Here is a 41,441-nt window from a genome sequence, read left to right on the forward strand (position 1 = left end):
GCCGCCGCGATCTCCTCGGCGCGCGCGTCCCTCTTCCTCCTCGCCATGCCTCGCCTCCGTTCCTCGGGGACGGGCCCCGGGTCGCGGGACTTACACAGACAATCTTACAGGCCCTTGGACCAAGCTTTGAATAAGGGAAACCGGTTTTGAGTAGTCGAATAAACCTTTTTTCCCGTCAAACAAAGAGGCCAGACCTTTGCTGGCATTATCATTTGAATAACGGTTATTCGTATACTCCAGTGTCGAAAGAGACACGGTTCTTGGAATAATCTCTACAGAATACTTTTTAGAGTTTTTAGGTGGTTGCTCAATAATAGATGCATTTAAATATGTTTTTGTATATATTCTTGTTCTCTTTCCATGTTTAACTACGATAAACCCGTTTTTTAATCCATATTCAAACTTCTCTTTTGACCACCGCCATGCCCAATCTGCACGAGCATGGTTACCCGCGCGGCGCCTCTCATAAGCTTCAACATCCCCACCGGGATACAGGACTTCACCATCAATCTCGATTGGATAATCCAACGAAGAGCTATACTCCAAGCTATCATAATCAAGACATTGGTTCAGTTTATAAGGCCCTCGTTCGTCGTAGTATTCATCTTTATGTGGATAATCTATATCATCGTCTTGGAGAGGGGGGTATAGAGCAACGCCCGGCGTTTTTGAAACGAGCAGGACATAGTCATGGTTTTTTGCCAACGCCACGGATGACTTTCCAGCCTTTTTTGTAATACGTGGCATTAATGCAATTAAATTAATTTCTCCAAACAATTCTTTTATTATATAATATATATTAATAACTTCATTATCATCAATAGAAATAGCTAGCAGAGCATCATCGGACATCAATTCACGCGCTAACCTGAGCCGGGGATACATCATCGAACACCAGTCGCTGTGATAGCGACCGTTTGTCTTTGCATTGGATTGGCCAATCAGACCCGCTTGTTGCTTATAGTTCTCGATAGTGTCGCCGAACTTATCCCTATATACGAAGTCTTCACCCGTGTTGTATGGCGGGTCGATATAGATCATCTTGACTTTGCCATGATAGCCGCGCTGGAGGAGCTTCAGAACTTCGAGGTTATCGCCCTCGATATAGATATTGTCGGAATCGAAACTGCCGTCCTCGCCGTCGCGGCTCCGGCTCTTCTCCACGCACGGGCGCAGCGTCGCCGTGCTGGGGGTCTGTGACTGACGGATGGCGTCTGCTTTGCCGGGCCACGTAAACGCATAGCGCTCTTGGCCCTCGTCCACCTCATCACCCAAAAGCAAACGCAGCTTGTCAAAGTCTATGCGCGCAGCGCTTTTACTCTCTCTCTCTCTCTCGAAGATCCCTCGACCACAACCTCGGGGAACAGCCGCTTTATTTGCTCGATTCTATCCGCGACCAAATCCTCGGATTCCAAATCCATTTTCTTAAACTCTGCCATTACTGTTCTCCGTTCTCCTCAGACTCGTGCTGCGCCAAAAACAAACGTTTCTGTTCCTCAATCTCCGCCCTGAGCTCTTCCTCACTCGGAAGATATAGCTTGTATTTGCTCGCAAACAGCTGCTCGCTATCCTTGAGCACAGAGTAGCGAGCAATCGCCTCATCTGTCTCCGCGCACAGCACAATGCCCAGTGTTGGGTTGTCGCCCTCGCCTCGCTTAAGCTCATCATACATACGGACGTACATATCCATCTGCCCGACGTCCTGATGCGTAATCTTGCTCGCCTTGAGGTCAACCAATACAAAACACTTGAGGATGTAGTTGTAAAAGACGAGATCGATAAAGAAGTCGCTCCATTCGGTCCGCACGTGCTGCTGGCGCGCAACGAACGCATAGCCCTTGCCCATCTCAAGAAGGAACTGCTGGAGGTTGGCCAGAATGGCGCTCTCCAGCTTTGACTCGTGAATATGCGGATCGTTGGGTAAACCCAAAAACTCAAAGATCATGGGGCTCTTGATCATGGCAAGACGCTGAGCCCTTTCGGCGGATTCGCTTTGCGCGAGTTCCTTCCCATGGGGCGGATTGATGTGTTGGGAAAGCATGCGCTCGCAGTACTGGCTGGAAATGTTTCGGGATAGAACTTTTACGCTCCAGCCTTGAGCCGCTGCCTCCTGCTCGTACCACGAGCGCGCTTCGGGGTTATTCACTCGGAGAAGCTCGACATAGTGCGTCCAGCTCAGACGTGGAAAAGATTGTGCAGTCAGCGATTGCACAATCTCCGGGAACATCCTGTAGAACTGCACGCATTGGTACAGGCTTCTCTTCGTAAAACCTTTGCCATACTCCCTCGTAAGCTCCTCAGAGAGGTTTGGGATGACCTTTCTGCCATACAGTTCCTCTCTCGTTTCGCCCTTGAGCTCCTCCTCAGCAATCCTGCGCCCCAGCAGCCAGTTGCGCAGCACCAGAAAGGTGTTGATGGCACCATGAGCAGCTCGTTGTGACGAGCCGATGATGGTTTTGGCATCAGCGACAACATTGCCGCTGTTCGCATATGAAACCCCGCCGCTATAGCGCTCGATGTCAGTCATGGCACAGCTCCTGTATCTTCTCGAAGATCACAGCCATATGCCGCTCAACCTCGCGGCGGCGCGTTCGACGCCATCCGGGCTCTCGATAACACAGATACCACCAGACTGGATAGGCGTCCCCTGTACGCTCGAGACCGACGCCACTGACACCACGCTCGCGCCTGCGGCGTTCAAGCTCAAATCGGCGCGGATCCTCCGCATCCCCCACGGCCTTGACGAAGGTCGGCTCGCTGAATAGGAAGCGGACGGAATCCGCCTTCGAGAACTCCTCCTTGAGCTCACGATATGCAAACACCGTAAAGTAGGCGCTTATAATCGAGAGCCTACCCCCCTCGCCGATAGATGAAGCGAGGGTGTCTCCGAGCCTCTCTGGACCAACGTTATTCAGCAACTTCATAGCGGTTAGTTCCTCCCAGAGGAGCACCCGGTAGGCGGCTTCTACGCCCCGCATGACACAAGGAGCATTCTATCAGCATACCTCTCGTGCCTACCGTAGGTGCCCGGACGCTCCGATGGCACCCACATCGAGTTCGGCCTGCGCTACGATACGTCGCGCACGTATCCGTTCGCGTCACGTTCTGTAGGGAGGCCATCGTGCCCGCAGTCCCCTTCTTGGGCAACGCCGTCAATGCCGTGGCCGTCGTTCTCGGCAGCCTGCTGGGCATCGCGCTCGGCCGGTTCGTCACAGGCCGCCTGCAGGAGGCCCTCATGCAGGCGACGGGTCTGGGCTGCGCGTTCATCGGACTGTCAGGCACGCTGGCGCAGATGCTCTCCGGTACCGCGGGCGCCGCGGGCACAACGGGCCCGGTAGCTCTCCAGGCACAGGGATCCGTGCTCCTCATCGTCTCGCTCATCATCGGCACAGTCATCGGCCAGGCCATCGACATCGAAGGCAAGCTCGAACTGCTCGGAGACTGGCTCCGCCGCACGGTGGCCCACCCTCGCCCGCGTCCGGGCAGCGACCAGACCGCACGTCCCTCCGACGGCGCCCGCTTCAACGAGGCGTTTATCTCGGGGGCGCTCATCATCTGCCCCGGCGCCATGGCCGTCATGGGCGGCCTCGAGGACGGCATGGGCAACCCGCAGACGCTGCTCGTCAAGGCAGCGCTCGACTTCGTCATCGTGTTCATCCTGGCGTCGTCGCTCGGCGTCGGCACGGCGTTCTCGGCCCTGCCGCTCTTCGTCTACCAGAGTGTCTTCGTACTCATCGGCATGCTGGTCGGCAACTTCATGACGGACGCCATGGCGTCGGGCCTCTCGATGGTCGGCAACGCCCTCATCTTCGCCGTCGGGCTCAACCTGCTGCTGCGCGACGTGCTTGGCGAGCATACAATCAAGGCGGGCAACATGATCCCGGCCATGCTCGTCCCCATCGTCTACTACCTCATCGTCGGGGCATAGGGAGCGATCCGTGCAACACGCAGCACCTCACCAGGACGGCAAGTCGGCTGAGCCCGGCCTCCGCGCGGGACTCGGACACACCGTGCATCGTCTGGGAGACATCGCACGCCAACTGCCGCGGCCATCGTACGCGCACCTGGGCTGGGCCTTCCTGCTCGCCTGGGTGTTCTGCACGTTCTACCTGCACTCCATCAGCTGGTCGCTCGCAGGCAGCACCGAAGCGAGCTACGACGCGTCGTCCTCTCTCGTCGGGGACCTGGTGCACTCCGGGGCACCGCTCGCCATCAGCGTGCTCGTGCTCGTCGTCATCGTGGCGTTCGAGAGCCGCACGGGCTCGCTTTCCAGCCGCCCGGCGTGGCAGTTCGCCTGCCCGGCAGCCGCTGCTCTCGGCACGCTGCTCATGTGCGTCCCCGGCGTCTCGGGCCTCGCGGGGGAGGTCTTCTTCTGGGGTGGAGCTTTTCTGACCGGCATCGGGTCAGCGCCGCTGTGGGTCATGTGGGGCGAGCTATATGCCCAGCTCGAGCAAGGCGTCACCGAGATGAGCTCTTCGATCTCAGCCGTTGTCGCAGCGCTGCTCGCCCTGATCTGTGCCAGTCTCACGGGTTGGATCGCACTTCTCGTCGTGGCGCTGCTGCCGATAGCCTCAGGAATCGCCCTCTTCCGTGCCGCCCGGGGAAGTACCCCCGGCAAAGAGGCCGCCCCCAGCCGAGCAGACCAGCCCTCCGGCGTATCGGTACCCGCGTTCATCCACTCGTTCGGCCGCGAGGGCCAGGGCATCCTCGTCGCCAGCGCCGTCATCTGCTATGCCGGGTGCTTCGTCCCGGATATGGTGCCGCTCGGCGTCACGCAGCTCGCTCTCGTCGGGGCAGCGGCGCTCGCCTGCGTCATCGCAGGGATGGGCATCCTGACGCCACGGCGCTTCAACCTGCAGTTTCTCTATCGCTGGATGTGCCCGTTCGTACTGGCGAGCCTCGCGTGTCCCGTGTGGTTCGGGCCCGGCGTCGGCGGGAACCTCTCGTTTATGGGGTCGATCGGGGCCCGCCTTGCGTTCTGTCTGCTCACGCAGGTCTACTTCTCACACGTCTGCGTCGAGGGGCACATGACGCCGACGCGCATCTTCGGGCTGGGCTGGATCTGCCTGCACCTGGGCGATCTCGTTGGCGTGACGCTCAACATCGTGATCCTGCACGTGGCACCCCAGCTCGCAGCGAGTTCAGGCTGCATCCTCGCGCTCGCCCTCATCATGGTGGCCAGCGTGATGTTCACGCTCAACGGCCGGACGTCGTTTGCGCAGACAAGCTCCCCCTCCCCGGCAGATTACCACGCGGCCGCAGCGCACGGTCAGGACTGCGCTATCGCCAAGGAAGACGCTGCCGCCAAGCCAGGCCCCTCGAAGACGGCCCCCACCGCGCGGCACGACGTTCCAGCCGACGTCGACGCCATCGACCTGCGCTGCGCCGAACTCGCCGAGGGACACGGACTCACCGCCCGCGAGCGCGAGGTCCTCGTACTGCTCGCGCACGGCCGCTCGAACCCCTACATCCGCGACGCGCTCACCATCAGCCTCGACACGGCGGGGACACACGTCAAGCACGTGTATGCCAAGCTCGGCGTCCACTCGCGCCAGGAGCTCATCGACCTCGTGCGCGATCCCCTCGCATAAGCGGGACGATACGCAAAGGGCCCGGACGCGCCTCCAAACAGGCGTCGTCCGGGCCCCATCACTTCATGCTGTCGGGATAGCCCTGCGTTACTCCACGCCGAGCGCGTCCTTGGCGGCGATGCGCGCGAACGTGCACACGCGGCCCATGTTCATGCCGATGAGCTGCGAGGGGTAATTCTGCGGGTAGAAGCCGCCCTGGTCGTTGCCGCACACCCACAGGCCGGGGACCGTCGTGCCGTCGGCCTTGAGGGCGCGCGAGCGCGTGTCGGTCAGGATGCCGCTGATGCTGCAGAGCAGCAGGCCCGCGATGCGTGCCGCGTAGAACGGGGGCTCGCTGACCGTGCTCATGCGGTAGGCCGCCTTGCCGAAGTCCTCGTCGACGCCCGCCTCGGCCAGCTCGTTGTAGCGCTCGACCGTCGCGAGGAACGTCTGCGTGGCCTCCTCGTCAAGCTGCATGGCGGCAGCAAGCTCCTCGAGCGTGTCGCACTTCTTGAGCGCACCGGAGTCGAGGCTCGGCTGCAGCCAGTAGCTGTCGAGGTGCTCCTTCGTCATGGCCTCGCAGTCATAGACGTCGGCGTTGGCAGCCGTGCCGCTGGGGGCGGGGCTCATGCGCGAGCAGCCCGTCGTGTCGAAGCGCTGGATGTCCTCCCAGTACTTGCCGTCCCAGACCTCCCACGAGAAGTGACCCGGCTGGTGCGCGCCGGCGCTGAAGCTCATCGGGTAGGGCTTGTCCTCGTTCATGAAGCGCTCGCCCAGGATGTTGACGTGCAGGAACGGCTGCGAGCCCGGCAGGAACACCGTTGCCATGGGATCGAGGCCGAACTGGAAGTCGTCGGGCAGGATGACGCGGTTCCAGATCATGCAGGCATGGTCGGACTCGAGCTCGGCGCCGGCCCACATGGCCATGCGCACGCCGTCGCCCGTGTCACCGGTCGTCGAGGTGCCGGCGCAGTACGCCGTCTCGGGAACGAGCTCGCTCACCATCTCGGCGTTGCCCGCGAAGCCGCCCGTGCACAGAATGACGCCCTTGGCGGCGTTGTACTGCACGTACTGGCCGTCGGTGTTCTTGGCGATGACGCCGGTCACCGTGCCGTCGGCGTCCTGGACGAGCTGCTGGGCCGGCATCTCGAACGCGATGGTGCCACCGAGGTCGGTGAAGTGCTTGGCGAGCGCCTCAACGTGACCGTACATGCCGTAGTTGGGGCCGTCGGGATTGTAGTCGAAGTCCCAGGCGCCAAACGTGTTGTGGCAGATGGGCGGGTAGTAGATGTGCTCATCGAGCGAGGGGTCGGGGCTGGCGCTCTCGAGCACGACCTGCAGGCCCTGCTCCTCAAGCACGCCGGTCAGCCAGTCCATCATCTCGCCAGACTTCTCGCCCCACACCTTGTACAGGCGGGCGTCGACGGCGCCAGCCTGACAGGAGTCGACCTCCTCAATGAGGCGAGCCATGTCGACGGGGAAGTCGGCCTGGTCGGCGGCGCCCACCGAGCCGATGGCCTCCTTCGCCATGGCGATGAACGAGTACTTCTCGAGCACGACAACCTTGGCGCCGGCCTCAGCAGCCGTGCAGGCGGCAACGAAGCCGCCGTTACCGCCGCCGACGACGACGAGGTCATAGTCCTCGGTCGAGGCGATGTCGGTGATGGGCGCGGGCTTGTCGCGCCACGAGGCAGCGGGGGCGTCCTTAGAGGCGGACGCCTTCTCGTCAGCCAGCGCAACGGCGGCCTGGCTCGCGGCGACCATGCCGGCGCCCGCGGCGGCGGAGGCGGCGACGAAGTTCCTGCGCGTGAGTTCCATAGTGCGATCCCCTTTCGAATGGCGAGGCGGCGATGCTCGTTACGGGCGCCCTGCGTAAGTGCGATCGGGCGAGCCCGGCGTCACCGCGTCTGTGCGACAGGCTTCACGATGCCATCGGAAACGTGTACCCGCGTCGCGCAGAAGACGGGATTTCCGCCCGGTATACCCGGCTCACCAAGATCACCCGAACTCGGGTATGGCCCGTAAAATCGCAGGTAGATGGGCAAGAATACTTCGATCGCCGCAAGACGGGCCCACCTTCCGGAACACCCCCGTGCGTCGCGCACCAATTCGTTGCGCCTCTCCACGGAGGGTCGGGCCAAGCTGTGGTAGACTTTCTCTTTACTGCGCAGCATGCCTCTCAAAGAGGCGGGCCGTCTCACACGATCCGGCGCGCAGGAGCGGGGCGATTGGCGCAGCGGCTAGCGCAGGTGCTTTACACGCACAAGGCCGGGGGTTCGAATCCCTCATCGCCCACCATCGATTCTTGGAGGCCAGCGACGCATTCTGTCCGCTGGCCTTTTTCGTAGAGGAGGGCCTTATGCCCGCATCCAGAGACGCCGACGCCCCCGCGCCTGAGCAGGCCGAGCACGACGGTCCCGCGCCGCTGACGCACCGGGACTATGCGGCGTTCGCGCGCCAGCCCAACGAGCGCCTCATGCGCGACTGCGACGTGTCAGTGTTCCGCGCGACGGGGCCGGGCGGCCAGGGCGTCAACACGACGGACTCCGCTGTACGCATGCGGCACGTGCCCACCGGCGTCACCGTCGTCTCGCGTGACTCGCGCAGCCAGCTGCAGAACCGCTTGACCTGCCTCGACAAGCTGCGCGCCATATTCGAGCGTCGCAGCCACCCGCCCAAGCAGCGCACGCCCACGAAGGTCTCGCGCGCCCAGAAGGAACGCCGTCTGCAGGCCAAACACCACGCAAGCCAGAAGAAGGCCCAGCGCAGCGTCTCGCGCCGCGACGACTGGTAGGGGCGGGGGGCGCACGCGAGACGAGGCAGGCGATCCCTAGCCCATACCGCACTCCTTCTCGATCACGTCGAGCAACTCCTGTCGGCTGTGGACGTCCATTTTTGCATACGCCCTCTTGAGGTGCGTTCGCACCGTCGCTTCGGACAGGGAGAGCTCGTCGGCTATATAGGCCGTGCTTCGCCCGCGAGAAAAACTCTCAAGCACCTGCTCCTCTCGCTGAGAAACCCCGTAGGAGCGGCAGACGCGTTCCAGGGCGGCAGACCAATCCCCTCGAGCCGCATCGCCTCGCCTTGCGTCAGCGCTCTCCGCCTCGCCTGCCGAACGCACTCCTCGCGTCATCAGCCGATAGACATCAAGAGCAACCAGCACAGCCAGCGCCACCGCAAACGCGAACGACACAGCGAGAAACATCGTACGGTCATACGTGTTGCCCGGGAAGAGGAGGGGTTCCACCACATTTCCCGCCGCCAAAAGCAAGAGAGTCGCGCCCTGCGCAATGCCGAGCATGAGGACTCGGCGTCCCACGCGCTTCTCCTCCGCACCGCAGCACACGAACATGACAGCCTGGAACGTGGCGAACCAAACTCCCGCAAACTCCTTGATGTACAGAGGGGCGTTATCCCAAAACAAGGCGCTCAACAACAGGGACACGAGAAGCGCGCAAAACGAGAAGACAGCATATCTCTGCATGAAAGCAACACCGCGGCTCCTCAGCATGACAGGGATCATCGCCAACAGCACAGCAACGCACCCGAAGCCCACCGGAACTTCGAGCAACCACATGGGGCCACCCGACTCGGCACCCAGGCGAAACCACATCCCCATCAGCACTAGATGCAGGACGATTGCGCCCATAAAGGGCAAAGAGACGGCACCGGACGCACCGCCACGGTCCGTTGTGGATGACACCCTGCAACCGGGCGCCTCGCTCGTCACGGACGGACCGTCATCTGGGGCGCTGTCGGGCGCCAAGGCACGGTTGAACATCAGAAGGGCCACCAGCGCGGCGAGAGATATCAGCCCCGCAAGCGCGTTCAGTGCCACTGGTCCCCCACCCCACGCGGCGGCCATGCCGTAGGCGTAGGACACCGCAAACCCGATCGGCACCACCACGGTAAGAGCCGCGCGAGAAAACCCGTACAGAGCGAGCACCCACCACGCAAGGACGCCCCCGGTCCACAGCCCGTAGAAGATGCTCCCGGCAAGCGAGGCGATGTCCGACGAGCCGAGTCCTCCCAGGCGTATGGCAACCCACCCCGCGAGCAGAGCAGCTATCCCAACGCACATGCCGCGCGTCACACGTCGCGCCTTCCAGATAACCAGAGCACAAACAGCACACGACAAACCGCGCGTGAGAACCTCGACAAAGGTGGTGAGCCCAAGATCAGAAAGCGTCCCGGAATAGTGGACGTAGCTCGTCCCCCAGAACAGCCCGAACCCAAGGCAGGCGACAACCTGCCAGGCCACGTGCTCTCGAGCAACCCCCATGATCTCTGTCATCCCCCTCACGCGGGCCCGCTTCCGACACGTTCCCGCTGCACTGGCATATCCCTAGCGCGCAATACCACATTTTACACGACACCCGTGCAGCCCCCTCCCGCCCACTTGACCACGCCGTGCGGTACACGCCCCAAGACAGAAGCCGCAAAGATGAGACCAGCGTTCGTGCCGCGGTATAGCCCCCAGGCGCTCCGGCCCCCTGGAGCCCTCCGGGCCGCATCGGACACGCGACGCGCGGTCAACCACTGCAGGCCTGCCGCCCGGTAGGCCACCGATCGAAAGGGGACCCCATGGACACCAATAAGCGAGCAACCGTGTCGCGTCGCAATCTTCTCAAAGGGGCTGCGCTGGGCGCCTGCGGAGCAGCCGTAGCCGGCGCAGGAACCGCCATGGCGTCCACGGCATCGTATGTCCTTCCCGATACGTGGGATCGCGAGGTCGACGTCCTCGTTGTGGGCGCGGGCTGCGGCATGGCATCCGCCATCAAGACCGCCGAGGCCGGCTGCGACACCCTCGTCATCGAAAAGTCGGATCACACGGGCGGGTTCTGGCTCGCCTCAGGCGGCGGCTGCACCATGGGAGGCAACAACATCGTGCAGCAAGCTGCCGGCGTAGAGGATGACCTCGAAGACTGGTATCAGGCGGAAATGGCTGCCTGCGAATATCGCGGCAACGCAGAGATCATGCGCGTGCTGTGCGAGCGCGGCGCCGAGACCGTCAAGTGGATGGCAGATCTCGGCCTCGTCTGGGGCCCGCTCTCGGCCGGCATGCTGGGCGGCGACATCGAGCGCGGCCTGTGGCCCTATTCAAACCCCGGCGTCTACGTCGGCGGCTTCGATACCGGAAAGAACGCCGGCATCTGCTGGACGCAGGTCTGGGAAAACCGCCTCAACGAGCTGAACGTCCCGATCCTGCTCAACCACCGCATGACGCGCCTGTACCGCGAGGGCGACGGCCCCGTGATTGGCGCCGAGGTTCAGACGCCTGACGGGACCATCAACATCAAGGCAAACAAGGCCGTCATCATCGCAACCGGGTCTTGGACGGACAACGACCGCATGGTCGCCGCATACGACCCCCGTGCCGCAGGAGAGTTCTGCTACGGAGACGGTGCCTCCCCTGCCACTGGCGGCGTCTACAACGAGGAAACCGGTGATGGCCAGATTGCCGGTGCCATGGTGGGAGGCATCCTCACGGACATGTCCATGCCTTGCTACCTGTGGATTTGGTTCGGTCTCACGCAGTTCTGGAGCTGGGGGCCCGAGCCCTTCGACTGGACGGACAACTCGAACTGGGAGCGCGGAAAGACTCTCGGTACCAATCTGCTCTATCGAAACGGCATCATCGTCAACAGCGACGGCAAGCGCTACATAAATGAGAACGAGGGCGTCTTCCCCGAGAGCCCATTCCAGACCGACCACCCCGAGAACCCGGAGCGCCACTGGACGAAGACGTTCCTCGAGCTCCCGAAGCCTCGCAATGTGTGGGCTATCGTCGATGCGCCCATGGCAGAAAAAGTGCAGTGGCCCATCGAGGAGATTATGAACCCGGATCCCTACACGGGTTCGCTGCTCGACCCCACGTGCGTCGCTTATGCCGACACCCTTGAAGAGCTCGCCGAAAAGATGAGTATCCCGGCTGATGAGCTCATCGCCACCGTCGAGCGCTACAACGGCTACGTTGAGACCGGCGTCGACGAGGAGTTCGGCCGCGAAGAGATGCCCGGCAAGATCGAGACGGGACCCTTCTACGCCGCTCGCGCAAGCCTCATTCGCCACACCTGCCGCAACGGTCTGCGCGTCAACACGAAATCCCAGGTCATCGATGGCACCGCTATGATGCCCACCAACATCGTGTCCATCGACGAGGAGCCCGTCATTCCACACCTGTACGCCTGCGGTGAGTGCGGCAACTCGCAGGGCTACCGTCGCACCCACAACAGCCTCGGCCACTACGCGACTGCCGCCATCATTGCCGGCGAGAACGCCGCGATGGAGTAAGGGCCTCGGCTGCGGCCGGTAGACAGACAATCGCAGAAGCCTCGCAAGATCAGCTCCTCGGCCATCCGATCCCCAACCTTTCTCGGATGGCCGAGGAGCTTTTGGCGTCCTGTCCCCGCTTGGCCTCTCGCCCCTACCCGCGCAACAGGGCGCGCAGGCGCACGGGCACCTCGGGGTCGCAGCCGCAGCGCTGTACGAGGTAGTCGGCCGCCGTGCCGTAGTGCGCCCGCAGGTGGTCGAGCATCGTGCGCATGTCGGCGGGATCGGAGCTCAGCAGCGCCATCGGCACGTCGACGCCCGCCCGCGCGGCAGCAGAGCGCAGAGCCTCGACCTGCTCGGCCATGTTGTGCGCCGTCGCCGCGTAGTCGGCCACGACCTCGTCCTCGCCGACGCCAGCAAGCAGCAGCAACAGCGCGCTCACGACGCCGGTGCGATCCTTGCCCATCGTGCAGTGCACAAGCGTCACGCCCGTCGACGGCTCAGCGAGCATGCGCATGACACGCCCCAGGTCGGCGCCGCTGCCTTCGAGCAAGCCAATGTAGAGCTCGCCGAGCGACGACGGCAACTCATCCATAAAGTTGGCCGAGTTCATGCGGTCGAGCATCGGGATGTTGACGTACTCGACGTACGGCGTGTTGACGAACGGGTTGGGCTCGCGCTCGTTCTCGAGCGAGCTGCGCAGGTCGATGACGCGATGCAGGCCGTACTCCACAAGCCTGGCGCGGTCGGCCTGCGTCGTGCGCGTCAGCTCATCGCCGCGCAGCACGCGATGCGTCAGCGTGCAGCCGCCATCCGTCGTGGGATAGCCGCCCAGCTCGCGAATGTTGTGGGCGCCCTGCAGCTCAAGCGGCTCGGGCACGAACAGCGCGTCAGTCACGATGGCATCCTCGGTCATGAAAGTCCCCCTTATGAAAGAGCCGGTTCACTCGCGCGATGGTAGCACGCGCCCGGCATGGCCCCCGGGCCGCAGGGGCGCCCCCTTACGATTCGCTTACCGGGCCTCGACGGCACCGGAGTCCTCGATAACACGGACGGCACCCGGAACACGATAGCGGGCATCGAGCTCGCGGTAGTAGTCGATCGCCTCGCGGATGCGGCGATCGTCCTCGGGCGTCGTCTGGCGCACGACGCGCCCCGGCACGCCCATGACGACGGAGTGCGGCGGGATGACCTTGCCCTCCGTCACGAGCGCCCCGGCCGCGATGAGACAGCCTTCGCCGATGACGGAATCGCGCAGCACGGTCGCACCCATGCAGATGAGCGTCCTGTCGCCCACACGCGCGCCGTGCACGATGGCCCCGTGCCCCATGACGACGTCGCGCCCGATGGTCAGCCCGCCCACGTCGGCGTGCAGCAGGCAGCCGTCCTCGACGACGGAGCCTGCGCCGATGACGATGGGATCAACGTCGCCGCGGATGACGCTGCCGGGATAGACAGCGACGTCGTCTCCGAGCGTGACATCGGCCAACACCTGGGCGGACGCATCCACATAGACGCGCTCGCCAATGGAGGGAACCTTGTCCTCAAACGCACGAATCATCGTGATGCCTCGTCATTCTCGCTGGTAAAAGTGGGCGAAGAGCCGGATGCCGGCAATGAGTCGAGCACAGTGGGCCCAGAGGCGCTCGCCTCGGGCTCGCCATCCTCCGGCGAAAGCGAGGTATCCCCGGAACCCGGCGCGGCAGGCTCGGGATCAGGCGTACCGGACTCGGGGTCGGGCGCCACGGAGCCGTCCTCGCCGGGCTCGCCATCCTCCGGCGGCGACGGGGCATCCCCGGGACCCGGCACGACCGGCTCGCGCTCGCCCGCCGCGCGCCCCGCCCGGCGACGCAAGCCCATCTCCTCGAGCTTCTCGGCACGACGCTGCGCCCGATCTGCCTTGCGCAGGTCAGCCGCCTTGCGCGCGGCCGCTCGGTTGAACGCCCGCATCTCGCGCGCCTCGGGACGGTTGTATGCGTGCAGGCGCTCAACCATCCGCCTGCCGATGACGAACACGAGGCACACCATGAGCGTCGCCATCACGGCGCGAACGCTCGTCGCAAACCACAGGGCATGCGTTCCCGGCTCAAGGCCCGCAGGCAGCGTCACGAGCGTCTGGACGCCCATCCACGCGGCGTCAAGGACTCCCGGCGACCCTGGCAGGCTTCCGCGCAGCGCCACCATACCGATGACGGCATACAGCACGGCAAGGGCCATCGCGTAGAGAAGCACGACGACGAGCCGGCCGAGGCGCCGCAGGAACGTGCGCTCCGTGAAGCACCCCTGCCACACGACGAGCAGCGCGAGGGCCACGATAACGAGCACGATGCCACCCAGGCCGTGGCCCGACAGCGCCGCAGTCACGCCAAGCAGCAGCAGGGACACGATGCCCAGCAGCCAGCAGCCCTGATCGTGCATGAGAAGACCGGGGACGAGAAGCAGCAGGAAATAGCCCACGACGACAACGACCACGGGGTTTATGGCCCCGCCCGCCGGCATGTAGCGCTCCAGCAGGTCCACCATGGCGGCGTCGGGCGGCAGGGCGGCGCACACGATCTCGAACACGGCGACAACTGCCACGAGCAGGGCGCACATCGCCGTCCGCCTATCGAGCCGGCTCGCAAGGAAGGCGCCCAGCGTCCGCCGTACTGCAGACTCCGAGCCCGCGGCCGGCGCATTGGCAGCAGATCCCAGCGAGAACGCGCCCGTCGCCCGCATCATGACGCCGCCGATAGCAAACGGGATCCAGTACATGAGCGCGCGGTAGGTGAGCACGGCCGAGACGGCCAGCGTGCCAGGATAACCGTAGCCCGACAGCACGGCCGAGGCAAGCGTCTCGACGACGCCCACGCCGCCTGGCGTCACGGTGAAGCTGTTAAAGACGAGGGCCGTCACGTAGCCGCCGAGCAGGGCGTCGGGCCGCGCGATACCGAACGCAATGCCGGACGCCATGAACGCAAGCATGTCGAAGCCCATGGCCACGACCATCGTCGCGAAGACGGCGAGCGCCTTGCGGGGCCTTCGGGACAGCTCGCTGGCGGCCGTGCTGAACGAGCGCACGAGGCTGTCGGCCCACGGCCTGGGCGCGCGCTTGAGACGCACGAGGCGGCAGGCGCGCACGACAAGCGCCTCGATCCAGCGCATGCCGCGCTGTAGGAGGCCCGGCTTGAGGTGGCCGAGCAGCAGCAGGCCGAGAAACACAGCGGCGGACACGCCGATGACGGAGCCGAACAGCACGTCGCGCACCGTCAGCGTGCCGCTCATCCCCATGACGAAGAAGCCGACGAGAATGATGAGAAACGACGCCGAGTAGAAGCACGTCTGCGTGAACACCGTGGCGGACGTCGCCGACCCCACGGGCACGCCGCGCGAGCGGGCCGTGTCTACGACGGCCGCCAGCCCCGACACGCCTCCTGACGAGACGACCGTGTTCATGAAGACGGCCTTGAACCAGGCGGGAATCGTGGCCCGCAGCGGGACGTCTGCGCCGATGACCTTGAACGAGCGTGTGTAGGCAAGCGCGTGGAACGTGACGCGGCAGCCCTCGAGCGCGCAGGCGGCAAGCAACGGCACGACGGCCCCGCGCGACATAGCCTGAACGATCTGGGCGACCTGATCGCGTTGAGTGACGGCCGCGACGACGAGGATGATGGCGAGGGCCAGCGTGAGGATCGTGCGCGGCTTGATGCGCAGGCGGCGGCTCTGAACGCCTCGCACTCGAACGTGTCCCACGTGCCTCGCCCCCTCCCCTGCTCGCCGTCTTCCAAGTATCGCATGACAAGCCGGGTTTGCGAGCGGCTCCGGCAAACCCCACGCGAGGGACGCGGGAGACCCGCTAGAACGTGCCCGTGGCGCGCAAGCGGGCAAGCTCGTCGTCGGAGAGCTCGCGCACGCGCGTGACTCGCAGCTCGGAAGCGGCGGGCCGGTCAGCCTCGAGCCCGGTTGCCACCGTGAAGTACACGGCAACCGCCTCCCCCGGCTCGCTGCCGAGCGGCACCCAAAACTCGCGATCCTCCTGGCCACGGCGCGTGTAGGCGGGGCGAGGGTCCTGGCGCAGCACCTGGACGAGCCCCTCGCGCAGCGCCTCGGGGACGCGCGCCATCTCGTCGGGCGGCACGACGACGCGCTCGATTTCGGGCCAGCGCACGCCCTGCTTCCAGCCGAGACGCGTCTGCGGGTGGCTGTCCGTGTCAGCGAGGTAGGGCTTCACGTCGTAGACCGGCGTCCCGTCCACCATGTCGGCGCCGCGGACGTGCAGCACGGGACCGCGCGAGCCGTCAGGGTACGGCGCGTCGAGCTCGACGCCCGCAAGGCGAACCGACGACAGCCCCAGCCCGTTGGGCCGGAAGCTCGACCGCGTCGCGAACACGCCCTGACGCGCCGTCCCGCCGAGGATGGGCGGCCGCACAGTCGGCGACCACGCGGGGCGCTCCGCAGACGCCTCGCCCCGGTCGTTGTGCGAGAACCCCCAGATGAGCCACACGTAGTCGAAGCCCTCGAGTCCGCGCACGGCGTCGGCGTTGCGATACGCGGGCGCAAACTCCACGCGCGCCGGCAGAGCGTCCACAAGCCCCGGCTGGCGCGGCACACCGAACTTCGTGGGATAGGCTGTGCGCACGCACGCAATTGCGTCGAGCTCCATGGGCACCTCTTCGGTCCGTGACCTCGTACTTTCCTGATGCATCCCAGCATACGCGAGCGCCGCCCCGCACGCGCCCCTATAATGAGGACAAGGCGCCACACCAGAAAACGAGCGGCCTCCCTGCGGGGCTCTCGCCACGCGCCACCAACGGCACCGTCCCCCAAGGAGGCAACCCCGTGTCCATCACCATTCAGGAGATCGGCGAGACCCTGTCGATGGTCGCCCAGCAGAACCTGGACGTGCGCACCATCACCATGGGCATCAACACCATGAGCTGCATCGACGAGGACATCCAGGTGATGGCGCGCAAGGTGTACGACCGCCTCACCTCCGCCGCCGAGCGCCTCGTGCCCGTCGCCGAGTCGCTCGAGCGCGAGTACGGCATCCCGATCGTAAACAAGCGCATCTCCGTGACGCCGATGGCCCAGCTCGCGGCCGCCACGCCCGCCACCGACCTCGTGCCTCTGGCCCAGGCGCTCGACGACGCGGCCGCCACCGTGGGCGTCGACTTCGTGGGCGGCTTCTCGGCGCTCGTGCAGAAGGGCATGGGCGACGGCGACCTGCGCCTCATCAACTGCATCCCCGACGCGCTCGCCTCGACAAACCGCGTGTGCTCCAGCGTGAACCTCGCCAGCGTGCGCGCCGGCATCAACATGGACGCCGTGTTCAAGATGGCGCAGGTCATCAAGGCCACGGCCGAGAAGACGGCCGACAACCACTGCTACGGCGCAGCCAAGCTCGTCGTGTTCGCCAACATGGTCGAGGACTCGCCGTTCATGGCGGGCGCCGTGCACGGCTCGGGCGAGGGCGACGAGGTCATCAACGTCGGCGTCTCGGGCCCCGGCGTTATGGCGGCCGCGCTCAAGCAGCTCAGCCCCCAGGCCGACATGCAGACGGTCGCCGAGACGATCAAGGCGACGGCGTTCAAGATCACGCGCGTCGGCGAGCTCATGGCCCGCGAGGCCTCCAAGCGCCTCGGTGTGCAGATGGGCATCGTCGATCTCTCCCTGGCCCCGACGCCTGCCATCGGCGACTCCGTGGCCGAGATTCTCGAGATCATCGGCGTCGGCCAGTGCGGCGGCCCCGGCACGACGGCTGCCCTGGCCATGCTCAACGACGCCGTGAAGAAGGGCGGCGTCATGGCGAGCTCCAGCGTCGGCGGCCTGTCGGGCGCGTTCATCCCCGTGAGCGAGGACGCCGGCATGATCGCAGCCGCGCAGTCCGGCGCGCTGTCCATCGAGAAGCTCGAGGCCATGACGTGCGTGTGCTCCGTGGGTCTCGACATGATCGCCGTGCCCGGTGACGTCACGGTCGAGGCCATCGCCAGTCTCGTCGCCGACGAGATGGCCATTGGCGTCATCAACAACAAGACGACGGCCGTGCGCCTCATCCCGGCCATCGGCCACAAGGTCGGCGACATGCTCGAGTTCGGCGGCCTCATGGGCTCCGCGCCGGTCATGCCGCTCAACGCGTTTGCTGGCACCGTGTTCGCACACCGCGGCGGCCGCATGCCCGCCCCGCTCAACTCGCTGAAGAACTAGCGGCGCGGTTGGCAATCGGGCGGGATCGCGAGCCTCAGCGGGCTCCGGTCCCGCCCTTTTTCATGCGCTCGCAGCCGCGGGCAGCCCCTGCCCGGCGACTCGCCGACAAAAGACTGGCATAAAACCGCCGCGACACAAATCGTCCCTACCATGGGGGAAGCTCTTGGCGTGATCGTCTCGCATCCCGCAGAAAGGGGCATCCCATGGCTCTGCACACATCCGGCACCGGCAATCCCCCGAGCGCATCCCCTGCAACCGGAGTTTTGCAGGCACCCGCGCTTACGAGGCGCGCCTTCCTTGCGGGCGCACTCGCGACGGCGACAGCGCTCGCCTGCGCGGGAGCGTCCAGCACCCGGCAGCTCGCGCGGGCAGGCGAGGCCATCAACCCAGCCTACGACGCCGACACGACGGGCGCCGTCAGCGGCGGCATCCTGCGCTGGTACGTCAGCAACCCCGGCGCCATCGAGCCGTTCGGCGCCGAGGAGAACCAGGGCATCGAAATCTGCTCGAACCTCTTTGAGACGCTGACCCGCTACGACTACGCAAATGGACGCGTCGTGCCCCAGGCCTGCGAAAGCTACGAGGCCAACGACGACGCCACGCGGTTCACGTTCCACCTGCGCCCCGAGGCCACGTTCCACAACGGGCAGCCCGTTACAGCACGCGACTACAAGTACGCGTGGGAGCGCATCTGCCGCGGGGACTTCAAGCCGGCTCCCTCTGCCGTGGGCTACAAGATCGAGCAGGTCAAGGGTGCCTCCGAGATGATGGCGGGGCAGGCCACCGAGCTCGACGTCGAGTGCCCCGACGACTACACGCTCGTCGTGAATCTCGCCTACCCCTTCGCGGAGTTCGACGCCGTCGTCGCCGACGTCATCAGCGCACCCGTGCCCTACGGATGCACCGACACCGAGGAGGACTTCCAGAAGTTCCGTGTCGCCCCCGTCGGCAACGGCCCCTTCATGATGGATGGCGAGTGGGTCGACGGCCAGCACATCAACGTGAAGCGCTACGAGGGGTACTGGGGCGACAAGCCGTTCCTCGACGGCGTGAACTTCCAGGTGTTCAGCGACGACCAGACGGCCTGGATGGAGTTCATGGGCGGCAACCTAGACTACACCGTCATCCCGTCCGGCCAGTTTGAGGCGTCTATCGCGCAATACGGCGAGGCCGGCGGCGACGGCTACGTGGCCAACCCCGGCGCACAGGTGCTCACTGGCGACCAGAACTCGACGTACTACCTGCTGTGCAACCTCTCCGACGACATAGCCGGCAACAAGGACGTGCGCATCGGCATGTCGTACGCCATCAATCGCCAGGCTATCTGCGAGACGGTGCTGCAGGGCACGCGCACGCCGGCGGACAACATGCTGACGCCCATCATGCCCGGTTACGAGAGCGCGGGGTGGGACTTCTGCCCGCCCGAGGGCGATGCTGAGCTCGCCTCAGAATACTTCGACAAGGCGGGCTACCCCGTCGGCGCCGACGGCAAGCGCGGCCTGTCCGTCACGCTGGCGTGCAACCCGGGCTCTTCCAACGAGGACATCCTCTCGATGATCCAGGCCGACCTGGGCAAGGTGGGCGTGGACGCGCAGATCGAGACGCAGGAGTGGGCAGCCTACCTCGACGGACTGCAGAACGGAAACTACCAGTTCGGCCGCCTGGGATGGGTCGGGTTCATCCCGTCGCCCTACTACGTGTTCAACGACCTGTTCCGCACGGGAACGGGTGGCAACTGGTCGTTCTACTCCAACAGCGAGTTTGACGAGACGTTCCTGGCTGCATCCCAGCTGCTCGATGCCGACGAGCGCACGGCTGCCTACCAGAAAGCCAACGCCATCTTGGCCGAGGACTTCCCGGTGATCCCGCTGTTCTTCTACCGGCACTACTACGTGACGTCGAGCCGCGTGCACAACCTGTTCTTTGGGCCCGACAACGTCGCCGTGCTCACGAAAGCCTGGCTCGAGGAGTAAGGACGCGGGGCGCCACACGGCAAGACCCGCGAGGCAAAGCGGGCCCCGCAGCTCAGTTGCGTGCCGAGCTGCGGGGCCCGTGCGCGCGGATTCTGTTCCGGGAAGTGAGGTACCGACGGCGCGCGGGAAGCCGAGGCGGTCCCTTGGTTTCCCCTCGCGCCACTTCGGCCCGTGGTCGCCAGCCGCATCCCCATCGCCATGCGCGCTTCCCCAAGCCAGCCGGTATTGGGCTACTTTTCGGCCGACCAGCCGGCCACATTTCACGGTTGTGCTAGGTCTTGCAAAGGCAGGCGCCCAAAATGGGCGCGATCTCCGGCTGTGCAAGGTTTGCGGGGCGCGTTTTTCGCTTCTGCGACGCAAGGTGATAAGGCGATCCGCATTTCCCCAGGTCAGAGCCACGTACGTCAGGCGCCTTCTCTGCGCAAACCTGGCACAACCGCAAAGAGCGCCCAATCTCGCGGCGTCGATTTGCAAAAGCTCGCAAACCCGTCGATTCTGGCCGCACGCGTGTGCCCTACGCTCCCCACGCCGCGCGGGGCAGTCACAGCACCCGCGAGAAAAACCTCATGCAAGCCCTTCAATTGCGAAAACGCAATCGCCGATGCAATTCTCTCGCAACCAAACTTCCTGAATGTTTTTAAGACAATGGTCGCGCGGGAGGACGTATCGTCAAGCAAGGAGAGGGGTACTCATGTTTAAGGCTTCTCACGTGAAGAAGGCGGCGATGCTATCTGCGTCGCTCGCCCTATGCGCCACCATCGGCGTCAGCGCGGCGCTAGCTGGCCCATCACCCAGCGCGAGCGCAGACACATCATCCGACAGCGCCTCAAAAGACATGCTCATGGAGGACTGGGGAGCCCGCTACCCGCTCGAATACGGCTCGTTTGTTGAGGAAACCATCAAAGACGGCAAGCTCGAAGGCCACTACTCGCTCAAGGCCAAACTGCTCGCCCCCGGCGAGCGCGTCATGCGCGCCGATGGCCAGACTGACACGAAGCTCGTAGACACAGACGGCGACTACAACACCGGCGACGTCATCGTGCATGGCCTTGAGTATGACCCTGCCGAGCAGCGCTGGTTCGTGCCCATCACCGACCTCGACGACCTATCGGGCACGCGCGAGCGCATGGGCTGCTATTCGTGCAAGTCGAAGAACTACGATTACTGGCTCGAGGACTACGGCGCCAGCTCGTTTACCGAGAAGATGACGGGCGACTTCGTGTCGTACATGAACGGCCAGGTGTGGAGCTGCAACACCTGTCATAACGGCGACCCGGCCACGAGCGCGCCCGACGCAACGCTGACGTACTGGCTCACGCTCGCACATGGCGAGGAGCAGCAGGTCGACGCCGGCGACCGCGTGTGCGGCCAGTGCCATAACTCCTACGATCACCGCAGTCGCATCACGAGCCAGGAGGTCATGGAGTCGTTCGAGCCCTATCAGTACGGCTTCGACGTGGAATCCGTCTATAAGGCCGCCATGGAGGACGGCATCTACACCACCGACGACCTGGGCATCGACATCAGCTGCCTTGACCACCCCGACGTTGAGTTCATGCAGAACAGCGCACACGACCTTGCCGGTCTGACGTGCATTGACTGCCACATGCCCATAACAACCGACGAGGAGTCCGGCACCGAGTTCACGTACCACAACGCTTCGGCCTCGCCCACGGACAACCCCGTCGCCATGGAGAAATGCCTGACGTGCCACGCGAGCGATGACATCCAGACCACCGACGACATGCTCTCGATGGTGCGCGACACGCAGGCCAAGGCCGCCGCGGCAATCGAGGAGTTGGACGGCAAGTTCACGCAGGCCCACGACGCCATTGCCGCCGCCATCGACAGCGGCATGGATGAGCAGCTCATCCAGCAAGCGCGCGACGACTACTCGCTGGCCGAAGCGTTCTACCACTACACGAAGGGCGGCAAGAACGACGGTTCCAAGATCGTTCACAACGCCACGGTTGGCTTCGAGAACTACGAGCGCTCCGGAGAGCTGCTCGACGGGATCATCTCCAGCCTGAGCGCCTAAAGGCGGAGCGGAGCCGCCAGCAGCCCAGCTCATAGCTCCCGAAAAAAGGGAGGGGGTACCCGAAAGATTTCCGGGTACCCCCTCCGGCGTGCTCAGGCTCGCGCGGCCCCTACGATACGGGCGGCGCCTCCGAAGAGCTTACAGCCCCATTTCCTGCTTGAGGCGGGCGAGCTCGTCGTCGACAGCCTGGGTATTGCCGGCTGCAGCGTACTTGGCCTCGAGCTCGGCAGCGCGATCGGCCGGCTTCTGCGAAAGCTCGGCCTGGGCCGTGGCCTGGTCAAGCATCTGGTCAGCCTTGGCCTCCATGCGCGCGAACGCCGCCATCGCGCCCTCGGCCTTGTCGGCACCCGAGCTGAACTCGTTGACCTTGGCCTGCGTCTTGGCGACGGCCGTCTTGGCCTTGATGGCCTCACGGCGGCCGTTGAGCGTCTCGATGTCGGTCACGAGCTTATCGTGCATCTCGCGCATCTTCGTGGCGTTGGCGTGGGCGGCGGCATACGTGGCCTGCAGCGTCTCGGCCTTGGCAGCAAGCGTCTGCTTCTTGCCGAGGAACACGCGGGCATCTCCCTCGTTGCCAGCCTGTAGGGCGCGCTTGGCCAGATCCTCGTAGCGCGCCATCTCGTCCTTGTTGTCGTCGACCAGGCGCTTCGTGCGCGCCTCCTCCGCCATGACGGCAGCCGTCTCCTGCTTGACCTCGGCAAGGTTGTCCGTAAGCTCGCGCAGGTATTGATCGATCATCTTGGCGGGATCCTCGGCGCGGTCGAGCAGATCGTTGATGTTGGCCTTGATAATGTCGGTGAAACGATCGAGAATGCCCATCTGTGTGCTCCCGTCTGGCGCCTCGGCGCCTCGCTCGCGTGTCCGCTGTTTGCACGCACGCTTTCTCTTGTACCCGCCCGGCGGCACAACCTAACTTCTACGCTAGGTTGAAGACGCGCCCTACTTTGGGCCGTCTGCCTTGTCCTCGTCTCTCTTCTCGTACTTCTGCGCAAGCTTCTCAGCGGCGTCGTCCGCATCCCCGAACTTCTCGAGCGGCGTCTTGAGGATGTCCTCCGTGCGCTTGTGCTCGCGTTCGCGCTGCTCGTTGCGCCGATGCACGATGATGACAATCGCACCGGCCACGATGACAACCGTCACGCAGATAACGATGGGCACGACCGGCGACTTCTGCACGGTCATGATGCGCTCGCCCGTGTCCGCGAAAGCCCGGGAGAATATCTCCTCCTCACTGATGGAGGTATCGGCGTAGTAGCGGTCGAGGTAGTCGCCCAGAATGGTGATGGCCTCGTCGTCCATGATGGTCTTGGCCTGCGAACCCATCGCATAGCCGCAGTTGTAGCCGCCGAAGCCGTCGTCGCAAAAGACAAGCAGGAAGTGCGCCTCGTCGCTGAACAGCTCGTCGTAGAGCTGCTCGGCACGTGCCTGCAGGTCGGAGATCGACGTCGTCTCGCCGTTGGGCAGAATGTAGACGTAGGGCCACACGCCCGTGTCCTTGTAGAACGACTTGAGACCGCTTTCAAGCTTTGTGGGCTGATGGATCCAGTCGCCATCCGCGTCGGTGTAGTAGCCACTCTGCTCGGCAGCCGACGAAGGCAGGGCCTCGCGCTCAACCGTGGACGTGGCGATGCTCCCGCCCGAGCCTCCCGAACCGCCAGAGCAGTTGGGCAGGCCTACGACAATGCCGATGACAAGCAGCACGACGAGGATGACCACAAGCGCGTTGAACCCGCTGCCGCCGGAGCCAGAACCGCCTGACCCCGAGCCGCCCCGGAAGCTGGGACCGCCGCCTAAGCCGCCCGGACCACCACTCCTGTGGGAAACGATGACCGTGCGTGGAGCGCCCCAACCGAATCCGCCGAACGAGGGCCCGTGGCCACCGCCCGAAAAACCGCCACCGCCGCTACGCCCGCCGCTACCGCCGCCCGAGAAGCCGCCCGAGGCACGACCTCCTCCGGAAAAACCTCCCGAAAAGCCGCCACCACCTGAGAAACCGCCGCCTCCGCCGCCAGACCTACCCATGGGCATCCCCACTTCTCACAGGCCGTCCGGGGCCCACGCACCGGGCGAGCACACACTTTGTCGTACGGCTATCGTTCTTCGTGTACCCCGCCGAGCAGCGGATCGCGCGGCAAACTGTGATCATCCACAGGCGCCACAGAGGGGCAGATCGTCAGCCCCGCAGCAACCGGCCCCTCGGAGCCCCGCATCAGACGCTGCCACCCAGCAGCGGGTGTCCCCTGACCCTACCCCTGCGTCCCAGCCAAGAAGATGCAGGGATCGACGCATATCTCGGGATATGCCGCGCGGAACGACTCGTCATAGGTGACGATGCGCGCCGCCCCTATCGATTCCGCCGCCGCAACGACAAGATTACGCTCAAAGTCGCTCAGACGCGGCCACAGCTCTCGGGCCCGTTCGCATTCCCGTTGGCCGATGCTGGCAACCCGCGCCAGGTCCATGACGTGCGTGACCGCCGCACGTGCGCATGCCTCAAGAGCGCGGGGGTCGGCCTCGGGCAGTGGGGTCACCACCGCACAGGCGCTGCGCAATGCCCGGGGAAGCATGCGATCCAGGCTGGCCAGTGTCGAGGACGCGACCCAGATCTGCGAGCCGCACGTCGTCAGCGCTCCGATGACGTCCGTCGCCTCCCGACAGCGCTCCGCCGTGCTGCCCACCAGGTACTCAAGCCACAGCGTGGCGTCGCACACCACCGGGCCGATGTTAAGCGTTGCGGCCATCGCACCTCACCTCCTCGGAGGGAGCCCCAGCAGAGCAGGGCACCAGGCCCATCTCCTCGGCCAGACGCAACACGCTGCCCGAACCTTCGCGCACACACGCAAGCCTGCGCCGACGCTCGGCCTCAAACTCGTTGCGATGCCACTCCTTCATAAACGAGGGGACGTCCCCCGTCTGGACGAGATATGTCCACAGCGCCCGGATTGCCTGGCTCGGCGAGTAGCCACAGCGCGCCAATACCTCGTCGCCCTCGCGCTTGAGCGCCTCATCGATACGCGTGTTCATCTGGGTCGCAGACACGGGCACCCCTCCCTGCCGCAGCGGCTCGATGCCTCTGTTCGAGTATAGTTGATATACAGTATATATCTGTTCGCTCCGAACCGCCAGCCTGGGGATGAGAAGTTGCGCGCCGGGAGGCTACGCGCCGAGGCGATAGCCAAAGCGCCAGACAGTCTGTAGGTAGACGGGACTCGACGGATTGTCCTCGATCTTTTCTCGGATGCGACGAACGTATGTCGGGATGCTGATGGCGCTGCCCTCGTATTCCTTGCCCCAGATCGCCTCGATCAGGTCCTCTCGCGTGAAAACCTTGCCCGGCGCGTCAGCCATGAGCGCCAGGATCTGGAACTCTTTGGGTGTCAGTGCCACAGTGCGCCCGTGAACCGTCACCTCGCAGCGACGCGGATCGATGTGGAGATCGCCGATCGTAACGGGTTCCGTCATGCCGCGGCCGTGGCCACTACCTCCGCTGGGCACCTCCTTGGCTCCGCCCCGTCGGGCGCGGCGACGCAGCAGCGCCTCGATGCGTAGTAAGATCTCTTCCTCGTTGAACGGTTTTGTGAGGTAGTCGTCGGCCCCAGCCCTGAAACCGATCTTTTTATCAACGATGTCGCCCTTTGCTGACAACATGAGGATGGGGACATCGGGATCGATGGCGCGAATACGCTCGCATGCCTCGAAACCGTCAAGATGCGGCATCACAATATCGAGCACGACGAGGTCGGGCTTCTCGCGTGCAAATTTCTCAAGAGCCTCTCGACCATCGCATGCGCCAAAAAACGTATAGCCAGCTCCAGTCAGGATGATGCCCAGAGCCGACACGAGGCTCGGCTCGTCATCTGCCACCAGAATCTTCGCCATCGCGTCCCTCCCCTTTCGCGCCGTCATCCCCTAACACGCACGCCCCAGTATAGCCAGGTCAAACGTTCACTCGCCAACAGCCAGCGACGCTCGTCGTCATGAAAGCGCCCCTACTCACCTCGCGCAGACAGGTCGCCAGCATCCGAAACGAAGGGATCCAGGGGCAGCGTCACCGTGAACACGCTGCCACGACCCACCTCGCTTTGCACGCTCACGCTGCCGCCCAGACGCTCGGCGAGCGTTCGCACAAGGTAGAGCCCCAGTCCGCTCCCCTGCGAAGACGAGGCCATCTCAAAGCCCGACTGGCTGAACTTGCCGAAGATGCGCTCGAACTCCTCCTCCGGGATGCCGCACCCCGTGTCGCTCACCGTGATAACGAGCTCGCGAATCGACACGGCGCCCCGCTCGCCATCGCCCATCCGCACTCCAATGGCCACCTCACCGCCGCGCTCCGTAAACTTCACGGCGTTGCTCGCAAGGTTCATCACGATCTTGCGCAAGGCCTCAGCATCGGTATAAACAATAGGCACGTCCGCATCCACGTGCTTGGTCAAGCGGATGCCTTGTTTGAGCGCCAGCGGCTCGACAACGCTTCCCACCATGCCAAGCACGTCGACGACATCCACCTCATCGCGAGTGATCTCCAGGCGATTCTCCTCGATCTTGGCAACGTCAATCGTATTGTTCACCATCTCGAGCAACACCTGACTGTTTTCCTTTATCTCGCTCAGTAGGCGCGCATCGTCAACATCGGCCCCCTCGCGGCCTGCACCGCCGCCGCGTTCCCGCATGCGCTTCTCCCAGATCTCCGTGAACGCGATAATGGACGACAGCGGAGTGCGAAGCTCGTGACTCATGACAGCCAGAAAGTCAGCCTTGGCCTCGTTTTCGGACCGCAGGCGTACGTTGGCAGCCTTCAGGGGTTGCGTGACCCAACGATTCAGCGCGAATCGCACAATGAGCACGATCGCCACGGCAAGCACGACAAAGAACACGACAGAGCGGACGAGCCCCGCCGTCGCCTCCGCCTCATATGGCGCAAGCGGGATCATGATGCTCACCGCCCCCGCCATATCGCCCAGCGCCATGCCCTCCTTGATAAAGCCCGTCTCATCGAACTCGCCAGCAGGAGACCCGTGACAGTCGAGGCAGTTGTGTTTGATCGTGAGCAACGAGACATAGCGGAACATGCTCTGGCCTTCGTAGGTGTCGCGACCGTAATACTCCGTCGTCGAGGCGTCCTCCCTAAAGCTGTCAAGCGCCGCCTGCTCGAAGGCGTCGGGCTCGTCGGTCGCCGTGCGCGGGTCTTCTCGAACGTAGCGGATCACATAGCCCTCGGCTTCGTTCGTAAAGCGGCGGGCAATGCCCTTGCCGGCCACGGCGCAGTAGATTCCCTTGAAGTCATAGGAGCCGTCTGCATTGAAGTTGATGGCGTTCTGGGACTGGTCGATGTAGTCCCACACGGCCGTCATCTCTGCGTTGAGCGTGCGCGCCTCGGTCAGCGCCTTGTCCTGGACGCCCTGCTGCTGGGCGACGTGCGTCCACACAAGGTAGATGCAGGCGGCAACGGTGACGACCGCGACGATGACGAGACCGAATCTCGCCGACATGCGACGGGGCAGGGCCTCGTGCGGCGCGGGATCCCGATCCTTTGCCAAGAACCGCCCAACGCCCTGACGCGCCGCCGCTTGCCTCGTCTCCCCATGGCCGCCCATTAAGTCTCCCCTCGCCTCAACCCGCGCCCATTGTACGAAAAGCAAAGCGGCGAGACGCGCCGAAGCACGTCTCGCCGCCTATGCAACCTTTGCGCCACGCAGGCACCTTCAGAGCCTACGCAAGCAATTCCTTGACCTCGTCGAGCAGGGCACTCGCCTGCGCCGTGTAGTTGTCGGTCGCCATCGGATTGTGGGCGACCTTCACGCCGTAATCGGCCGAGCCCATGACGGCCTGTAGGTACGCGTCGGCGCGGGAGTACTTGTCGCGTGCCTCCTGCAGCGTGGCCTCGTCAACGGCGCCGCTCTGGTTGGCCTGAGCCAGCAGCTCGTGCACCTCGGTACGCTTCTCGTCGGCGGCCTTCTCGATCTCGGCGGCCTCGGCCTGGCGCTCTTTGACCATGGCCTTCATGTCGGCCGTCGTCTCAATGCCCTGCGCGGAGTGGCAGCTCAGACAGTAGTTCAGCGAGTCCTCGCTCTCAAGCGGCGAGCCCGAGGCGTTGTGGCTCGTGTACGTGGCACCCGTCTGCTCGTCGGTGGCCTGCGGCATGTGGCAGCTCACGCACGTCACACCCAGCTCGCGCATCGCGCTACCCTGGGTGAATTCAACATCGGGGTGAGACAGCGTCGAGACGAGTGCGCCCGTCTCCTCGTCAACGCCGCAGATGCCGTCCTCAACGACCGCGTCGTACAGCGCGTCAATGTCCGTGCCGAACTGATACGGAGCAAAACCGTCCATCGTCTCCTGGTCGGTGATGTGCGAGCGATAGTCCAGCGAGTTGTGGCACTGGCCGCAAGCACGCTCGGCGGCGTCGAAGTCGTCGTACGCATCGCGAGCCAGTTGCGACCAGTACGTGAGCTGGGCGTCGGGCGCGCTCGAGGACGGGTCTCCATCGTGGCAGGTCTTGCAGTCCCACACCTGGCCATCAACGGTGTCGACGAAGTCCTGGTCGAGCTCGGCCACGAAGATGCCGGGCCCCTTCTCCTCGTAGACGATGTCAAAGTTCGACGTCTTGCACGAGAAGCAGCCCTGCTTGAACTCCTGGGCGGCCACAGCGCCAAGCTGATCCTCGGCGATGACCCACTGGTGACTCGCCTCGTCATACTCAAAGCCAGAGATGGCATAGTTGCCGCTATCGTCGGTGATGAGTGTCGTGCCGTCGCGCACGACCGGGGCAAGCAGCTTAGCCTTGAGGTCGTAGTGGCCGTGCGGCTGGCCATCGGCCTTGACCGTACTCTGGTGATACGAGCCGTACTCGAGAGGATACAGCACGCCCCATTCGTCCTCGGTGACCGAAGAAGGATCGGACTGCGCAACTGCGGTGATCTCCTCCTTTGTCGGCTCTTGAGCTCCGTCGGCTGCCAGAGCCTGCGGCGCTGAAGCGCACAGTGCAGCGCTCACCCCTACGGCAGCGCAAAACGCGACGATTGACGAGCCCGCGAAGGCCCACTTCCTGGCGTGCTTGTGCATACGTCTTCCTCTCCCTGTGTCCCTCACGATTGGTGCGCCGCAACCAACCTCGCCAGAGATTGCCTAGGCGCGAGGGAACCTCCCAGATGCATGGCACCAAGCATAGGCGAGCCTGAAGGCAGGCTGAATTGCCGGAGATTTGTATTCGCATTGCGAAACTGCAAGGAATGGCATGTACCACGGTGGAGCATAGCGAACTGCGGTGCGGAGTCGCGAGCCCCTCTCGCACGCACGGCAGCATTTCGCGGACAGGAATCCAACCTGTGTATGGCCCGCGCCGCAACCTCGACACGAAGGATCCGTCGAGCTGCAGTTTCGCCTTTCAGCTTTGGGGCGCAGGCCCGTCCGGCCCTGCTTGCCCATACATGACCGCGATGCTTGTCCAAGAAACGCTCGTCGCATGCAAAGAGCCCGCGACGCGCCCGCGATGGTAGCATGGGCGCGCACACGATCCGACAGCCCGACCGGCCGGGTCCACCCCCCACGCCGGCACGACATCCCGAAAGAGGCATCCATGGCAGACACGCCCTCCCCCGCCGCCCCGACTCCGCTGGCCCCGTTCGACCCCACGTACCAGCGCCATCCCTCGCGCCGCTATCCCGTGTACGCCCGCGGCGGCATGGTGAACTGTTCCTCGCCCCAGGCGGCCGCGGCCGGCCTTGAGGCCCTGCGAGCCGGAGGCACGGCCGTCGACGCCGCCGTTGCCGCGGCCAGCGCGCTCACCGTCGTGGAGCCCACGGCCAACGGCATCGGCTCCGATGCGTTCGCCCTCGTGTGGTCGGCGCGCGACCAGAAGCTCTACGGCCTCAACTCGAGCGGCCCCGCCCCGGCGGCCATCTCCATCGAGCGCGTCCTCGCCGACGGGCGCGCCGAGGATGGCAAGATGCCCAAGCTCGGGTGGACGCCCGTCACCGTCTCGGGCGCTCCCGGCGCTTGGGCGGCGCTCACGAAGCGCTTCGGCCGCCGCTCCCTGGCCGACAACCTCGCGCCGGCCGTGCGCTACGCCCGCGAGGGCTATCCCTGCGCGCCGAACCTCTCGCTCATGTGGCAGCGCTCGTTCGACAAGTACGCGCCACTGGCCGGTGAGGATGCCTTCGCCGAGTGGTTCGTCACGTTCGCGCCGCAGGGCCGTGCACCGCTGGCCGGCGAGCTCGTCACGCTGCCCCACCACGCCGACACGCTTGAGGCGATCGGTGCCACGGACGCCGCCGCGTTCTACTCGGGCGACATCGCGCGCGCCATCGACGCCGACAGCCGCGCGCACGGCGGCTACCTGCGCTATGAGGACCTCGCCGCGTTCGAGCCGCAGTGGGTCGAACCGCTGAGCGTCGACTACCACGGCTACACCGTCTGCGAGATTCCGCCCAACGGCCAGGGCATCGCCGCGCTCATGGCGCTGGGGACGCTCGAGGCGCTCGACGGGCTCGGCGGCCCCCTCGCGGCACCGGGAGGCTCGCTGGCGTTCGGAGGCTCCGGGCGCACGGACAGCATCGAGCCCGACTTGGCGCTCCACCGGCAGATCGAGGCGATGAAGCTCGCGTTTGCCGACGCATTCGCCCACGTCACGGACCCCACGCGCATGGACGTCGACCCCCACGAGCTGCTGACGCCCGAGCTGTGCGCCCGCCGCGCGGCGCGCATCAGCGAGCATGCGCAGGACTTCGGGCCCACGCTGCCGCCGCATAGCAACACGGTCTACCTGTGCTGCGCCGACGCCGAGGGCAACATGGTGAGCTACATCCAGTCGAACTACATGGGATTCGGCTCAGGCATCGTCGTGCGCGGGACGGGCGTCGCCCTGCAGAACCGCGGACACGACTTCTCGCTCGACCCGACGGCTGCCAACGCGTTGGCGCCGGGCAAGCGCACGTACCACACAATCATCCCCGGCTTCCTCATGCGCGACGGCCGCCCCGTGGGGCCGTTCGGCGTCATGGGCGGCTACATGCAGCCGCAGGGCCACGTGCAGGTCGTCTGCAACTACGTCGACGGGCGGCTCGACCCGCAGCAGGCGCTCGACGCGCCGCGCTGGCAGTGGCTGCGCGACGGCTCGCTCATCGTCGAGGACCGCTTCGATGCGGAGCTGGCCCGCAAGCTGGCGCGGCGCGGCCACCGCGTGCGCGTCGAGCTCGATACCAGCGAGTTCGGCCGCGGCCAGATGATCGTGCGGCTGGACAACGACACGCTCGTCGGCGGATGCGAGAGCCGCACGGATAGCCTCATCGCCTGCTGGTAGGAAGACGAGACGCCCGAGAACAAGCGACTCGCCTCGCGAGGCCAATGCGCCCGCTCGGGGCGGCGCCCGGCGAGAACCCGATAACCAAGCCCCGGCCATCGCCCCGCATCGGAAGGGCGGCGACCGGGGCTTCCCTGCAACCGCTGGCACATGCGGAAATCGCTGCCCACGGAAGGTGGCGCTTCCCGCATGGCAGGCTGGACCGCCTCGCCGCACCCGGCTAATCCGGCTCCACGAGCTCCGCCGCAATCCCGGCGTGCCAACGGGCGCGATCTCCGCGTCCAGAAAGGCAGAGCAGTACCAGAGGCCGCCTCGTTGGCCAAAAAGTACCTGCTTTGCGAGGATTTCTGGTGTCAGATGCTCACCGCCAGGAAAACGTGTCCTATCGACCTGCGGTTTTCTCGGATGCCATAGCTAGCAGCGCGCCTGTCCACTCGCAAAGCGGGCACCTTTTGGCCACGCGGACCCCTTCTCGTCCTTCTCTGGGTGCCCAGGCACCTTCCCCGTCTCGAAAAGCCCCGCCCCCGCATGCTCGAGCGCGCAAAAAGGCCGCCAGACCGTCCTTCTCGACGGCCCGGCGGCCTCGGTGGCCCATATCAGCAGAGCCTGCGCCCTACGCGCTCAGCCAGCAGCGGTTGAAGCGCGCGTAGCCCATCATGTTCATGAGCAGGTTGTTCACGCGGCCCGAGCACACGTAGCCGTGGCCGTACACGCACAGCGGGATGAGCGGGAAGTCCTCGGCCACGATCTTGTCAGCGGCCTGGTAGCCCGCAGCGCGCTCGTCGGCATCCGTCTTGCCTGCCGCCTCGTTGAGCGCCGCCTCGAACTCGGGGTTGTCGTACTTGCAGTAGTTGCTGCCCGCGCCCTTGAAGAACGCGTCCTGCAGGTAGGAGTAGGCGCTCGGCGCGTCAGCCGTGAAGCCCATGCGGCCGATCTGGTAGTCGCCCGCCGTCAGGGCGTCGAGGTAGGCGGCCCACTCCTGCGTCTCGATCGTCGCATCGATGCCCACGGCCTGCAGGTCGGCCTGGATCATCGTGAAGATGTCCTCGTTGCCCGAGCCCGTGTTCGTCGACAGCGTCAGCGACAGGTTGCGCTTGCCGTTTGCGTCGGCCGGGTAGCCCGCCTTGTCGAGGTACTCGGCTGCCTTGTCCTTGTCGCTCTCGGCCGGGCAGTGCTCCCAGGTGCCCGCCTGATAGCCGGCGAGCGACGGCGGCAGCACGTCATCGACAGGCGTGCGCGAGTTCTCAAGCACCGTCGTGCAGATGGCCTGGCGGTTGATGGCATAGGACAGGGCGATGCGCAGGTCCTTGTTGCTCATCACGGCGTCTTCGTTGTTGCAGATGATGCAGTAGACAGTCGTCTCCTTGCCCGAGAGCACCTGCTTGCCGGGGTTCACGAGGTTGCCGTCGACCTCCGCCGTGCCGTACATCGTCGTCGAGGCCGTGAACTGGCCGTTGGGGATGAGCGTGAAGTCGAGGTTGCCGGCCTGGAACTCCGACCACGCCGTGTCGTCATCAGCGTAGATGGCAAAGTTGACGCCGTCGATGAACGGCTTCTCGCCCGTGTAGCCCTCGTAGCGCTTCACGACGATGCGCTGACCGTCCTCCCACTGGCCGTCCATCTGGAACGGGCCGTTGCCGATGGGCGCGACGCGGAACTTCTGGAAGTCCTCCTCAGTATCCGTCGAGCCCGCAGGCACCGGCGCCGTCGAGGGATGCGTCGTGATGATGGGAAAGTCGGCAAACGGCTGCGTCAGGTTCACAACGAGCGTGTAGTCGTCGGGGCACTCGATGGCGAGCTCGGAGGCCTGACCGGACTGCATCTCCGTGGCGCCCTTCACCATCGTGATGATGGAGCCCTGCGTCGAGGGAGACGGCTTGAAGTCGTGCTTGCAGATGCGCTCCCAGCTGTACTTGAAGTCCTTCGACGTGACGGGCGCGCCGTTGTGGAACGTGGCGTCCTTGCGCAGGTGGAACGTGAACTGCGTCGCGTCGTCGTTGGACTCCCAGCTCTCGGCCGCGAGCGGCGTGACCTGGCCATCGAAGTTGTTGAGCGCCGTCAGCGTGTCGAACAGCGCGTAGGTCACCATGCAGCCGTTGTTCTCAGACGAGGAGAACGGCTCGATGCCGGCGGGGTTGATGATGAACCAGTTGAGCGTGCCGCCCTGGACGGCAGCGGACGTGTCGGCGTCGGGACCCTTGTAGTCGGAGCCCTCAGCAGCAATCGCAGGCGTGGAAGCGAGTCCTTTGGAACCGAGCGCAAGCAGGCCAGCCGTGGCTGCGGCGCCGGCGAGGAAGCCACGACGCGTCACGGAGGGCGCCTGTGTCTTGCTGCTGGACAGTGCAGATTCGCAATATTGCATATTCATCGATACTCTCCCAACCATTTTGCATGATTTGGCGATTAGATGCACGGCATCTTAGGCCTTGTCCGAGGCGAGAGGAGTCAGACACGTTAAATTCCCGACTACGCCGCAAATCCTCACGAATCGCCCTGATTGAGGGCACCCGGTGCAGAGGAGACTCCGAGAGTCCGCCGACCCCCTCGATTCGCAAGCTGCGGCCGGTTGTTGGCCAAGATCGTGCGCCGTGTATGGCCTATCTTCCGCGCTCGAGCAGAGCCGACAGAGACAGCTCGCAAAACCGCAGGTCGCGGGCGAAGGCCCATCGCGAGCGAACCCGGCCCCAGCAGGGACACCATACACAACGGCGCCGTTTGGCCAAAAAGGCGCCCCGAAGCTGCGGCCGCGCGCAGACCCCGCCGCACGGGCCGGATCACCGTGAGCGAGCGTGCGCACAGAAGGGGCGCACCATCAGCTGCGGCCGCCCGCGGACTCCCGCCACACGCGGCGTGCGCCCGCGCCTCCGCTCCCGCGCGCAAAAAGGGGCCGCCTCCAACCTCAAGGGGCTACCTCCCGCCTCGATGTCGAAAACCCGCGAGTGCCACCCGCCCCCGTGCGCAAAAAAGGCTGCTTCGGCCGGCGCCGCAAGGCCGGGTGGCGCAGCCTGTCCCCACGCACGCAATAAGGCGCCGCCCTCGGACGATTCCGAGAACGGCGCCTTGGCAGGCGGCCTCTGCGAGGATCTTTCTTACACGATGCCCTGGGCCATCATGGCGTCGGCGACCTTCTTGAAGCCGGCGATGTTGGCGCCCATGACGTAGTTGCCCTCGTGGCCGTACGCGCGGGCCGCGTCGTCGCACGTGTGGTAGATGCCACGCATGATGGTCTCGAGGCGGGAGTCGACCTCCTCGAACGTCCAGCTCAGGCGCTCGGAGTTCTGGCTCATCTCCAGGCCGGACACCGCGACGCCGCCAGCGTTGGCAGCCTTGCCCGGGAAGAACGCGACGCCGTTCTCCTGCAGGTACGCCGTGGCGTCGAGCGTCGTCGGCATGTTCGCGCCCTCGCCGACGACCTTGCAGCCGTTGGCGACGAGCGCCTTGGCGTCCTCGAGGTGCAGCGTGTTCTCGCGAGCGCACGGCAGCGCGACGTCGCACGGGATCTGCCACACGCCACGGCCGTCGCCCTCGTGCCACTCGGCGCCGGGGCGCTGGTCGACGTACATGGCCAGGCTCACGCCCTTGTCGTGGCCGGAGCGCTTGGCGTTGTAGATGTCCTCGAGCACCTTGTAGTCGATGCCCTCGGCGTCGTAGATCCAGCCCTTCGTGTCGGAGCAGGCTACGACCTTGCCGCCGAGCTGCGTGACCTTCTGCACGGCGTAGATGGCGACGTTGCCCGAGCCGTGCACGACGACCGTCTTGCCGGCGAACGAGTCGCCGTGGCACTTGAGGTACTCGTCGACGAAGTACACCAGGCCGTAGCCCGTAGCCTCCGTGCGCGCCAGCGAGCCGCCGAACTCGAGGCCCTTGCCGGTGAGCACGCCGCTCCACTCGTTGCGCAGGCGCTTGTACTGGCCGAACAGGTAGCCGATCTCGCGACCGCCCACGCCCAGGTCGCCGGCAGGCACGTCGGTGTTCGGGCCGATGTGGCGCGAGAGCTCCGTCATGAAGCTCTGGCAGAAGTGCATGATCTCGCGGTTGGACTTGCCCTTGGGGTCGAAGTCCGAGCCGCCCTTGCCGCCGCCCATCGGCAGCGTCGTCAACGCGTTCTTGAACACCTGCTCGAAGCCGAGGAACTTGAGCATGCCCAGGTAGACGGTCGGGTTGAAGCGCAGGCCGCCCTTGTAGGGCCCGATGGCCGAGTTGTACTCGACGCGGAAGCCGCGGTTGATCTGCACCTCGCCGCTGTCGTCGATCCACGGCACGCGGAACTGCACGACGCGCTCGGGCTCGACGAGGCGCTCGAGGATCTTGGCCCGCTCGTACTCGGGATGCGCGTCCAGAACAGGCTCGAGCGACGTCAGAACCTCGGTGACGGCCTGGATGAACTCAGGCTGGTTCGGGTCCTTCTGCTTCACGAGGTCGATGACGCGCTGCACATAACTCATGGAATGATCCTCCGATTCGTCTCGGGGCCAGACGCCCGGCATCGCAAGCGGGCGCTGCGGGAAGGCACGGACTTGTGTTTGTGAACGAAGCCTGCCACAGCGTCCCGCCGCCGAAAAAGCCCTGACACGGGGATTTAACAGAGGCGCACAAACGGACACGCCCCGGCAACAAACCCGCCACGCGATGCATACAGAGCGCGCGACACGCACTCGGGAGAGTTATCCGAGGCGCGGGACGCAGAACGCACGCCAGCACCCGAGCCGCTATGATGGGCAGTGGGCGGAATCGCGCATCAGAAAGGACGAACCACCTTGCTCGCATCACCAACACCCAACGCGTCCGGCTCGGGACAGGGCCTCGCGGGCACTTCCCGCTCTCAGCGTGTCTGCCTGCCGTGGCTCGTCGCCATGGTCGTGCTCATGTGCATCATCTGGGGCAACTCCATGGTGCCCGGGCAGCAGAGCGGCGAGCTGAGCTCCGGCGTGCTCGAGATGATCCAGCAGGGCATGGCGTCTCTGGGCATCCCCGCGGGCTGGCTCACGGAGCACATCGTCCGCAAGGCCGCCCACTTCACCGAGTACCTGTGCCTGGGACTCGTGGCCATGCAGGCGCTGCGACCGCACCGCGCCGCCCAGGGGCATCGGACCGCCAGGGCGCTCGCCGTGGCGCTGCTGCTCGTGCTCACGCCGCTCGTCGACGAGACGATCCAGCTGTTCTCCGACGGGCGCGGCAGCATGGTGAGCGACGTGTGGATCGACATCAGCGGCGCCGCGACCGGCTGCCTCATCACGCTGCTGCTCAGCTTCGCCTTCGGTGCGCTGAGGCCTGAGCGTCGCCCAGATGCGCCCGAGGCGCACAGCAACAAGAATTAGCCTGCGCAGCCTTTTTTAGGCGGCAGATACTCGTATCATGGGAGACATGCGCGCGGAGCTGCGGCAGGAGGGAGCCACGCCCGCCCAAAAGCGCCGCGCCTGTCCAACATCCGCATCGGAAAGGATCCGTCCCCATGATTCCTCCCAAGCTGTGCAAGGTCGGCCAGACCATCACGTTCGAGGGGTACGCCGACGACTACGGCCGCCACATCGTCGCCGTCGAGTTCACGTTCGACGACTGGAAGACGTACGCCACGTATGACACGAGCGCGTCCGACCCCAACCTCATGGTGCATTGGACGTACGCCTACACGCCGAAGCAGCCCGGCACGTACCAGCTCAAGGTGCGCTCCGTCACGGAGGACGGCCGCAAGAGCCCCATCGCCGCCGAGGCAACGCTCATCGTCGAGGAGTAGGCCGTCGCCATGTCGCCCCGCAGCGCCCTCCAGCCCAGCCCCGCACCAGAACCTGAGCCTTGCCCGGGCGGCAAGGCAGACATTTTGCGGCCCATCCTGGGCAAGGGCTTTCTGCAGGCATGGCTGTTCATCATGCTGTTCAGCCCCGTCATCCACGGCGCGTCCATGGGTGACGTCATGCGCCTTGGCAACGTCACGATGGCCTGGTGCCTCGGCTTCGTCGCCATCTCGCTCGTCGGCGCCGTGCCGTGGTCGCGCTTCATCACACGAGAGCCGGACGCGCCGGCGCGCGGCCCGTGGCACAACGCGCGCGTCTCCATGCTCGTCGCCAGCGTGACGTTGGCAATCTGCACGCTGCTGCTCGAGGTGGGCGGGCCGGCCACTCCGGGGCAGTCTCCCTGGGTACCGCTGGCCTCTGTGCTCTCGGGCGTGGGCTCCGCCATGCAGTGCTGGTGCTGGGGAGCCTCGTTCACCATGCGCTACAGCCGACGGACGGGCGTCTACATCGGAGCGGCGTTCGCCTTTGCCGCCATCGTGTTCATACTCGTGGCAGCCCTGCCCCCGCTGGTGGCAACGATCGTGACGACGGCCCTTCCGCTGGCAGGCGCCGCCTTGTTCGTCACGGACGCCCTGCCGGCACCCGCCTCGGCGCGCCCCCTGGCCGACCAGCCCGGCGAGCCCGCCGCCCGCCCGCTCGCGACGTTCGCCCGCGCCCTGGTCGGCGTCGCACTGCTCGGCTTCTCCGAGAGCTTCTCGCGCATGCTCTTCCAGGCGCCCGGCGCCGTGGCCGACCCCATCTATCCCTGGGCGCTGCTGCTCGCCACGCTCATCGCGTCCGTCCTCGTGGCGCTCGTGTCGCTCGCCCGCCCCGAGCGCGACAGCATCGGCCGCATCAACCACGTGCTCATGCTCGTCATGGCGCTGCTGCTCGCCCTCATGCCCGCGCTGCAGGGGCTCGGCCTCGCCACCGATACGGCCAACCTCGTGTGCCGCATGATGTTCTACCTGATCATCGAGGTCCTGTTCGCCCAGGTCAGCTTCATCCACGGCCTGAACGCGCGCGTGAGCTACGCGCTGGGGCTCGGCGTCGCCAACGGAGGCTGCCTCGTGGGCATCCTGCTCGGACGCCAGCTCGCCCCCGCCGTGGCTGCGAGCTTCCGCCTGCAGGTCGCGTTCGCCGTCCTGGCCGCCGTGCTCGTGTTCGCGGCGTTCCTGTTCGTCGTCGACGAGAGGACGTTCGTCGAGCTGCTCCACGTCAAGGATGGCGATCGGCCCCAGGCCCGTCGCTTCACGATGCGCTGCGACCGCGTCTCGCAGGAGTACCGCCTCACCGCGAAGGAGACTGAGGTCATGATGCTGGCGGCCAAAGGGAACACCGCCCAGCGCATCGCCGAGGCCCTGGGCATCTCCGTGGGTACCGTCAACGTCCACCTCAACCACGCCTACCGCAAGATGGGCGTGCACAGCCGACAGGAAATGCTCGACCTCATCGATGCGCAGGGCGCCCCTGCAAGCGCCGCAGAGCGCGCGTAACACCCGCGCAGAACGCCGCACTCAACCCGCGGACATTCTCTTGTTTCCGCAGGTAAATAGCGCCTACATAGTTTCTTTTGACCCCTGATGAGCCCCTGAGGGGGCCTACAAAGAAAGCTCTAGCTACCGACGCCGCCTCCCTTTTCTTAAGGTTGTTTCAGGCAAGGGCGGATGTGTGCCACCGCACGAACGGCACGCGCCCCGCATGAAACGCACGAAGAGGAGAGGAGGAGGGGAAGCATGCGCATCGGAGCAAAGCTGCTGGGCGGCGGTCTGGGCATCGTGCTCGCAGGGAGTCTGGCGTTCGCCGGCATCGGCGTGGCGCTGGCCGACGAGGCCGCGAGCCAGGACGCAGCTCCCGCGTACCAGGAGGGCTGGTCCGACGAGGCCAAGGAGCTCGCCGCCAACGACACCCGCATGGCGAACACGACCGGCTACGAGGGTGGCGTCGACTACTGGGCCGAGTACGAGAACTACATCGACACCATCGAGTACGCCGACCGTGACGCCGCCAACGCTGAGGCAGTCGCGCCCAAGCGCTACGTCGACTACTTCGGCAACATCTACCAGCCGACGCCGAACGACCCGGCCGGCTGGAACAACACGTACCTCAACGCGGACGGCCGCGGCTGCCTCAGCTGCCACCGGTCCATCGAGGACATCCTCATCGAGATGGACACGCGTCACGACGTCTATGTCGAGGGGTACGCCACGACGCTGACGATCACGAACTGCACGTCGTGCCACGGCCCGAGCGGCCTGCACGGCAAGATCCCGCTGTCCACGTCGCTGCACGGCGTCCACAACGGCAACATCGCGTTCCAGTCGCTCGGCGGCAACTGCGAGTCGTGCCACTTCGTGACGCCGCAGGGCGAATTCGAGATGTGGGACCTGGTCAAGTACGACCACTACATGGGCCTGACCGATGTCTCTGCCGAGGAGGCGCAGCTCGAGGTCTCCTACGACCAGGAGGTCATCTCCGATACGGAGCAGCAGTTCTTCAAGTCTCTGTGGATGGAGCCGACGAGCTGGCGCACGACGACGGACCCGGCCGTGGCCGACGAGTGGATCGTGACGATCGACGGCGAGGTCGAGAACCCCATCGAAGCGAGCGTCTCCGAGCTCAAGGAGATGTTCGGCACGAAGACGTACACGATGAAGCAGCAGTGCATCGCCAACGGCATCGGCAACGCCTGGATCTTCCAGGCCGAGTTCACCGGCATCCCCGTCAAGGACATCATCGAGTACGTGAAGCCGGCCGACACCGTCAACAAGATCAAGTACAACTCCGAGGACGGCTACAGCCTCAAGGGCATCACGTTCGACGAGGTCAACCAGGACGAGTGCCTGCTCGTGACCGAGATCAACGGCGAGACGCTGCCCGTGACGCAGGGCTGGCCCCTGACGCTGGCCATCCCGCGCAACTCGGCCGCCAGCTTCGTCAAGGCGCTCACGGAGTTCAACTTCGTGACGGACGAGGCCATGGCCAAGCAGGCCGCTGAGAAGGCCAGCGAGCCACAGGAGGAGACGCCCGGCAGCCCGAACGCCGCCGTGCTGAACTACCCCGACGGCAAGGTCTTCCAGAACGGCGAGCCCGTGCACCTCGAGGGCGTGTCCGACGCGTTCGGCGATCCCATCAGCAAGATCCAGTTCTCGCTCGACGGCGGACAGAGCTGGGTCGAGATGGAGACGCCCGACAACGACCCCATCAAGTGGACGTACTGGTACCTGGACTTCACCCCGCCCGAGCCCGGCTGCTACCTGCTGAAGATCCGCACGTTCTGCCAGGGCGAGAGCGGCACCGAGTACCCGCCGTCGCTCGACACGAACTTCCTGTTCACCGTCGAGTAAGCGCGGCTCCTTCACCACGGCACTTCTGACCCGCTGCGCGGCCCGGCTCGATCGCCAGGATCCGCCGGCCCGCAGCGGGCCCCATCCGAACCATCCATGTACGAGAGGGGGCACTATGAACATCAGGAAAACGGTGCTGACGGCAGGCCTGGGCCTCATGCTCGCCGGCAGCCTCGCGTGCGCCGGCGCCGTGTCGGCCTTCGCCGAGGACTCCGCCGCGGCTGACAGCGCGGCCGCCGCGTCCCAGGAGGGCTGGTCCGACGAGGCCAAGGCCCTCGTGGGCACCGACACGCGCCTGGGCAACACGATCGGCTACGGCACGGACGGCGGCACGTCGCTCGACAACTACGCCGACTACACCGAGAAGCTCACGTACGCCGAGAAGGTCGCTGCCAACGCCGAGGCCAACCAGCCCAAGCGCTACGTTGACTCGTTCGGCAACATCTACCAGCCCGTCCCGAGCGACCCCAAGGGCTGGAACGTCGGCTACCTCAACGCCGACGAGCGCGGCTGCCTCAGCTGCCACACCAGCTTCGAGGACATCGTCATGAGCCTCGGCACGAAGCACAACGTGTACGCCGCCGGCTACCCCGCCCAGACGACGCTCTCTGACTGCCTCGGCTGCCATCGCCACGAGGAGTTCGGCCGCGACCGCCTGTACAAGTCGCTGCACGGCATCCACAACAGCAGCACGGCCTTCACGGGCATGGGCGGCAGCTGCGACTCGTGCCACTACCTGTCCGACGGCGGCTCGCAGGTCGGCGGCAACCAGTACGAGATGTGGGACTACGCCAAGTACGACCTGTACAAGGGCATCACCGACGTCGCGGCCGAGGAGGCCAACGTCGAGCTCTCCTACGACCAGACGACCATCTCCGGCACCGACCAGATGTTCTTCGAGTCGCTGAACAACGAGCCGGCCGAGTGGCGCACGACGACGGACCCGGCCGTGGCCGACGAGTGGATCGTGACGATCGGCGGCGAGGTCGAG

At 65.1% G+C, this 41,441-nt stretch carries 32 protein-coding genes and 1 tRNA gene; 14 read left to right on the top strand and 19 right to left on the bottom strand.

The window, feature by feature from the left end:
• Window positions 1–90: 90 nt before the first annotated feature.
• From KHZ24_10840 to KHZ24_10855, 4 genes are read right to left on the bottom strand one after another with little or no spacing between them, the layout of a single operon-like run.
• Complete coding sequence (locus KHZ24_10840) at window positions 91–1,275, bottom strand: site-specific DNA-methyltransferase (GenBank protein ID MBS5451681.1); 1,185 nt, start codon at window positions 1,273–1,275, stop codon at window positions 91–93.
• 23 nt (window positions 1,276–1,298) lie between these two features.
• Entirely contained in the window at window positions 1,299–1,439 is a 141-nt protein-coding gene (locus KHZ24_10845; protein MBS5451682.1) for a hypothetical protein, read from the bottom strand.
• Window positions 1,439–2,527, bottom strand: coding sequence for a DUF1016 family protein (locus tag KHZ24_10850; GenBank protein MBS5451683.1), 1,089 nt, complete (start codon window positions 2,525–2,527; stop codon window positions 1,439–1,441). Before KHZ24_10850 ends, KHZ24_10845 begins: the two co-directional genes overlap by 1 nt.
• Complete coding sequence (locus tag KHZ24_10855) at window positions 2,520–2,924, bottom strand: hypothetical protein (protein MBS5451684.1); 405 nt, start codon at window positions 2,922–2,924, stop codon at window positions 2,520–2,522. Before KHZ24_10855 ends, KHZ24_10850 begins: the two co-directional genes overlap by 8 nt.
• 197 nt (window positions 2,925–3,121) lie before the next feature.
• Here KHZ24_10855 and KHZ24_10860 point away from each other — a divergent pair, with 197 nt between their 5' ends.
• Window positions 3,122–3,928, top strand: a complete 807-nt coding sequence (locus KHZ24_10860) for a DUF554 domain-containing protein (GenBank protein MBS5451685.1) — start codon at window positions 3,122–3,124, stop codon at window positions 3,926–3,928.
• A 10-nt stretch (window positions 3,929–3,938) separates the two neighbouring features.
• Window positions 3,939–5,591, top strand: coding sequence for a helix-turn-helix transcriptional regulator (locus KHZ24_10865; protein MBS5451686.1), 1,653 nt, complete (start codon window positions 3,939–3,941; stop codon window positions 5,589–5,591).
• Window positions 5,592–5,678: 87 nt separating this feature from the next.
• Here the strand turns inward: KHZ24_10865 and KHZ24_10870 are convergent, their stop codons facing one another.
• Window positions 5,679–7,388: an FAD-binding protein gene (locus tag KHZ24_10870; GenBank protein ID MBS5451687.1), complete on the bottom strand. Its 1,710-nt coding sequence runs from the start codon at window positions 7,386–7,388 to the stop codon at window positions 5,679–5,681.
• Between the two features lie 404 nt (window positions 7,389–7,792).
• On the opposite strand from KHZ24_10870, the gene KHZ24_10875 reads away from it, so the two are divergent.
• A tRNA-Val gene (locus KHZ24_10875) sits at window positions 7,793–7,868 on the top strand.
• Window positions 7,869–7,929: 61 nt separating this feature from the next.
• Entirely contained in the window at window positions 7,930–8,364 is a 435-nt protein-coding gene (locus tag KHZ24_10880; protein MBS5451688.1) for a peptide chain release factor-like protein, read from the top strand.
• 36 nt (window positions 8,365–8,400) lie between these two features.
• Here the strand turns inward: KHZ24_10880 and KHZ24_10885 are convergent, their stop codons facing one another.
• A complete protein-coding gene (locus KHZ24_10885; protein ID MBS5451689.1) occupies window positions 8,401–9,852 on the bottom strand; it encodes a helix-turn-helix transcriptional regulator in 1,452 nt (483 codons plus the stop codon).
• A 302-nt stretch (window positions 9,853–10,154) separates the two neighbouring features.
• Here KHZ24_10885 and KHZ24_10890 point away from each other — a divergent pair, with 302 nt between their 5' ends.
• Entirely contained in the window at window positions 10,155–11,864 is a 1,710-nt protein-coding gene (locus tag KHZ24_10890) for an FAD-binding protein (GenBank protein ID MBS5451690.1), read from the top strand.
• 133 nt (window positions 11,865–11,997) lie between these two features.
• Here the strand turns inward: KHZ24_10890 and KHZ24_10895 are convergent, their stop codons facing one another.
• The 4 genes from KHZ24_10895 to tsaA form a co-directional block, all read right to left on the bottom strand.
• The gene (locus tag KHZ24_10895) at window positions 11,998–12,759 is read right to left on the bottom strand and encodes a tyrosine-protein phosphatase (GenBank protein ID MBS5451691.1); all 762 of its coding nucleotides are present in this window, start codon (window positions 12,757–12,759) and stop codon (window positions 11,998–12,000) included.
• Window positions 12,760–12,855: 96 nt separating this feature from the next.
• A complete protein-coding gene (locus KHZ24_10900; GenBank protein ID MBS5451692.1) occupies window positions 12,856–13,404 on the bottom strand; it encodes a gamma carbonic anhydrase family protein in 549 nt (182 codons plus the stop codon).
• A complete protein-coding gene (locus KHZ24_10905) occupies window positions 13,401–15,575 on the bottom strand; it encodes a flippase-like domain-containing protein (GenBank protein MBS5451693.1) in 2,175 nt (724 codons plus the stop codon). Before KHZ24_10905 ends, KHZ24_10900 begins: the two co-directional genes overlap by 4 nt.
• A gap of 103 nt (window positions 15,576–15,678) precedes the next feature.
• Window positions 15,679–16,485 (bottom strand): tRNA (N6-threonylcarbamoyladenosine(37)-N6)-methyltransferase TrmO, encoded by an 807-nt coding sequence (tsaA, locus tag KHZ24_10910; GenBank protein MBS5451694.1) that lies wholly within the window; start codon window positions 16,483–16,485, stop codon window positions 15,679–15,681.
• Window positions 16,486–16,661: 176 nt separating this feature from the next.
• Between tsaA and KHZ24_10915 the strand changes: the two genes are divergently transcribed.
• The 3 genes from KHZ24_10915 to KHZ24_10925 all read left to right on the top strand — a co-directional run bounded on the left by KHZ24_10915 (window position 16,662) and on the right by KHZ24_10925 (window position 22,037).
• The gene (locus KHZ24_10915) at window positions 16,662–18,026 is read left to right on the top strand and encodes a PFL family protein (GenBank protein ID MBS5451695.1); all 1,365 of its coding nucleotides are present in this window, start codon (window positions 16,662–16,664) and stop codon (window positions 18,024–18,026) included.
• A gap of 203 nt (window positions 18,027–18,229) precedes the next feature.
• Window positions 18,230–19,999, top strand: coding sequence for an ABC transporter substrate-binding protein (locus KHZ24_10920; GenBank protein ID MBS5451696.1), 1,770 nt, complete (start codon window positions 18,230–18,232; stop codon window positions 19,997–19,999).
• 691 nt (window positions 20,000–20,690) lie between these two features.
• Window positions 20,691–22,037, top strand: a complete 1,347-nt coding sequence (locus KHZ24_10925) for an ammonia-forming cytochrome c nitrite reductase subunit c552 (GenBank protein ID MBS5451697.1) — start codon at window positions 20,691–20,693, stop codon at window positions 22,035–22,037.
• 138 nt (window positions 22,038–22,175) lie between these two features.
• Here KHZ24_10925 and KHZ24_10930 read toward each other — a convergent pair whose 3' ends face one another.
• From KHZ24_10930 to KHZ24_10960, 7 genes are all read right to left on the bottom strand, one after another.
• Complete coding sequence (locus KHZ24_10930; protein MBS5451698.1) at window positions 22,176–22,856, bottom strand: PspA/IM30 family protein; 681 nt, start codon at window positions 22,854–22,856, stop codon at window positions 22,176–22,178.
• Window positions 22,857–22,976: 120 nt separating this feature from the next.
• Window positions 22,977–24,056 (bottom strand): hypothetical protein, encoded by a 1,080-nt coding sequence (locus KHZ24_10935; GenBank protein ID MBS5451699.1) that lies wholly within the window; start codon window positions 24,054–24,056, stop codon window positions 22,977–22,979.
• A 224-nt stretch (window positions 24,057–24,280) separates the two neighbouring features.
• Window positions 24,281–24,775, bottom strand: a complete 495-nt coding sequence (locus KHZ24_10940; protein MBS5451700.1) for a hypothetical protein — start codon at window positions 24,773–24,775, stop codon at window positions 24,281–24,283.
• Window positions 24,759–25,073 (bottom strand): type II toxin-antitoxin system RelB/DinJ family antitoxin, encoded by a 315-nt coding sequence (locus KHZ24_10945; protein ID MBS5451701.1) that lies wholly within the window; start codon window positions 25,071–25,073, stop codon window positions 24,759–24,761. The genes KHZ24_10940 and KHZ24_10945 overlap by 17 nt, the downstream gene beginning before the upstream one ends.
• A 117-nt stretch (window positions 25,074–25,190) precedes the next feature.
• Entirely contained in the window at window positions 25,191–25,940 is a 750-nt protein-coding gene (locus KHZ24_10950) for a response regulator transcription factor (protein MBS5451702.1), read from the bottom strand.
• Between the two features lie 83 nt (window positions 25,941–26,023).
• Window positions 26,024–27,523 carry a DUF3365 domain-containing protein gene (locus tag KHZ24_10955; protein ID MBS5451703.1) on the bottom strand — a complete coding sequence of 500 codons (1,500 nt, stop codon included), beginning with the start codon at window positions 27,521–27,523 and terminating at the stop codon, window positions 26,024–26,026.
• 220 nt (window positions 27,524–27,743) lie between these two features.
• Window positions 27,744–29,096 carry an ammonia-forming cytochrome c nitrite reductase subunit c552 gene (locus tag KHZ24_10960; GenBank protein MBS5451704.1) on the bottom strand — a complete coding sequence of 451 codons (1,353 nt, stop codon included), beginning with the start codon at window positions 29,094–29,096 and terminating at the stop codon, window positions 27,744–27,746.
• A gap of 514 nt (window positions 29,097–29,610) precedes the next feature.
• Here KHZ24_10960 and KHZ24_10965 point away from each other — a divergent pair.
• Window positions 29,611–31,332, top strand: coding sequence for a gamma-glutamyltransferase family protein (locus KHZ24_10965; protein ID MBS5451705.1), 1,722 nt, complete (start codon window positions 29,611–29,613; stop codon window positions 31,330–31,332).
• 613 nt (window positions 31,333–31,945) lie between these two features.
• Here KHZ24_10965 and KHZ24_10970 read toward each other — a convergent pair.
• Window positions 31,946–33,694 (bottom strand): ABC transporter substrate-binding protein, encoded by a 1,749-nt coding sequence (locus KHZ24_10970; GenBank protein MBS5451706.1) that lies wholly within the window; start codon window positions 33,692–33,694, stop codon window positions 31,946–31,948.
• Window positions 33,695–34,421: 727 nt separating this feature from the next.
• Window positions 34,422–35,777: an NADP-specific glutamate dehydrogenase gene (gene gdhA, locus KHZ24_10975; GenBank protein MBS5451707.1), complete on the bottom strand. Its 1,356-nt coding sequence runs from the start codon at window positions 35,775–35,777 to the stop codon at window positions 34,422–34,424.
• Between the two features lie 408 nt (window positions 35,778–36,185).
• On the opposite strand from gdhA, the gene KHZ24_10980 reads away from it, so the two are divergent.
• The 5 genes from KHZ24_10980 to KHZ24_11000 all read left to right on the top strand — a co-directional run.
• The gene (locus KHZ24_10980; GenBank protein MBS5451708.1) at window positions 36,186–36,650 is read left to right on the top strand and encodes a VanZ family protein; all 465 of its coding nucleotides are present in this window, start codon (window positions 36,186–36,188) and stop codon (window positions 36,648–36,650) included.
• Between the two features lie 134 nt (window positions 36,651–36,784).
• Window positions 36,785–37,066 (top strand): molybdopterin-binding protein, encoded by a 282-nt coding sequence (locus KHZ24_10985; protein MBS5451709.1) that lies wholly within the window; start codon window positions 36,785–36,787, stop codon window positions 37,064–37,066.
• 9 nt (window positions 37,067–37,075) lie between these two features.
• Entirely contained in the window at window positions 37,076–38,599 is a 1,524-nt protein-coding gene (locus KHZ24_10990) for a hypothetical protein (GenBank protein ID MBS5451710.1), read from the top strand.
• 240 nt (window positions 38,600–38,839) lie between these two features.
• Window positions 38,840–40,450, top strand: a complete 1,611-nt coding sequence (locus KHZ24_10995; GenBank protein MBS5451711.1) for a molybdopterin-dependent oxidoreductase — start codon at window positions 38,840–38,842, stop codon at window positions 40,448–40,450.
• 115 nt (window positions 40,451–40,565) lie between these two features.
• Window positions 40,566–41,441, top strand: an 876-nt coding sequence (locus KHZ24_11000; protein ID MBS5451712.1) for a hypothetical protein, incomplete at its 3' end; no start/stop codon positions are given.

Source organism: Coriobacteriia bacterium, assembly GCA_018368455.1.
GTDB lineage: Bacteria > Actinomycetota > Coriobacteriia > Coriobacteriales > UMGS124 > JAGZEG01.

Excerpts from the sequence above, each read along its gene's own strand:
- KHZ24_10950 (MBS5451702.1), bottom strand. The coding sequence starts at position 25,940 with ATGACGGCGCGAAAGGGGAGGGACGCGATGGCGAAGATTCTGGTGGCA.
- KHZ24_10890 (MBS5451690.1), top strand. The coding sequence starts at position 10,155 with ATGGACACCAATAAGCGAGCAACCGTGTCGCGTCGCAATCTTCTCAAA.
- KHZ24_10995 (MBS5451711.1), top strand. The coding sequence starts at position 38,840 with ATGCGCATCGGAGCAAAGCTGCTGGGCGGCGGTCTGGGCATCGTGCTC.
- KHZ24_10885 (MBS5451689.1), bottom strand. The coding sequence starts at position 9,852 with ATGGGGGTTGCTCGAGAGCACGTGGCCTGGCAGGTTGTCGCCTGCCTT.
- KHZ24_10965 (MBS5451705.1), top strand. The coding sequence starts at position 29,611 with ATGGCAGACACGCCCTCCCCCGCCGCCCCGACTCCGCTGGCCCCGTTC.
- KHZ24_10845 (MBS5451682.1), bottom strand. The coding sequence starts at position 1,439 with ATGGCAGAGTTTAAGAAAATGGATTTGGAATCCGAGGATTTGGTCGCG.
- gdhA (MBS5451707.1), bottom strand. The coding sequence starts at position 35,777 with ATGAGTTATGTGCAGCGCGTCATCGACCTCGTGAAGCAGAAGGACCCG.
- KHZ24_10920 (MBS5451696.1), top strand. The coding sequence starts at position 18,230 with ATGGCTCTGCACACATCCGGCACCGGCAATCCCCCGAGCGCATCCCCT.
- tsaA (MBS5451694.1), bottom strand. The coding sequence starts at position 16,485 with ATGGAGCTCGACGCAATTGCGTGCGTGCGCACAGCCTATCCCACGAAG.
- KHZ24_10960 (MBS5451704.1), bottom strand. The coding sequence starts at position 29,096 with ATGCACAAGCACGCCAGGAAGTGGGCCTTCGCGGGCTCGTCAATCGTC.
- KHZ24_10870 (MBS5451687.1), bottom strand. The coding sequence starts at position 7,388 with ATGGAACTCACGCGCAGGAACTTCGTCGCCGCCTCCGCCGCCGCGGGC.
- KHZ24_10990 (MBS5451710.1), top strand. The coding sequence starts at position 37,076 with ATGTCGCCCCGCAGCGCCCTCCAGCCCAGCCCCGCACCAGAACCTGAG.
- KHZ24_10930 (MBS5451698.1), bottom strand. The coding sequence starts at position 22,856 with ATGGGCATTCTCGATCGTTTCACCGACATTATCAAGGCCAACATCAAC.
- KHZ24_10980 (MBS5451708.1), top strand. The coding sequence starts at position 36,186 with ATGGTCGTGCTCATGTGCATCATCTGGGGCAACTCCATGGTGCCCGGG.
- KHZ24_10880 (MBS5451688.1), top strand. The coding sequence starts at position 7,930 with ATGCCCGCATCCAGAGACGCCGACGCCCCCGCGCCTGAGCAGGCCGAG.
- KHZ24_10900 (MBS5451692.1), bottom strand. The coding sequence starts at position 13,404 with ATGATTCGTGCGTTTGAGGACAAGGTTCCCTCCATTGGCGAGCGCGTC.
- KHZ24_10855 (MBS5451684.1), bottom strand. The coding sequence starts at position 2,924 with ATGAAGTTGCTGAATAACGTTGGTCCAGAGAGGCTCGGAGACACCCTC.
- KHZ24_10970 (MBS5451706.1), bottom strand. The coding sequence starts at position 33,694 with ATGCAATATTGCGAATCTGCACTGTCCAGCAGCAAGACACAGGCGCCC.
- KHZ24_10850 (MBS5451683.1), bottom strand. The coding sequence starts at position 2,527 with ATGACTGACATCGAGCGCTATAGCGGCGGGGTTTCATATGCGAACAGC.
- KHZ24_10935 (MBS5451699.1), bottom strand. The coding sequence starts at position 24,056 with ATGGGTAGGTCTGGCGGCGGAGGCGGCGGTTTCTCAGGTGGTGGCGGC.
- KHZ24_10955 (MBS5451703.1), bottom strand. The coding sequence starts at position 27,523 with ATGTCGGCGAGATTCGGTCTCGTCATCGTCGCGGTCGTCACCGTTGCC.
- KHZ24_10925 (MBS5451697.1), top strand. The coding sequence starts at position 20,691 with ATGTTTAAGGCTTCTCACGTGAAGAAGGCGGCGATGCTATCTGCGTCG.
- KHZ24_10895 (MBS5451691.1), bottom strand. The coding sequence starts at position 12,759 with ATGACCGAGGATGCCATCGTGACTGACGCGCTGTTCGTGCCCGAGCCG.
- KHZ24_10940 (MBS5451700.1), bottom strand. The coding sequence starts at position 24,775 with ATGGCCGCAACGCTTAACATCGGCCCGGTGGTGTGCGACGCCACGCTG.
- KHZ24_10985 (MBS5451709.1), top strand. The coding sequence starts at position 36,785 with ATGATTCCTCCCAAGCTGTGCAAGGTCGGCCAGACCATCACGTTCGAG.